The sequence below is a fragment of the Klebsiella sp. YJ genome (genome assembly GCF_002108615.1).
GTDB classification, from domain to species: Bacteria; Pseudomonadota; Gammaproteobacteria; order Enterobacterales; family Enterobacteriaceae; genus Klebsiella; species Klebsiella planticola.
The window spans coordinates 1-57,671 of sequence record NZ_MTEG01000017.1 but is presented as its reverse complement, the minus strand read 5'-3'; the positions used below and the strand labels follow the sequence as shown (position 1 = coordinate 57,671).

Below are 57,671 nucleotides of genomic sequence, written 5' to 3'. Positions count from 1 at the left end.
ACACGGCGCGCTGCAAACCGGGGCGCTCTCGACCTCCTTTACCTCATCGCAGGGGTTGCTGCTGATGATCCCCACGCTGTACAAACTCGCCGGTCAGCTGATGCCGTTTGTCCTGCACGTTGCCGCTCGTACCGTCGCTACCCACGCGCTCTCGATCTTCGGCGACCATTCCGACGTCATGGCCGTGCGCCAGACCGGTTGCGCCATGCTGTGCGCCAGCAGCGTCCAGGAAGCCCAGGACTTTGCGCTGATTTCCCATATCGCCACGCTTAAGAGCCGGGTGCCGTTTATTCATTTCTTCGACGGTTTTCGGACTTCGCATGAAATCAATAAAATCACCCCGCTTGCGGACGACACCATTCGCAGTCTGCTGCCTCAGGACGAGATTGACGCGCACCGTCTACGCGCGCTGAATCCGGAACATCCGGTGATCCGCGGTACTTCGGCGAACCCGGATACTTATTTCCAGTCCCGCGAAGCCACGAACCCCTGGTACGACGCGGTTTATGACCACGTTGAAACGGCGATGAACGATTTCGCCGTCGCGACCGGGCGTCAGTATAAACCGTTCGAGTTTTATGGCCATCCGCAGGCAGAACGGGTGATTGTGATTATGGGCTCGGCGATCGGCACCTGTGAAGAAGTCGTGGACGAGCTGCTGAGCCGTGGCGAAAAAGTCGGTGTCCTGAAAGTTCGCCTCTATCGTCCCTTCTCGGCCGCCCATCTGCTGGAGGCGCTGCCGGAAAGCGCCCGCGCTATCGCCGTTCTCGACCGCACCAAAGAACCGGGCGCCCATGCCGAGCCGCTGTACCTCGATATCATGACCGCGCTGGCGGAAGCCTTTAACCGCGGCGAGCGTGAAACCCTGCCCCGCACCATCGGCGGTCGCTACGGCCTTTCATCCAAGGAGTTCGGCCCGGAGTGCGTGCTGGCTATCTTCAATGAATTACGCGAAGCCCGGCCCAAACCGCGATTCACCGTCGGCATTTATGATGATGTAACCAATCTCTCCCTGCCTCTGGGGGAGAACACCCTGCCATCAGAAGCCAAACTGGAGGCGCTGTTCTACGGCCTCGGCAGCGATGGCAGCGTCTCGGCGACGAAAAACAATATCAAAATTATCGGCAACTCCACGCCGTGGTTCTCGCAGGGTTATTTTGTCTATGACTCGAAAAAAGCCGGCGGGTTGACCGTTTCGCATTTACGAGTCAGTGAAAAACCGATTCGCTCCTCCTATTTGATCTCACAGGCCGATTTTGTTGGCTGCCATCAGCTACAGTTTATCGACAAATATCAAATGGTTGAGCGGTTAAAACCCGGCGGAATCTTCTTGCTCAATACGCCTTATGGCGTCGATGAAGTGTGGTCGCGCCTGCCGCAGGAAGTGCAGGCGACGCTGAACCAGAAAAAAGCGCGCTTTTATATTGTCAACGCCGCGAAGATCGCCCGCGAGTGCAGCCTTGGCGCCCGTATCAACACCGTCATGCAGATGGCATTCTTCCATTTAACACAAATTCTGCCGGGCGACAGCGCGCTGGCCGAACTGCAGGGCGCCATTGCTAAAAGCTACAGCAGCAAAGGTCAGGACCTGGTTGAACGCAACTGGCAGGCGCTGGCGCTGGCGCGCGAATCGTTGGCCGAAGTGCCGCTGCGCCCGGTTGATGCCTCCAGCCCGAACCGCCCGCCGGTGGTCTCCGACGCCGCGCCGGATTTTGTTAAAACCGTCACCGCCGCCATGCTGGCCGGGCTCGGCGATGCGCTACCGGTCTCCGCTCTGCCGCCGGATGGCACCTGGCCAATGGGCACCACCCGTTGGGAAAAACGCAATATCGCCGAAGAGATCCCCATCTGGAAGGAGGAGCTGTGCACCCAGTGTAACCACTGCGTGGCCGCCTGCCCGCATTCAGCGATTCGCGCCAAAGTGGTCCCTCCGCAGGCAATGGACGCGGCACCGGCCAGCCTGCACTCCCTGGATGTGAAATCGCGCGATATGCGCGGGCAGAAATATGTACTGCAGGTGGCGCCGGAAGATTGCACCGGCTGTAACCTGTGCGTGGAAGTGTGTCCGGCAAAAGACCGGCAGAATCCTGAAATCAAGGCCATCAACATGATGTCGCGCCTTGAACATGTGGAAGAAGAGAAAGTGAACTACGACTTCTTCCTCAACCTGCCGGAAATCGACCGCAGCACTCTGGAACGTATTGATATCCGCACCTCGCAGCTGATCAGCCCGCTGTTTGAATATTCCGGCGCCTGCTCAGGCTGCGGCGAAACGCCGTATATCAAACTGCTGACCCAGCTGTACGGGGATCGGATGCTGATCGCTAACGCCACCGGCTGCTCGTCGATTTACGGCGGTAATCTGCCATCCACTCCGTATACCACCGACGCCAACGGCCGCGGCCCGGCGTGGGCAAACTCGCTGTTCGAAGACAACGCCGAATTTGGCCTCGGCTTCCGCTTAACCGTCGACCAGCACCGTCAGCGCGTAATGCGCCTGCTGTCAACGTTTGCCGACAAACTGCCAGCAGCGTTGTACGACGCGCTGCAGGCCGACGCCACGCCGGAGGTGCGGCGTGAACAGGTAGCTGAGCTACGCCAGGTTCTGGCTAATGAAGCAGGCGCGAAGGAGCTCTTAACCGATGCCGATGCGCTGGTTGAGAAATCCATCTGGCTTATCGGCGGCGATGGCTGGGCCTATGACATTGGCTTTGGCGGTCTCGACCACGTCCTGAGCCTGACTGAAAACGTCAACATTCTGGTTCTCGACACGCAGTGTTACTCCAATACCGGCGGCCAGGCGTCGAAGGCGACCCCGCTCGGCGCGGTCACCAAGTTTGGTGAGCACGGCAAGCGCAAAGCGCGTAAGGACCTCGGCGTCAGCATGATGATGTACGGGCATGTTTACGTCGCGCAAATTTCGCTGGGCGCGCAGCTGAATCAGACGGTGAAAGCGATTCAGGAAGCGGAGGCCTACCCTGGCCCGTCGCTGATTATCGCCTACAGCCCCTGCGAAGAGCACGGTTACGATCTGGCGCTCAGCCACGATCAGATGCGTCAGCTGACCGCCACCGGCTTCTGGCCGCTGTACCGCTTCGATCCTCGTCGTGCGGATGAAGGTAAACTGCCGCTGGCGCTGGACTCTCGCCCACCTTCAGACGCGCTGGCCGAAACGCTGCTTAATGAGCAACGTTTCCGTCGCCTCAATGCCCAGCAGCCCGAAGTGGCGGAGCAGCTGTGGAAAGATGCGGCGGCGGATTTGCAAAAACGCTATGACTTCCTGGCCCAGATGGCCGGCAAAGCGGAAAAACCAGCCACCGAGAGTTAATCGGCTCTGTTTTTAAGCTTCACCATAAAAAAAGCCCGAATATTCATTCGGGCTTGTCATTTTTATCGTCAAAATAATATCATGCGTGAATATAATATGTGACGATCATAATAAAACCTGACAATAATAAAGGGCATGTAACGCCCACAGAATACGCCCACCGCGTCACGAAGTATAATTTTTATTTAACATACTTCCGCTTAATACATTCATAAAGACTATAACCATCACGGAAGAATTTATTACTCCACACCGATTCGCCCGTATTGCCTTCTTTTACATCCTCAATGCGCTAAGTTAAAAATATCAGCCTAATAAACGCCGTTGGTGTGACGCCCCCACCATTAGCCCCCGGCCCATTACCCCGGCAATCATCATAATAACCGTCGACAATTCCCCACGACCGCCAACAATAAAATTCTCAGCGCGAGCGATGACGATAATCGTTGCATTAAATAGACGGGCATCGCTCTGATTTATTCGCTCACGCCGAATAGTATTCCCGGCGTCTGTGCGCAAGCCAGTTTGCAGCGCGAAGATGACAACATCAATATAAAGTCACTGCGCCTCTGGCATTACTTATCGCCTTGACCGGACCAACCCGTGCCGATACCGGGTTCACCAGCAACCGTCAATCAAATCAAAACAATATCCCTGGAGTATTAAAACCGTTACCCGATAAATGATATATTGCCGGTAAAGCCTGCCGTAAAGGACGCCAGCCATGGATCATCACCCCGTAAAGTCATCCCGAATCGCCTCCATCGCCTATGACGAGGCCTCTGGCATCCTCGAAATCCGGTTTCACGACGATAGCACGCTTCGCTATGAGAAGGTGCCCGAACGCATCTACCGCCTTTTTTTGCAGGTGGTGTCCAAGGGACGTTTTTATGATGGCGTCATCAAAGGGAAATTTACCGAACTCCGGGGTAACTCACGCTAAAATGTGACCCGTCATGGTACATCGCGCCGCCAAATGGCGTACACTTTAAGCGGTTACTTAAACAGGAGGTTTTATGGCCAGAATAATTCTTGTACCTATTGATATTTCTGATAAAGAATTAACTCAACGCGTTGTCTGTCACGTTGAGGCGGAAGCGCGCATTGACGATGCCGAAGTACACTTTCTGACCGTGATTCCATCCCTTCCCTATTACGCCTCGCTGGGGATGGCCTATACCACCGAACTACCGCCGATGGATGAGTTTAAAGCGGAATCGGAAACGCGTCTGAAAGAGATCGTCGCTCAGTTCGCCATTCCTGAAGACCGGGTGCATTTCCATGTTAAGGAAGGTTCGCCTAAGGATAACATTCTGGAGCTGGCGAAAACGCTGCCGGCCGATCTGGTGATTATCGCCTCTCACCGCCCGGATATTACGACCTATCTGCTCGGCTCCAACGCTGCGGCCGTCGTTCGTCATGCCGACTGTTCCGTACTGGTTGTGCGTTAACCCCTTCAGCCCGCCCTCTGGGCGGGCTTTTTATCTCAACATCTGCCAGGCTAAACTACCTGAAATGTGCTGACATCCCCACCGCGAATCCGTACCATACACGCCACAGACTTAGACTGAGCAACGTCCGACGTCATTAATTGCGACCACCCGCCGTGCCGTGGGCAGAGTGCGTGTGCCACACTATGAATTGAGCTATTATTAAATGCTGCAAAATCAAGAAATTAGCAAAAAAGAAAAGTACAACCTCGATAAATTGCAAAAGCGCCTGCGCCGCAACGTCGGCGAAGCCATTGCCGATTTCAACATGATCGAAGACGGCGACCGGATTATGGTTTGCCTGTCCGGCGGTAAAGATAGCTACACCATGCTGGAAATCCTGCGCAGCCTGCAGAAAAGCGCGCCGATTTCATTCTCGCTGGTCGCGGTCAACCTCGATCAGAAGCAGCCGGGTTTCCCCGCGCACATCCTGCCGGAATATCTGGAGCAGCTTGGCGTCGAGTATAAAATTGTCGAAGAAAATACCTACGGGATCGTCAAAGAGAAGATTCCTGAAGGCAAAACCACCTGTTCGCTCTGTTCACGCCTGCGTCGCGGTATCCTGTACCGTACCGCGAGTGAACTGGGCGCGACGAAGATTGCTCTCGGCCATCACCGCGACGATATTTTACAGACGCTGTTCCTGAACATGTTCTACGGCGGCAAAATGAAAGGCATGCCGCCGAAGCTGATGAGCGATGACGGTAAACACATCGTGATTCGCCCGCTGGCATACTGCCGTGAAAAAGACATTGAGCGTTTTTCGCAGGCGAAAGGTTTCCCGATCATTCCGTGCAACCTGTGCGGTTCGCAGCCTAACCTGCAGCGCCAGGTGATTGCCGATATGCTACGCGACTGGGATAAACGCTATCCTGGCCGTATCGAGACCATGTTCAGCGCCATGCAGAACGTGGTGCCGTCTCATCTGAGCGACATCAACCTGTTTGACTTTAAAGGGATTAACCACAACTCAGAAGTGGTTGATGGCGGCGATCTGGCGTTTGACCGGGAAGAGATTCCGCTGCAGCCTGCCGGCTGGCAGCCGGAAGACGATGCCGCGCAGCTGGATGAACTGCGTCTGAACGTGGTAGAAGTGAAGTAACCGACCGGCGTCTCAGAGTCACCTCTGAGACGCGTTATCATCGCTTATTTCAGCAGGCGGACGCGGCAGTTTTTGCCTTTAATCTTGCCGTTCTGCAGCTGCTTATAGGCTTTCTGCGCCACGCTCTGGCGAATGGCCACATAGACATGCGCAGGATGGACGTTAATCTTGCCGATGTCGGCGCCGTCAAAGCCCATATCTCCGGTCAACGCGCCGAGCACATCGCCAGCGCGCATTTTTGCTTTCTTCCCGCCATCGATACACAGCGTCGCCATCTCTGCGTGAAGCGGTTTGATATTGCCGTTCGTTGGCGCGCTCACCCAGTTCAGCTTCAGCTGCAGCATCTCGGCCAGGATGTTGGCGCGCTGCGCCTCTTCCGGCGCGCAGAGGCTGATAGCCAGACCGCTCTCGCCGGCGCGGGCGGTACGGCCGATGCGATGCACGTGAACTTCCGGATCCCAGGCCAGCTCGTAGTTAACCACCAGCTCCAGCGATTTAATATCGAGGCCGCGCGCGGCGACGTCGGTGGCGACCAGCACGCGAGAGCTCCCGTTGGCAAAACGCACCAGCGTCTGATCGCGATCGCGTTGTTCAAGATCGCCGTGCAGCGACAGCGCGCTCTGCCCTGCGGCATTCAGCGAATCGCAAACCGCCTGACAATCTTTTTTGGTGTTGCAAAACACCACGCAGGAGGCCGGCTGATGCTGGCTGAGCAGCGTTTGCAGCAGCGGGATTTTTCCGCGCTGGGAGGTTTCGAAAAACTGCTGCTCGATTGCCGGCAACGCGTCGACAGAATCGGTCTCAATGGTTAACGGATGGTTTTGCACCCGCCCGCTGATCGCCGCGATCGCTTCCGGCCAGGTGGCGGAGAACAGCAGCGTCTGACGTTCGGCCGGGGCAAAGCGGATCACCTCATCGATGGCCTCGCTGAAGCCCATATCCAGCATCCGATCGGCTTCATCCATCACCAGCGTCTGCAGCGCATCCAGCGACACGGTGCCCTTCTGCAGGTGATCCAGCAAACGACCCGGCGTGGCGACGATGATATGCGGCGCATGCTGCAGCGAATCGCGCTGCGCGCCGAAAGGCTGCCCGCCGCAAAGGGTCAAAATTTTAATATTTGGTAAAAAGCGCGCCAGACGACGCAGCTCGCCCGCGACCTGATCGGCCAGTTCGCGGGTCGGGCACAAGACCAAAGATTGTGTCTGGAACAGGGTAGCATCGACGTGTTGAAGCAGCCCCAGACCAAATGCCGCAGTTTTACCGCTACCGGTTTTGGCCTGCACGCGCACATCTTTACCCGCCAGAATCGCGGGCAAGGCGGCGGCCTGCACAGGGGTCATCGTGAGATAACCCAGCTCATTGAGATTGGCGAGCTGGGCAGCGGGTAAAACGTTCAGTGTTGAAAAAGCGGTCACAATTTTTTCTCGAATTAACAGGCACACAAAGGGCAGGCGCGTATCCTCGCAGATCTGCGCCTGCGATGCGACAATTTAATCGGCTCATCATCCGGCGGCGGATCGGGCAGTGGATGCGGGCGCGGCCGGGGATCGGGCACCGGTATGGGATCATTAGGTTCTGGCGAGACAGGGATGGATGTCAGGGGTTGATAGCGCATGTTGGTTCTCCCGGGAATGAGCGGGTACACCCATTAAGCGTAGAAGCTGCTAACCAGAGAGCAAAAAAAAGCCGACTTAATCAAGTCGGCGTCGTACGAATCAATTGTGCTATGCAGTAATTCAAAAAAGGAAGTAAGACAATATGGAGCGCAACGCCCATCGCTTGACGTTGCATTCACCTGCGAGAGAGATATTGCCCCGAATGGGTGGACGGTTTATTGATTTCGCTCAAACATTACCGGGTTTTCGCCCGATGGACGGCGATGAAAAGCGATTATTTACAGCCATTTACTACGATGTAACCACCATGTAACACCGCCAATGAGAACGACTAACATTATGCAGAAGATAGAAAAGCCTAAATGCCACTCATTGCCGGGGATCCCGCCCAGGTTGACGCCAAACAGACCGGTCAAAAAGGTGCTGGGCAGAAACACCATCGCCATCAGCGACATCGTATAGGTCCGGCGCGACAGCCCCTCTTGCATAATCTGGGCAATCTCATCGCTCATAATCGCCGTCCGGGAAATACAGCTGTCAATCTCATCCAGGCCCCGCCCCAACCGGTCGGCAATATCCTGCATTCTGCGGCGGTGATCGTCATTCATCCACGGCAGGCGCTCGCTGGCAAGGCGGGAGTAAACATCGCGCTGCGGCGACATATAGCGGCGCATCACAATCAGCTGTTTGCGCAGCAGCGCCAGAAAACCACGCGGCGGCACCTGCTGATCCAGCAGGTTATCTTCGAGGTCGATAATCCGGTCATGCAGCTGCTCGATAAATTCGCTGGCGTGGTCGGTCAGCGCATCGCAAATATCCACCAGCCAGCCGCCGCAGTCCACCGGCCCGGTTCCCTCGCGCAGATCGCCGAGCACATCATCCAGCGCCAGCACCCGACGCTGGCGGGTGGAGACGATTAAGCGCTCGTCCATATACAGGCGCATCGCCACCAGCTGGTCCGGGCGCTCATCGGTACTGCCGTTGATGCAGCGCAGCGTAATTAACGTCCCGTCCCCCACCCGGGTGACCCGGGGACGGGTACTTTCCCCGGCTAAAGCATCGCGGACGCTGTTGGGTAACAGCGGAGTGGATGCCAGCCATTCGGCGCTATCGGCGTGGGTATAGTTCAGATGCAACCAACAGGGGCGATCCTTATCGATAGCGTCACTGTCAGTCAGCGGCTTCACTCCGCCCTGCCCGTCGAATTGCCATGCAAAAACCGCATCCGGCACGTTCAATTCCGATCCCTTAATGGCGTCCACCAGACCTCCGTCAGTCAGTACTTATTTTTGCTAGTCTAGCCTGACACATCGGTTAATCAAGGGGTAAAGTCAGCAGGGTGCTGAATTCGCTGATGAAAAGCGGGCGAGGAGGAGAATAAAAAAAGAACCCGCCGACGGCGGGTTATGAGTGCGTTTCATAAGAGTATGTCCAGCCCGCTGAATTAACCCCCGCCAGAATGAATACCGGCGGGACGGCAGGCTAGCAGGAGCCGTTCATTTTTTCTCTTCTGCGTACTGACGCGCGTTATCGTGCAAATTTGTACACATGTTGTTATCTCCTTCATGGTTATGAGCAGGATAAGGGTAGACCGCTGTTGCCGTTTTGCAAACCCGCCGCGTAAAAAAGTGTCGCCCCGCCCCGCCTCTGCTTCCCTCCTGAACCGGGTGCAAGGAAGATTTCTTTTCCTGCAAAATGCTGTATTATGCGAGTTATTGCAGCATTTTGCAGGATTTCGTCACCATGCATAAAACCGCCAGACAAAAGTACCTGGTTGATCTTATTAGTGAAAATGGGCAAGTCAGCATCAGCGAACTGGTTGAAAAGCTGCAGGTTTCTGCAGACACCCTGCGTCGCGATCTGGCCGATCTTGAAAAGCAGGGGCTGGCGCAGAAGAACCACGGCGGCGCAATCGCGCTCGACATTTCCGCGATGAATCGCCAGGGCAGAAACGCCCTGCTGCCGCAGACTAAACAGCGTTTAGGCCGCATGGTCGCCAGCAAAATACCCGCCGGTTCGACCCTCTTTTTAGATGCCGGCAGTACCGTTCTGGCCGTCGCTACCCAGATTCAAGGCCCGATGACGGTCATCACCACTTCCTTAGATATTGCCGCGCATTTCAGCACCCGCCCGGATATCCAGCTGATCATGCTGGGAGGAACATGGGATGTGCGGCAGCGGCTGTTTGCCGGCAGCGCCACCCTGGCATTGCTGGCGCGCTATCGCGCCGATATCGCCATCCTCGGCGCCTGCGCTATCCATGCGCAACTCGGTTTAAGCGCCAGCCAGGAGGCCGATGCCGAAATCAAACGCGCCATGCTGGCGGCAAGCACCGAGCACTGGCTGGTCGCCGATCATATGAAGCTGAACCACTGCGAGCCGCATCTGGTGGCCGAATTAACAGACATACATCAGTTATTTTTAGACAAGCCCTGGGAAGAGCTCGGGGATACTAGCGCGCTGCAGGTCAACATTGCTGACGCTCAATAACGTGGAGAGGGTAATGAATAACGTCATCGCTCGTGAAGGTAAAAACATTAATATTGCGCTGATCGGCTATGGGTTCGTCGGCAAAACGTTTCACGCCCCGCTGATTCAGTCAGTGGAAGGCCTCACGCTGGCGGTCGTTGCGTCCGGCGACGAAGAGAAGGTGAAGCGCGATCTGCCGGATGTCACCGTCATCGGCTCACCCGAACAGGCCGTTCAACACCCGGATATTGACCTGGTGGTGATCGCCTCCCCCAACGCCACGCACGCCCCGTTAGCCAAACTGGCGCTGAATGCCGGGAAACATGTGGTAGTGGATAAGCCCTTTACGCTGGATATGCAGGAAGCCCGCGAGCTGATTGCGCTGGCGGAAGAGAAGCAGCTGCTGCTTTCGGTCTTCCACAACCGCCGCTGGGACAGCGATTTCCTCGGCATTAAACAGGTTATCGAACAAGGGCTGATCGGCAATGTTAAGCACTTTGAGTCGCATTTTGACCGTTTCCGCCCGGAAGTTCGCGTGCGCTGGAGAGAACAAAATGTCCCCGGCAGCGGATTATGGTTCGATTTGGGGCCGCACCTGATCGATCAGGCGCTACAGCTGTTCGGCCTGCCGCAGTCGGTGCAGGGTAATATCGCCACCCTGCGTCAGGGCGCGGAGATTAATGACTGGGCGCATGTGGTCTTAAACTACCCGCAGCATAAGGTGATTTTGCACTGTAGCATGCTGGTGGCCGGCGGCGTATCGCGCTTTACCGTCCACGGAGATAAAGGCAGCGTGGTGAAACAGAAAGCCGATCGGCAGGAAAGTCAGCTGCTGGCCGGAGTGGTTCCCGGCAGCGAAAGCTGGGGGCATGATGACGATAGCCTCGTGGTGTTTGATGCCAGCTCGCAGCCGCGCGAAATCCCTTCCCCACAGGGAGACCAGCGCCAGTACTATATTAACGTGCGCGATGCGTTAACCGGCAAGATTGAGAACCCGGTCCAGCCGTTACAAGCGCTGGCGGTGATGGCAGTATTAGAAGCGGCGGTACAGTCGGCGGAATCAGGGACGGTGCAAAGCGTTGCGCTGACCGCAGATGAGCTGGCGGCATTGCAATAATTCGCGTTCCCCCGTGACCTGCGGTTTTGCGCAGGTCATGCCCCGCCACCCGTGGCTGGTCGCGGCACGCACCGTGCCAGCCCACTTATCTGATAGCGCAGCTTGCCCACCGTTCAGCGACAGTGATGTCAGGCGGATACTCTCGCCCACAGCCAGGTATCGTTTTCGGGTAAATTCTTATCTTTATTCTCCTGCTGACGGCGCTCCCTGAAGCCAGCGGTACCTTTTCTGGTAGTTTTTCCCCCGCCTGTATCGCTAAAAAAGCGCGAACGACCAACATTATTTAATAAAATACAATAAGTTATATTCATATTATTTCTCACACCCCCCGGCGGGAACGTTCTCTTTTTCGGAATAAACCTGATTTCCTTTCCTTGACGATAACTGAACAATTTTACATAAATTCACAGTTGTTCATTTATTAACATTGCAAGGATGCCAATGAGCCGCAAAGCTACTATTTGCAAAGCGATCGCCTCAGCGTCAGGCCTGTTTTTTCTGCTCCCGGCCCACGCCGCGAGCCCTGACGATCAGTTTATTATTCAGCAGCAGCGTCAGAAGGCGCTGGAACAGCAGCTGACGCCGCCGACGCCGGATGTGCGCCTTTCTGAGCCCTCTTCCAGCTTCGGACGTATCCCTTTCCCGACGGAATCCCCCTGCTTTCCCATCCAGCGCGTGGCGTTGAGCGGCCAGCAAGCGCTCCCCCGCTGGCTGCCGCTGCAGCGCATCGCCGACCAGGCGCAGGGGCATTGCCTGGGGGGCAAAGGGATTAACCTGCTGATGAGCACCCTGCAAAACCGGCTGGTCGATCATGGCTGGATCACCACCCGCGTGCTGGCCCCCTCGCAGGATTTAAAAAGCGGCACGCTGAAGCTGACGATTGTGCCGGGTTACGTGCGCCACGTACGCCTGACGGAACAGAGCGACCGCTATATCCAGCTGTATAGCGCCTTTCCGGCGCACGAGGGCAATTTGCTCGACCTGCGCGATATCGAACAGGGGCTGGAAAACCTCCAGCGCCTGCCTGGCGTTGAGGCCAGTATGGAAATTGTCCCCGGCGACAATCCCGGCGAGAGCGATATCGTCATTACCCGCAAGCAGGAGAAGATGTGGCGCCTGGGGCTGTCGCTGGACGACTCGGGCACGGAAACCACCGGCCGCTATCAGGGCGGTGTGACGCTGTCTCTGGATAACCCCTTCTCGCTCAGCGATTTACTCTATTTCTCCGCCAGCCACGATCTCGACGACAACGGCGGCAAGAAAAGCCGCAACTACATCGCCCACTACTCGGTACCGTACGGCTACTGGATGCTGGGGATCACCGGCAGCGACTACGACTATCACCAGACGGTCGCAGGTCTGAACGGCGATTATCGCTACAGCGGCAAAAGTAAAAATCTCGACGTACAGCTCAGCCGGGTCCTGCACCGCAGCGGAACACAGAAGACGACCTTCACCTATGACGTACTGGCGCGCGAGAGCCGCAACTACATCGACGACACCGAAGTGGGCGTACAGCGTCGCCAGACGGCGGCCTGGCGCGTCGGGCTACAGCATCGTCATTATATCGGCCAGGCCACTCTCGACCTCGGCGCCAGCTACCAGCGCGGCACCCGCTGGTTTGGCGCGCAGCCGGCGCCGGAAGAGTACGTCGGCGATGCCACCGCGCTGAGCAAAATCACTCAGCTCAACGCCCAGCTCGACCTGCCTTTCACCCTCGGTAGCCAGAATTTCCGCTACAACGTGCAGTACCTGCGCCAGATCAGCAACACCCCGCTCACCCCGCAGGATCAGTTCGCCATTGGCAACCGCTGGACGGTACGCGGATTCGACGGCGAACGTACTCTCAATGCCAGCCACGGCTGGTATGTCCGCAACGATCTGGCCTGGCGCACGCCGCTGGAGAACCAGGAACTCTACCTCGGCGCGGACTACGGTGAAGTCGGCGGCTACAGCTCTGATTACCTGATCGGCCAACACCTGGCGGGCGGCGTTATCGGCGTGCGCGGCAACGCCTTCCGCACCGGGTATGACCTGTTTGCCGGAACGCCATTCTCCAAGCCGGATGGGTTCCACACCAGCGCCGTGTCTCTTGGCTTCAACCTGAACTGGAGCTGGTGATGCGCGTAGGACCCTACGAGATAAAAGCGCCGCTGATATTCGGCGGCGCGGACAACGAAGCCGAAGTACTGGGGGCCAGCGTGTGGCTATGGATGCATTCGCCGATGCACCGGGACGCCCCGCTGCACGCCCTCCCCACGCTGCTGTTGCCGATTATCAAGCGTCGTCAGTATGTGCTGATTATGGAAAACGAACGGCCGGTCTTTTTTCTTAGCTGGGCGTGGCTCAACCCGGAGTCCGAAGCCCGCTATCTCACCCGCCCGGCGATTGAAATGCCAGAAGCCGACTGGAACAGCGGCGACCGGATGTGGTTTTGCGACTGGATCGCGCCATTCGGCCATACCGCCGCCATGAACGCCCTGATGCGGCAGGACATTTTTGCCGACCACTGCGCGCGGGCGCTGTATCACCGCGGCGAACAACGCGGCAAGCGGGTGGTGATGTTCCATGGCCGCCGCGTCAGTCGCGTACAAGCCAGAGCCTGGCAGCAGGCGCATCCGCTCGCCGTCGATCTGCCGGAAGCGTTTAAAGGACTAAACCATGAATAAGAACCTCTATCGTATTGTCTTCAACAAAGCGCGCGGCATGCTGATGGTGGTGGCGGACATCGCCCGTTCCGGCCGCGCGGGCTCCGCGCGCGCTTCTGCTCCGGGACGGCTTCCGCGCCAGCTGCACGGCAAAATCAGCGCCATTAGCTTCAGCCTGTGGCTGGCGATGGGCGTGATTCACCCGGCGCAGGCCAACATCGTCGCCGACGCCGGGGCGCCGAAAAACCAGCAGCCGACGGTGATGCAGAGCGCCAACGGTACGCCGCAGGTCAATATTCAGACCCCGTCGGCCGCCGGGGTGTCACGCAATACCTACAGCCAGTTCGATGTTAACCAGCAGGGGGCGATCCTCAATAACTCGCATAAAAACGTGCAGAGCCAGCTGGGCGGCATGGTGGCGGGAAATCCCTGGCTGGCGAAAGGCGAAGCGAAGGTCATTCTTAACGAGGTCAACTCGCGCGACCCCAGCCGGCTGAACGGGATGATTGAAGTGGCAGGGAAAAAAGCCCAGGTCGTCATCGCCAACCCATCCGGCATTACCTGTAACGGCTGCGGCTTCATCAATGCCAATCGCGCCACGCTGACCACCGGCCAGGCGCAGCTCAATAACGGCAGTCTCACCGGCTATCAGGTCGAACGCGGCGAGGTGACCATCGAGGGCGCCGGGATGGACAGCTCGGCCGCTGATTACACCGATATTATCGCCCGCTCGGTGAAGGTTAACGCCGGGCTGTGGGCCAAGGATCTGAAGGTCACCACCGGGCGCAACCGGGTGGATGCCGCCCACGAACGCATCGAAAAAACCGGCGATGACCCGGCAACCCGTCCGCAGCTGGCGGTGGATGTCGCCAGCCTCGGCGGTATGTACGCGGGAAAAATCCGCATGGTCGGCACCGAGAGCGGCGTCGGGGTGCGTAACGCCGGCGCGCTTGGCGCCCAGGCCGGGAGCGTGACCCTGACCGCCGACGGCCGCATTGAAAACAGCGGCACACTGCGCGCCAGCGAAGACGCCACCGTTCGCACCGCCGGCGAGTTCAGCAACAGCGGCGCGCTGACCGCCGGCCGACATGTTGACATTCAGGCGGCAAGCCTCACCAGCAGCCACAGCAGCGTGCTGGCCGCCGGGGTACAAAATGACGGTAAGCTGGCGGAGAGCGGCGACCTGCGGCTGCATGCCGACGGCCAGCTGAGCGCCCACGGCCAGACGCTGGCGGGCGGGAGCCTGCGCGCCAGCGGCCAGGGGGTGGACGTCAGCGGCAGCCAGACCCAGGGCCAGCGGGTCGAGCTGGACAGCGGCGCGGGTAACCTCCTCAGCCAAAACGCCGAGGTCAACGCCCGGGAGTTGACTCTGCGCAGCGGTCAAACGCTTAACAACGACGGCGGCACGCTCAGCGCCGACGCGATCACCCTCTCCGCTCAGCATCTTTCAAACCACAAAGGCAAACTGGTGCAGACCGGCGGCGGCGCCCTGGTGGTCAAACTGCCGGGTGACATCGATAACCGCGAGGGGGAGATTGCCGCCAATGGCGATATTCAGCTCGCCGCACAGTCTGTTAATAACCAGGGCGGGAAAGTGCTGGCGGCGCAAAACGGCAGCCTGACGGCGCACGCCCGGACGACGCTGGATAACCGCAAAGGCACCCTCGCCGCGGCAGGCGATACCCGGATCGACGCCGGGATCCTCAACAATAACGAGGGGCTGATCTCCGCCGCCACCGGCCGCGGCGACATCCGCAGCGCGCAGGCGGTCAGCAACAATAAGGGCCGTATCGAAGCGGCCAAAACGCAGGCAATCAGCGCCGCCGGGCTGGATAACCAACAGGGGGTTATCGTCGCCGACGGGGCCACGCTGGCGCTCGCCGACGGCGCCTTCAACAACCAGTCCGGCTCGCTGTACTCGCACAGCGCGCTGGCTATTTACAGCGGCGCGCTCAACAACCAGCATGGTTATCTCGCCAGCAGCGGCACGCTCACCTTCAAAGGGGGCGATGTTGATAACCGCGCGGGCCAGTTCGCCACGGAGCAGGCGCTGGACGCCAGCTTCAGCGCCTTCCTCAACCAGGAGGGCAGCCTGAAAGCGCTGAGCGCGATGACGCTAAACGGCGGCACGCTGGACAACGCTCACGGGGTCGTCGGCGCGGGCGGTGCGCTCAATATCGGCGTCACTACCCTCGACAACCGCCAGGGTACCCTGTTCAGCAGCGCAGACGCCCTGCTCCACGCCGACCGACTGGACAACCAGGGCGGCCAACTGGCGGCGCAGCGGGCGCTGACCTTTAACGGCGGGCAGCTGATCAACGATAACAGCGGCCTGATCCAGAGCGGCGATAGCCTGACGCTAACCGCCGACGACATCAGCAACCGCAGCGGCAGCATTATCAGCAGCGCAAACGCCACCCTGCGCAGCCAGCAGTTGCAAAACGGCGGCGGAGAGATTCAGAGCGTCGGCGATCTGCTGATCGACAGCGCCCATGGCATCGTGGACAACGTTGCCGGGCTGATACGCAGCGGCGCGACGTTAACGCTCGCGGCCGCCAGGCTTATCAACCAGAATACCTCCGGCGACAATCTGGGACTGGAGGCGCAAACCATCGGGCTCACCACCGGCGCCCTCGATAACCAGGACGGAATCATTCTGGCCGATCGGTCGCTGACGGTGCGCAACAGCGGCGAACTCAACAACCGCAACGGTGGGCTGGCGGCATCCGGGACGGTGGATATCGGCGGCGATAAACTGGCGCTGTTTAACCAGGATGGCACGGTGAAAGCCGGCGAGTGGCTGCGCATCGACGCGGACAGTCTGGACGGCAGCGGCCAGCTGCTGTCGCTCGGCAACATGGCGCTGAGCAGCCGGCAGTCGCTGAATAACCGCGGCACGATGGTCGCCAACGGCCGCTTCACCCTCACCTCTACAGGGGATATCGTCAACGGCGGTAAGCTGCTGGCGGGCAGCAGCCTCGACATCACCAGCCGCAACCTGAACAACGGGGTAAACGGCGAAATTAACGCCGGGCAAAACACCCTTAACGTCAGCGACACGCTGTTCAACGCCGGGCTGATTGACGGCGGCTATACGCGGATTAACGCCGGAACCCTCACCAACAGCGGCAGCGGGCGCATCTACGGCAACGCGATTGGCGTCAATGCCCTCACCTTCAATAACCTGGCGGAAAACGGCACGGCGGCGACCCTCGCCGGGCGCGAGCGCGTCGACCTTGGCGTGCAGACGCTGAACAACCGCGATCACGGGCTGATCTACAGCGGCGGCGATCTGCTGATTGGCGGCGCGCTGGCGGATAACGGCGCGGCCAACGGCCAGGCGGGAACCATCAACAACCACAGCGCGACGATTGAGTCCGCGGGTGATATGACCCTCGCCGCCGGGCAGATCAACAACATCAACGATCGCTTCACCACCGGGGTGGTGACCGTTTCTCAGGAGCAGGTGACCGAATATCAGCACACCGGCTCCCCCAACCGCTGGAACGCCACGGACGATGGCGTGTTTGTCGACCGCAACTCCGCCGACGGTCTGCGCAATCTGAACACCCCGGACGACACCGGGAGTAACAACGATAACTTCAACCAGTTCGATTATACCCGCACGGTGGAAGAGACGCGGATCCTCGAATCCGACCCAGCGAAGATCCTCGCCGGCGGCAATATGACCCTCACCGGCGACCGCCTGTTGAACGATAAAAGTCAGGTCATCGCCGGCGGCACCCTGGCGATAGCCGGTCTGCAGGAGGTGAAAAACGACGATGTGGCGGGCGAACGGCGGACCACCGACGTTGGTAGCGCCACCCATTACTACCGCATTCGCCACAAAGGGGGCGATGAGCAGGGCCGCGACCGTACCGCCTATACGCCGCCGAGCGAAATTCAGAGCATCTCCCTGAAGCCGGGGCAGCTGATCAGCGGCGGTAGCATCGAGGGCACGCCGCTCACCATTGACCCGCTGACCCCGCAGGGCACGGCGGCGGCTATCGGCGTCGCGGGCGCCGTCGCCGGGCAGCACACCGTCTCGCCTGGCGAGCCGGTCACGCCGCCGGCGGGCCAGCAGTTTGAGGTGACGCCCGCGGAAGGGGCGATTCGCATCGTCGGCCCGAATACCACCCTGCCGGATAACAGCCTGTTTACGGTCAATCCCGCCAGCGACGTACCGTATCTGGTGGAGACCGATCCGCGCTTCACCAACCAGAAGCAGTGGCTCGGCAGCGACTACATGCAGCACGCGTTAGCCGGTGACGGCGACACGACGCTGAAACGGCTGGGCGACGGCTACTATGAGCAGCGGCTGATCCGCGAGCAGGTGGTTGCCCTGACCGGCCAGCGCTACCTTGACGGCTACACCAGCGACGAACAGCAGTTTAAGGCGTTGATGGATCAAGGGATTACCTTCGGCAAACAGTATGCCCTGAAGAGCGGCGTGGCACTGACCCCCGAGCAGATGGCGCTGCTGACCGGCGACATCGTCTGGCTGGTGAACACCACTGTGAAGATGCCGGACGGCTCACAGCAGACCGTGCTGGTGCCGCAGGTCTACGCCAAAGTCAAACCCGGCGACATCGACGGCTCCGGCGCGCTGATCGCCGGGAATAACGTCAACATTAAACTCGACGGCGACCTCTTCAACAGCGGCACCCTCAACGGCCGCCGCGTCCTGCAGCTTGACGCCGACACTATCACCAACCGGGCGGGCACCCTGAGCGGCGACGACGTGCGCCTGAACGCCCGCAACGACATCAATAACATCGGCGGCATCATCCAGGGCGGCAGCAGCCTGCAGGCGGTGGCCGGGCGGGACATCAACGCCACCACCACCCTCGCCGACGCCCAGAGCGTCAGCGGCGAGAACCGCTTCAGCCGCACCACTATCGACAGCGTCTCCGGCATCTATGTCCAGGGCGACGACGGCAGGCTGACCCTGCACTCCGGGCGCGATATCACTCTCAGCGGCGCCCAGGTGGTCGCCAGCGGCGAACGCGGCGAGGTGCAGCTGGTCGCCGGGCGCGATATCCGGCTCAACGACGTCACCACCGCCTGGCAGGATAATCTGGTGTGGGATACCGACAACGCCCTCAGCCAGAGCCAGAGCCGCAGCACCGGCAGCGAGGTGACCGGCAAAGGCAACGTCACGCTGAGCGCCGGGCACGACCTCAGCGCCCGCGGCGCCCTCCTCTCTTCCGGCGCGGCGCTGAATCTCGGCGCAGGCAATGACCTCACTCTGGAGGCGGGCGAAAACAGCCAGACGCTGGACGAACGCCACAAGGTCACCGGCAGCAGCGGCTGGCTGTCCAAAACCACCACCCGCACCGAGGACAGCGTGTCGCGGCAGACGGCCCGGGGCAGCGAGCTCAACGGCGACAGCGTCAGCCTCAGCGCCGGGCACGATCTCACCCTGCGCGGCAGCAGCGTGGCCGGCAGCGGCGACGTGGCCCTGCTGGCGGGCAACGATCTGCTGATCGGGACTCAGAATGAGTACAGCAGCGAACTGCACCTGAAGCAGGAGAAAAAATCGGGGCTGATGAGCTCCGGCGGGATCGGTTTCAGCTACGGCACCCAGAGCGTGAAAACCACCGACACCGGCGCGGACGCCACACAGGCGGGCAGCACCGTCGGCAGCGTCAACGGCGACCTGACCCTGCGCGCGGGCGAAAACCTGACGGTCACCGGCTCGGATCTGATCGCCGGCCGGGACATGGCCCTCAGCGGCAAAAACGTCGCCATCACCGCCGCCGAAAACCAGAGCCGGCAGACCCACGAGGTGGAGCAGAAAACCTCCGGCCTGACCCTCGCCCTCTCCGGCGCGGCCGGCAGCGCCCTCAACAGCGTGGTGCAGGCCACCCAGGACGCCAGGTCCGCCGGCAGCAGCCGGTTGCAGGCCCTGCAGGGCGTGAAAGCAGCGCTCTCCGGCGTGCAGGCCAGCCAGGCCGCGCGTCTGGATGCGGCGCAGGGCAACGATCCGGCCAACAACAATACCGTTGGCGTCAGTCTCTCTTACGGCAGCCAGTCGTCGAAATCGACCCAGCGCAGCGAGCAGACCACCGCCCAGGGCAGCAGCCTGACGGCGGGACGCGACCTCAGCATCACCGCCCGCGAAGGCGACCTGAACGCGGTCGGCAGCCAGCTGAAGGCCGGTAACGACGTGGCGCTGTCGGCCAGCCGCGATATCAACCTGGTCTCTGCTGAAAACACTTCGCTGCTGGAAGGCAAAAACGACAGCCACGGCGGCACGGTCGGCGTCGGGATTGGCGTGGGCTCCGGCGGCTGGGGGATCAGCGTCTCCGCCAGCGCCAACAAGGGCAAAGGCAGCGAAAGCGGCAACGGTACCACCCACAGCGAAACCACCGTCGATGCCGGTAACCGGCTCACCCTCAACAGCGGGCGCGACACCACCCTCACAGGCGCCCAGGTCAGCGGGGACACGGTTATCGCCGATATCGGTCGCAACCTGACGCTCACCTCGGAGCAGGACAGCGACCGCTACGACTCAAAACAGCAGAACGCCAGCGCCGGAGGCAGCTTCACCTTTGGCTCGATGTCCGGCTCCGCCAGCGTCAACCTCAGCAAGGACAAGATGCACAGCAACTACGACTCGGTGGTGGAGCAGACCGGCATCTTTGCCGGCAAAGGCGGGTATGACATCACCGTGGGCGAGCATACGCAGCTGAATGGCGCGGTGATTGGCTCGACGGCGACGGCGGACAAGAACCGCCTCGACACCGGCACGCTGGGCTGGGGCGATATCGACAACCGCGCCGATTTTAAAACTGAGCACCAGAGCGTCGGCTTCAGCAGCGGCGGCAGTATCGGCAGCCAGTTTGCCGGGAACATGGCCAACGGCCTGCTGACCGGCGGGAACAACGAAGGCCATGACAGCAGCACCACCCACGCGGCAATCAGTGAGGGTGACATCATCGTACGGGATAAGGACAGGCAACAGCAGGACGTGGCGAACCTCAGCCGTGACGTGGAGCACGCCAACCAGACCCTGTCGCCGATCTTCGATAAAGAGAAAGAGCAGCAGCGCCTGCAGCAGACCCAGCTGATTGGCGAGATTGGCAACCAGGTGGCGGATATTGCGCGCACCGAGGGACAGATTAGCGCCATCAACGCTGGCAAGGCGGAGCTGGCGAAGAAAGGGATCACCGAGCCGGAGAAAGGCGCCAACAAGGAGGCCTGGGAACGATATAATGCTCAGCTGGCCGCCACCGACGGCTATAAGGCGGCGCAGCAACAATGGGGCACCGGCAGCAGCGTCCAGCAGGCGATTCAGGCGGCGACCGCCGCCGTGCAGGGCCTGGCGGGCAGCGACCTGAAGGCGGCTCTGACTGGTGGTGCCGCGCCGTATGTGGCGGAGGTTATCGGCCACTACAGCAATCTGGACGATGCGGGCAAGGTCGCCGCGCATGCGGTGGTCAACGCCGCCCTTGCCGCCGCGCAGAACCAGAGCGCCCTCGCCGGTGCCGCTGGCGCAGCCACGGCGGAAATCGTCGGCATCATCGCCACGCAGATGTACGGTAAACCGGTCAGCGAGCTGGACGAAACGCAGAAGCAGACCGTCTCGACGCTGGCAACCCTGGCGGCAGGACTGGCCGGTGGGTTGGCTGGTGACAGCAGCGCCTCTGCGGTTTCCGGGGCGCAGGCCGGGAAGACGACGGTGGAGAATAACTTATTTGGCGGTAATGAAGAGTCACAGGCTGAGTGGATACGCCAGCACGGAATAGATATGGCGAGCTGTAGCACTGCACCATCCTCAGCGAGCTGTCAGAAGGCGATAAACGAACGTGATGCCGTAGGGCTGGCACTGGCTACGGGTAGCGCAGCACTGCTACCGGGTGGTGCTCAGGCAATGTGGGGACTGGGTGCAGGTGCGAATGCAGGTATCAGTTATCTGGCGGATGGTACAATAGACCCGGCAAATGCTGCTATTGCTGGCTGGGTGAATGTTATCAGTATGGGTAATGGCCTGACAGGTACAATTGGCTGGAATGCTGCAGGTGGTGCGTTTGGAAACTGGATTGATGATAAAAATCCTCTAACTGGAGCAATAACAAATGGTGTCGGTGCAGGTTTTGGTTACGGTATAGGTAAGGGAATTTCTTGGGGAACAGAGAAAGTTACCAATACTGTTGGAAAATGGGTAACTGATGGATGGGATCCGAAATATGACTCTACATGGATAAAATATGCTGAAGTTAACCGTAATGCCATTATTCGAGAAGGAATGAAGCCGAGTAATGTTCCTGGTTCTGCTGGTGATGTAGGTGCATCTGTAAGTTCTGAAATCGGCGGTAAAGCAACAGAAAAAACACTTGGAGGTGATAAAAAATGAAGTATTTCCACCGAGTGCTAATTGGTCATGTGATCATATCAGCTTGTATTTTCTTGTTCAGTATTATAGGGGTTATTATTGTTGCACTTATGACTAAAACTACATTTGTGATTTTTGCATGGTTGCTCAATGGTAGCTTCGATTTATCTTGGAGGGAGATTTTACATAGCATGAAAATTGGAGGTATAGGTGGAGGGATACTCGGTATTGGTATCGTTCTGCTTCGCCTCTTCAAAATAAAAGGATTTTAAATTTTTAAGCAACCCCACTACTACCTGGGGTTGCTTTTATTGCACAGAATAACTCGCTGAGTTTACCTATGGATCTGAATGATATTGGTTTACTTGCAGCCAGCACAATCCAGAACAGTGCTTCACCGAATGAACTTACGGCGGTGCTAGTTAAAAACTCGCAGAGTCAGATACCTTGAAGGGTAGTTAAAGAGGGTACGGCAGAAGTAGTTGGTACTGTTGGTGGTTATACAGCCAGTGATACTGAAAAAAATGCTCTTGATAAAGCGGATCATAAAGATGAAAAAATAATGGTGGTACATCGGCAATGGGTTATGGTGTATGAAAGGTTATTCAAGGGCCACTTGAGAAAGTAATTAATCCTAACTGAAAAAACTGGGAATGGACTGATGTTGGCATGGGGATCAGCAAGCCTCTACCACTAAACCCAACGTCTGGAATTGCTGGAAATATAGGCTCTTCAATTGGTTACGAAGAATCAGGAGCTATAATTCAAGATCAGATAAAAAACCAACAAGAGAAGAAAAAATGAAGTATCAATCCCTCCTTCAGCGTTTTTTAATGACGGTACTGATATGGTTTTTCGCTATATTTATCATGGCATTAGTAATATTTTTCTCCATCAAAGTATTTGCATTTTATTGGATCGGTGGTGATTTTTTATTCTCTTATGTTGATATTGTTAGAGCATTAAAAATAGCTGTGTATTGCTCTCTGCTATGTAGCTTAGTGAGCTGGATCTTATATCGAAATAATAAAAAAAATAATAGATAAGAGGATGAATCCCGCCCTTTACCGGCGGGATTTTACTTTATACGCCTGCCAGTTAACGTCTTGACACTGGCAACGCTGGCGGCGGGGCTGGCTGGTGGCAGCAGCACCTCTGGTTTCGGCGCACAGGCCGGGAAGACGACGGTGGAGAATAATTATCTGAGCGAGAAAGAGTCTCGCCAGCTTGATAAAGAAATGCAGAACTGCAAGGCCTCCGGCGGTGACTGCAATAAAGTCGTTGAGAAATACATCGATATCAGTAATAAAAACAGTAAGGAACTGGTTGAAGCCTGTACTGGCGGTGGTGTTGCTTGCGTAACATGGGAAGAACTGATCCACGCTGATACCAACGTTGCCCTTGACGCTAATAAGCATCAGATAAGGCTGAGTGAGAAACTGAAAGATCCCGATGCGGCTGCGATAATGAAATATCTCAACGGCACAGATCTTAAATTCCTGAAAGATAATATAACGACTGGTGACCGGGTAATGGATGTGATAATGACCCCAACTTCCTGGCCAGTAGCTGTAATGGGCGGGAAGGCGATTATAACTAATGCCGTAAATAACACCAAAGAGCAACTTATTGCAGTAGGTGTGGGTGCTGGATTGGGGGCTGGTATTCAATATGGTACAACAGGTGAAGTAAAACTGTCTGACGTGATTGGATCAGTCATCGTTGGGGGGATTACAGCGGGTAAAGGGTATAACCCAACGATGGCATGGAACGCAGCAGGTGGTTATTATCAAGCTGAAATTAGCGGTGACAATCCGTTTATGGCGGCATTATTGAGTAAAGCCGGCGCTTCCGCCGGTTATGCTGCGGGCAACGTAATCAAAGTACCGTTTGATAAAAAACTAAATCCAATATCAAAGCAGTACGAATGGGTTCCAACAGGTGTCTGGACAATAACGAAACCAACACCACAACATCCGCTACCATCAATAGTAGGTAATATTGGTGATTCTGCTGTATCTGGTATGGTTCAGGATAAATTGAACGATGGTGGAAACAAGTGATAAAAAATAGTACTAAATCATTACTTAACCTTTTATGTTTATGCTGTTCGATGAGCCTGGCATTGTTCATTTTGACAATGTTTGGGCGTTTATTAGGTGCCTGGTTAGTTTGGGATATGAATGATAATTTTCCATTCTCAGTAGATGATTTTCTTGTATGCTTCAAACTTACCTGGATGGGGATACCTGCCGGGTTTATTTTTTGGTATTTTTACTATCGTTAAATTTTTCATGAATCCCAGTCATTAAGGCTGGGAATTTATTTCGGTATACCACTCAGTTATCGCCTGACATTCAAATTTTGCTGAAAACTTTTATCAAATCCGTAGCCCCGCGGCCAGCGGGCATTTATCGGATGAAACCAGTCTCGTAATAGCTCACTCTCTCATGCCGGTATTGTGGCAGAATTACAAGGGAAAAGTACAGTAGCCGCCACTGCGGATGTCGCCACAGCAGCTATCGGAACGTCCGTCATCGCTAAAGCCATCGATGGCCCGGATGATTCCAGCAAACTCAGCAAAATACAAAAGCAAACAGTGTCTTCGATAAGTGCGCTGACAAGCGGTCTGGCCGGGGGAGACGCAAGATTATTCATAAAGGCACACTGTTTTTCTGCCAGCAGTAGTGGCATTGATGGTATGTATCCCCTGCCCTCCGCAAGAACGGCAGGCAGTCGAACACCACCTCCCATCCCCTGGACACCGTGGTGAGTCAGATGGTTCAGGCAGCGAAGTGAACTGCAACACTAAAGGGCAGCTATGAGCGAACAGCAGACGTTGTGCTCGTGATCAAGTGTAGATTTTGTTTGAAATCAGTGAAAATATATGAGGTACTGGAGTGGTTGATTGAGTTTAAACTAGTCAAGATTAAAATAAATAATTACAGGTGTGTGGTATGTCAGAAAATAAATATCAGTATGTTACCCCCGAATTAGATGCTGACTATGATTCTGTTTTTATTCTGGATTTTTTACCTGAGGCTGATAGAAATAAATATAAAATAACGGAGAAATTGAAACAGACGCTCGATAATGAGTCACTACCTGTTGCATTGGCCTTCCCAAATAATAGAGACGAATTAATATCTTCTTTTAATCAAATGCGGGACTGGACAAAAGAAGGAACGAAATACTTTTTGCAATTCGTTGGGCATGGATGCGAAGATGGAATTAAAGTTGGAAGTGAAATTGTAGCATGGGAAGATCTTGCCGAGCATCTTGAAGAAGTGAATGCTCTTAGTAATAATACCTTACTGTTAAATATGAGTACTTGCAAAGGTATAAATGCTGTAAAAGTAACTGCATCTGATGGGGACTATCCTTTTTTCGGCGTTATTGGTGCAACTGAAAACCTTCTTGTTACACATGCAATACAAATAAATGAGAAGCTTTATAAAAAAATGATGGAGGGAAAGTCACTTCAAAATATAATACCAGAAATAAACGCAGAATTAACTAAAGAAATCCTTTTTATATTCTCTGCAGAAGGTTTTAGAATGCTCAATAAATAATTCATAAACGACTCTTGAATTAGATGGTTTATATGATGATTACTGAGGTTGACCTTCTTTTGAAAATTGCTTAAGGGGTGGGAAATGGATGTCAAAGAACTTAGAGAGATTATCATCCAGCGTAATAGTCTTCAAAATACTGATAAAGTCTATACGTTTTATTATGATGAAACTAATAATATCAGAAAGCTATATTTAAAAGGTTCTGGCTTTAATGTTAACAAGACTGATAATTTCATTCTTGCTGGGATATTACACGAAGGGTTAAGCAGCGGTAGTGATTTTTCAAATCTATTTCAAATGCTTAATATTCAAAAAAGTGCCCATGAGTTAAAACTCAAGCATATTGCAAAGGGGGGGTTTTTGGATATGCTTAAGTCTGATAAGCTTTTAATTATTCTAAACTGGCTCATCGAAAACAAATTCTATATCCATTATTTTAATCTTAATATTACATACTGGTCCGTTATTGACATAATTGATTCTATTATTGGTGAGTTACATCATCCGTTTTATCGAATGAATCACATGGTACTTAAGAGTGATTTTTATGAGCTTGCCAATAGCAATTCTGATGTTTTCCTGAATACTCTGCATGAATTTAACTACCCAGATATTCCAGAAGAAAAAGTTCATGGATTTTGTCTATGGCTAATTGATTTTACAAGCATGCACAGTTCTATGTTGTCGGATTTTAGAGCAAATATACTCGAAAATTTGGTTAAAGAATCTCTGAGAATCGAAAAACTACCGTTCATATCTGGATTTCATGGTCGAGAACTGATCGGTAGCTTTATGGTATTTTATTTAAGAAACTTATATCTATTTAAAAATTCCATTCACATATTTGATGAAGAGAAAAACATTCAGGATGAAATTAAAGATTTCCCGTTAACTGAAAATGGTATACCAATTAAGAATCATGAATTTGTTAAATCCCACAACTCAGAAGCTGTTCAATTGTCTGATGTTATCGCAGGTTTTTTGGGTAAGTATTTTTCTTACTTAAAAGATGTAAATGATGATCAATTAGTGCTTGATAAGGCAAACTTAACTAGCATGCAAATTAAGACACTTTCTGCATTAAAACACATTATTGATGTTTCTGATGATGTTAGCAGAGGATTTTTTAATGTAGTTAGTAGTGAAGGAGAGCAACGAAGAAATAATCTGTTTTTACATGGTGTAAAATTGTAAAGGTTAAAGTCTACTTTTGGCACGGAGGGGACCAACCAACTGGTCCTCAGGTCCAATATGAGCAAAAAGCGGACGATAATAGGAGTAAGTCACAATATCATAACTAATTGATTTTAAATTTGTTACATTTAATTCACTTTGCTAGACACCACCAAAAGTACACTCATATTTTTTTGACTATATTCTGTCCTGAAAATAAATTCCTAATCAAGTGACACCACAACAGTGCGAAATTTAGATTCAAAACTAAAATTTCCGTTCTATTCTGTAGCAACGAGCCTTTAACCTATGCTCATGTTTTTTATACTAATTACTGCATTTAGCTCGTCGCTTATTAATAAGATCAATTCAAAATGAATGGAATATCTTTTCGAAGTTTATGCGAAAGCTCATGTTCTGGATAATACTCTACTGCTAGTTTCCAAACACGACTTGCCTCATCATAATTTCGCGAATTCCAGTAAAGGCCTCCAAGATTGAACAATGCCAATTCGTTTTTCTCATTTATTGATAAGCATTTTTCATAAGAATCGATTGCCTCTTGAATATATCCTTGAAATTCGTAGGCTACAGCTACTTGGAACCAGCTAAAATCATCCGGTTGGATTTTTTCAGCTTGTTCAACCAGAATAGGCAAGCTTTCATTGAAGCGACCTAGATGATTCAGAGCAACTCCGAGACAATATCCATATTCTCCCCCAGCAATTTCATAAGCTTTACGGAAATGCATCTCTGCATCTTCCCACTCGTCTTCATCCTGTGCCCAATGACCTATACGATCCCACAGGAAAGCACTATCTTCATTGTTAACATTACTTATTCGTAGTTCAAATTCTCTCTTAAAATCTTGGTACGAATACTTTGTTAAATTATCATTTGCTCTTAAGTAATTTTTCACCAAAAGAATTTCTCTAGATGCATCAGGGTGATTCTGATACATTTCTAAAAAACGCGTCCAAAAAGGCAAGCTTAGCTTGGCGGAAGCAGTCGAAGTTCGGCAGAACGTTGCAACTAGCATTAAGCACCATTTCCATAAGCCATCTTTATTATCATTTCGAGTTAATAGATTATTAATCTCTCTATATGCTGAACGATAATCACCCAAATTGAAAAGAGTATTTATTCTCCATTTTTCAGCATAGATGAGTTTATGCGGATGATTCCCTGGGAAAAGTACCCTATCTAAATATTCTAACGCCAATTCATACTCCCCCCTGCGATTATGAATTACGCCCACAGCTAAGTTAGCCTCACTTAAGTTTGGTTCTAACTCAAGTGCCTTTTTATAGCATTCATATGCTTCATGTTCATTCCCAAGCTTTGAGTAACTACTACCCATATTTTTGTAGCATTGCGCAACTAATTTCTCTGCCTCTATTATATGTTCAAGAGCAGTCTTGTACTCTTGAATAGCTTCTCTATCCATGTCAAGAGCCGCAAATCCATTACCTATTGAATAGTATAAACTTCCCTTGGTTATTTTACCCTCTTCCAACCTATCTCTGAGATACTGTATACCATTCAAAACCCTTTCTTCATTCCCATTAACTCTGTCCATAGCTTTATTTATTTCCGACATATATGGAATTATCATCGCCGGGTGGTCAGACCCCAAAATAGCTAAAAATTCATCAAAATTATCACTTATCACATCATCATGATTATTTTCATATAATGAATTAAGCAATTCATGAACTATTTTTTTATCTTCTGGTATATGTATCTTCGGTATAGCTTTATTAATTATTTCGCTAACATTTGAAACATGCTTTGTTATCACATCAATTCTAGCGTTGCGGTTATTTATGGCATTAAATCTAGCCACCTCTGCAATTTCATGCAAGCGAGAATCGGAAATACCCTCAGTAAATTTAATAGTAAGTGTCTCTTGCTCAATCCATTGCTTTTCAGACTGTTCGTAGTTTCGAACTACGCTTTCAGCAAATTTTATTTTTAGACTATTACTTGGAGCATGAAAACATACATAAAATGAATAGGGATGCATTAATAGATAATTCAAGTTTGCTCTATTAACTGATATGCTAATCGAACCATCACTATTTAAATTTTGCTCGGTACCTTTTAGTTGAACAAATAATCTAATGTTAGTTGCCTGACCATCTATAGTTATTTCGAGTTGATAATCTACGCCGTAATCATTTATATCCTGACTTTGAATAAAAAAATCATTTGAATCTCTAAGGAAATTTTCAAAAGCTGATATTGCAAGTCTTTCAATCCGATGGTTTCTATCTCTTTTGGGTAAATCATTCAAATGCTGCATTTTCTGTCCCTGTATACTGTGTGCTGAGATATCATCCCTTATTAAACTCGATCTCAGTATTTTGGCAACTGTTCGAAGCATCTTTAACTTAGGGCGGGTACACTCAAGAATCTCCGATGGCGCTGGTAGGGGGCTACAACTTTTGACAACTCACTACCATCACGAACTAGCTGGCTGACGCCGCGTTAATTGGTACATGATGATGTCAGCTTTGTCCGCTTATGGCACAGAGCAGACCATCAGATTCGTCTCTGTTCAGTTCATCAACTTTATCAGTCTTAACTCCCTTCCCGTCCGACAGCACCTCCGCCCTTCTCTTATTACATGAAAACCTAACTAACACATTAATAAATAATAAAAATACTACAGAATTAAGAGGTCATTTTTCGTTAAACTCCCTGTGGGACAGATCTGCGGATCAGGGTGAGCGGTAGCCTTGTCTGCTGTCACTCAACGATATGTCGTTTATCAGCGTTCACCAACTACAGCGAAACGGCTGGGAGACGGCTACTACGAGCAGCGACTGATCCGCAAGGTGGAGCAGACCGGCATCTTTGCCGGCAAAGGCGGGTATGACATCACCGTGAGCGAGCATACCCAGCTGGATGGCGCGGTGATTGACTCGACGGCGACGGCGGACAAGAACCGCCTCGACACCGGCACGCTGGGCTGGGGCGATATCGACAACCGCGCCGATTTTAAAACCGAACACCAGAGCGTCGGCTTCAGCAGCGGCGGCAGCATCGGCAGCCAGTTCGCCGGCAACATGGCCAACGGCCTGCTGACCGGCGGGAACAACGAAGGACATGACAGCAGCACCACGCGTGCGGCGGTCAGCGATGGCGACATCATCGTACGGGATAAGGACAGGCAACAGCAGGACGTGGCGAACCTCAGCCGCGACGTGGAGCACGCCAACCAGACCCTGTCACTAATCTTCGATAAAGAGAAGGAGCAGCAGCGCCTGCAGCAGAGGCAACCAGGTGGCGGATATTGCGCGGACACAGGGGGAAATAAACGGACTGGAAAAAGCGAAAGCGGCACTCGGCCCACTGAAGGAAAATGCGACGGAGAAAGAGCGCACCGCGTATACCGACGCGCTGCGTAACAGCGATGTCTATAAAGCGGAAATGGCAAAATACGGTACCGGCAGTGCGGTCCAGCAGGGGTTACAGGCTGCAACAGCTGCCATTCAGGGACTGTCCGGGGGCGATATAGCGAAGGCCATTGCCGGAGGCGCAGCACCATATATTGCGGAAGTCATTAAGCAGACCGCGCCGGATGAAGCCAGCCGCATCATGGCTCATGCAGCGGTGGCGGGCGTGATAGCCGCCGTTCAGGGTAATTCCGCGGCGGCAGGAGCTGCGGGAGCAGCCACCATCGCGCTGATGGGTGAAGCCATCAAGATAACCCTGTATGGTGATATACCGGTCAACCAGTTAAGCGAAGATCAGAAACAGACGCTGGGCACGCTGGCGGCAGGTCTGGCTGGTGGTCTGGCGAGTGACAGTTCAGCCGGTGCAATGGCCGGAGCACAGGCAGGACAGAACGAAATCAGTAATAATATGGCCAGCATCGGTATGCTCCAGCAGATGATGGCGCAGGAAACACTGAATGCAGCCGCTATGGCAGAAGCTGGTAAAGGGACGGCGAACGATCAGGCCGCTCTTGCGCTGACGAAGAAAGTGAAAGAAGGACTGAGCGCAAGTTGTCTGGCGAATGATGTGTGCGTTCTAATGGCTGTGGTTGCGGCACAGAGTCAACAGCATGCTGACAGCTCAGGAAGCAGAACTGAAACTCTGCCGGTGCACGATGACCTGACCGGTGGAAAACTGGTTAACCCGATTCAGGATGAGAATAAGGGAACGTCGCTTATCACGCCGGATCAGTCTGATAGTAATAGCTCAATTATTACTATATCTCCTGAAACTCAGCCAGGGAAAAAATGACGGAATATTTATCAACCCTAGGCCAGTTGAAAGCACTGGTACTAGCTACATCTCTGAATCATCCAACAAAAATACCTCTATCAGTGCTGGTAATTTCTTTAAGGGCACGACATACACAGATAAAGTCAAACAGTAAGCCTCTTCTGGAGACTTTCATTCATTCCCGGAATCAGTAGATGGTCATGCCCATCAAGGAATGATATCGATAATTACAGGAGGTGATGGTGTGGAGCGTCTGAAGTTAGAAATATCTGGTAGTTATCGCGGGAGAGAAGGTATATTTGAATATATTCGCGAACCAAATGGCACTATCAATCATCGGCTTTTTGTTCCCAAAAAATAAATGGTTAACATAATGATTAATAAAATATTAGAGTTGTATGCACGCTGTGGAAAAAGCCTTTTAGATAATGGGCTTAATGATGCAGCACTACCAATGTCTGCCGCAAATGAGATCCTGGATTTGTTCACAGAGGCTAACTGGACAGTACTGGGAGGAGATGTTTATCAATATGAAAACAATGAGATGCGTAATTTTTATGCGGACTGGCATTGTAATTTAACTACTTCCGGCGAAAGTTGCGATTATGCTAGAGAACACCTAGGAAAATTAAGAGGTGATAATATCTATGTTTCTTTTACAATAAAAAACTGAAGGAGCTGAGGTCGTTTTTTAATCGCAATCAACCTGGTCTCTGCTGAAAACACTTTGCTGCTGGAAGGCAAAAACGACAGCCACGGCGGCACGGTCGGCGTCGGGATTGGTGTGGGCTCCGGCGGCTGGGGGATCAGCGTCTCCGCCAGCGCCAACAAGGGCAAAGGCAGCGAAAGCGGCAACGGCACCACCCACAGCGAAACTACCGTCGATGCCGGTAACCGGCTCACCCTCAACAGCGGGCGCGACACCACCCTCACCGGCGCCCAGGTCAGCGGGGATAAAGTGGTGATGGACGTGGGTCGCAACCTCACCCTCACCTCCGAACAGGACAGCGACCGCTACGACTCAAAACAGCAGAACGCCAGCGCCGGGGGCAGCTTCACCTTTGGCTCGATGTCCGGCTCCGCCAGCGTCAACCTCAGCAAGGACAAGATGCACAGCAACTACGATTCGGTGGTGGAGCAGACCGGCATCTTTGCCGGCAAAGGCGGGTATGACATCACCGTGGGTGAACATACCCAGCTGAATGGCGCAGTGAGTGGCAGCACTGCCACCGCAGATAACAACCGCCTCGACACCGGCACACTGGGCTGGGGCGATATCGACAACCGGGCCGATTTTAAAACCGAACACCAGAGCGTCGGCTTCAGCAGCGGCGGCAGCATCGGCAGCCAGTTCGCCGGCAACATGGCCAACGGCCTGCTGACCGGCGGGAACAACGAAGGACATGACAGCACCACCACCCACGCGGCAATCAGTGAGGGTGACATCATCGTACGGGATAAGGACAGGCAACAGCAGGACGTGGCGAACCTCAGCCGCGACGTGGAGCACGCCAACCAGACCCTGTCGCCGATCTTCGATAAAGAGAAAGAGCAGCAGCGCCTGCAGCAGACCCAGCTGATTGGCGAAATTGGCAACCAGGTGGCGGATATTGCGCGCACCGAGGGACAGATTAGCGCCATCAACGCTGGCAAGGCCGAGCTGTCGGCCCGAGGCGTGAACGAGCCGGAGAAAGGCGCCAGCAAGGAGGAACGATATAATGCTCAGCTGGCCGCCACCGATGGCTATAGTCACCGTAGGAAATAATGGGTATATCGTGGGAGCCAATTTACGAGGTTCAGTAAAATGAAAAAAATAAAATTAATGGCTGATTATCAGTGTCATCCATTGTGGGGGGTAACTCCTGAAGAACTTGGTGATATATCGCCTGAAAAATTGCCAATATCTTCAGGATTAAAAAGTAGTCTTGAGGAGTGGGCTAAGCGATATGATGCCATTCTCAATATCGATGATCCTGCATCATCGGGTTTTAAAAATAAGGAAGAAGAAAAGTTGTTTATTGACGATGGCTATAAATTAGCCCAACGTCTTCGTGAAGAACTAGGGAATGAATACGAAATCATTTATCAGTCTTGAATGATAAAATCCCGGCCACTGAGCCGGGATTTTTCTTTAAGGGTCAATCATGGCTTCGCTTCAGGCAATCATAGCGGGGCTTCTCCCGCCGGATGACCGGCAGATCACCGGTATCGTTAAGCGCACCGGGGAACGTCTTGATCCACAAGTCCATTTTCTTCTTGCTGAAATGAGCCGCGCTTAACCCTTCGGCACAACCGAACAGCTCCCGGCTGTTCTGGGCGGTGATCACAATGCAATCTGGCATCACTCTGATTTTTATCGGCATACCCGGCGTAAATCCGGCCTGCGAAAGCCAGTCACCCTGGAGCGGAATATAGTCATGCAGCATACGGTCGTAAAATTCCGTGCGGTTAAGCGGCTGTGGCGACTCCATTGTGGATTTATTCTGCGAGTGCTTAACTGATTTTTTACGTAGCAGCTCGCAATTTTCGCTACTAGTTTCTGATTCATCAGATTCTATTTTGGCAATAGCACTTTCTGGCTTAAAATTCTGCTCAGCCATATTCAACTCCCGTTTAGTTGTCTGTGGTTAGCGGTGTGGAGGTGCTGGTAACACTTTCATACCGCGCTCTTTAATAACCTTCCTGTTTATTCCATCCTTCCGTTATAGCAGGTGAAAATTTTATCTGACTTCATTATATCGTACTGAATAAAAACACAGTATATATTGCGTAGACATTGTTGATTATTGCTAAGTGGATTCAGGAAATAATATAATTTCATGTAATGTTGCATTATTAATAAGAGCATACAATTCTTCTGCCATCAGTAGCGGCATTGATGGTATCTATCCCCTGCCCTCCGTCAAGAACGGCGGACTGTCGAACGCCTCCCCCCATCCCCTGGATACTGTGGCTAGTCAGATGTATAGGCAACGAGGTGAACGGCAACCTAAAGGGCAGCTATGAGCGAAAAGCGAACATTGCATCGAAAGCCCTGCTAACTTTGTCAGGGCATGCCTTTATTTTTAAGTCATTAAAGGCATGGACCCCGCATTCCAGATTATTGCCGTATTCCTTCTAAGTCAGGGCTTACGAGATCAAGTCGCGAAAGCCATCAAATCGGCCTCACTGTTTTTTATAATCATGCCATTACGCAGCTAGTCCGCTACAAAGAGAAGCTGTATAGATTTTACTTACTGGCTGCCAGCACCTTCTCAAGGGCTGACGTTGCACGTTGAGCGACGACCGGACAGGCCGAATTTTCAAGGGCGACGATCACCCCTCTTAATTGCGTTTCAGTCAAACCAATGTTTAAAGAAATGTTGAAATGGGACATTAGCTGCGGCTCAACGCCTTCCAGGCCTGCAAGTGCGCCAAGGGTGGCAATCTCACGATCTTCATAACTGAGGTTGTCACGTCCAAAAATGTCACCAAACAGATGTTCTTTCAGGTACGTATCAATAGCAGGAGCAAAATCGAATACAGGCCCTTTGGCTGGCACACCTATCAGGTAGGTCTGCACAGATGTGCCCAGTTCAAGGAGGGATCGGCCAGCAGGCAGCGGGCTGGCTTCGGAACCTGCAATATCATTTATACCCTGTTCTTTTCGTTCATTCACAAGGGTCATAAAGGTTCCAAGTGCGTTAAGCGCACGTGGAAAACCAAGGTAAGCATAAAGCTGTACCAGTATTTCTTTTATGTCGTTAATAGTCAGGCCAGCATGGAGGCCTGCTTCCAGTGCGGCTCTCAGTTTATGATTATCGCCCAACGCAGTGAATGCAGAAATTGGAGCGATCGCCTGCTGGCGACTCGTCAGCTCTGTAACTTTCATAGAATGATCCCTTTGAGGCGGAGCAGTTTTCCGGCCTTTAATCAGCTAAGTTAATGTGTGATGGTCGCCTGCATCGCAGCGGTTTAGCGCTCACCCACTACCATGACAAAGGCGCATTTACGCACCTTTGTCATTACACTGGAAAATCATCAGTCAGGGATCTGGAAACCATAGGTTGCCAGATCCAGTGAGTCGGGATCCGGGCCGCCACGAACGCCTGTTTCAAGCGCATCAATAGCTTTAATTTCATTAGCCGTGAGCCTGAAATCAAACACGTCGAAGTTTTCGACAATTCGGTGGGGTTTTACAGATTTAGGAATGGCGGAATATCCGTGATCCAGATGCCATCGAAGAATAACCTGTGCCGGCGTCTTCGAATATTTTCTGGCAATGTCAGTGATTACCTTATCTTCGAAAGGATTTTTCTCCGCATTGTTGTAGGTATAAGACCCACCCAGTGGTGACCAGCATTGTGTGATAATGCCATAGTGGTCGTTAGCCGCACGCCATTCCGCCTGTGAATAATATGGATGAACCTGGATCTGATTCACCGCAGGAACAACACTGGTCTCTGTAATCAATCTGTCGAGTTCAGTGGGCGTGAGGTTGGATACACCAATGGCACGCACGCGCCCCTCGGCCAGCAGCTTTTCAGCCGCCTTATAGGCCTGAATGGTCTTTTCAAATTCTGATGCCAGAGGCTGATGAAGCAGCCAGAGGTCCAGTTGCTCAATGCCTAATTTATTCAGACTGACATCAAAGGCGCGAAGAGCAGAATCGTAGCCATAGTCGGAAATCCACAATTTAGTTTCAATAAAGATATCGTCGCGGTCTACGTCCGACCGACGGATCCCGGCGCCGACTTCACGTTCATTAAAATAGGCCGCAGCGGTATCGATAAGCCGATATCCGGTTTCCAGTGCCTTCTTCACCGCCTCGGTAGTTTCTTCAGGTTTGGCCTGATAAACACCCAATCCCAGAGCGGGCATTTTCACACCATTATTCAACGTAATATAAGGATTTATACCATTCATTTGAGTCCCTTTTTAGCGTTGTGGCTTAGAGGAAGCATACGTGATGCCATGAATAAGAAAGCGAGGGGTTACCCTTATCAGTCACTGACACGGGTAATGAGACTGACAGAAGGTCCGAATGTCAGCAGCGGTTGCAGGTATGACATAACTTCTGCAACATGCGGGTTTTCCGCATGGCTGGTTACTGCATCCTGGTTTACCCAGCCGTCAATAATATAAAACGTGTCGGGTTCATCGATTTTTTGATAAAAATCGTAATAAAGGCAACCGGCTTCAAGGCGTGCAGGCTCAACAAATTTCAGGACCAGCTCTTTAACGCGCTCACGATTTTCAGGTTCACATCGCAGTTCACAGATGATGTGGCGTTCTTCCGATTTTATTTTCTGCATCGTCATTTCCTCAGTTCTTACCGGCATAAACACGGGTCATACCGCCATCGACTATCAGGTCAATGCCACGGATGTAAGTACTCGAGTCTGATACCAGAAAAATCAACGCATCCGCGATATCTGCCGCGGTGCCCACGCGCCCGGCCGGTATTTCTGCGGAAACTCGCTCAGCATATGAGGCAATATCGTTGTCACTCATTTTCTGTTCGTTGCTGTAACCCTCGGTCGGGACTACACCGGGACTTATGGTATTGACCCGGATATCTCGCCCTTTTAGATCCGTGGTCCAGCTGCGAGCCAGTGAACGCACTGCCGCTTTGGTCGCGGCATAAACAGCAAATCCAGGTAACCCCATATCTGCAGTAATCGACGCATTCAGCACTACGGAGGAACCGTCACGAAGCACGTCCAGCATGCTCTGCATAGTGAGTACAACACCTTTAACATTTATGCTCAGTTCGCTGTCGATCTGTTCTTCGGTCAGTTCTTCGAGTGGCGTGGCGTGGCCACCACCCGCATTAGCGAACAAAATATCCAGATGCCCCTGTTCGGCTTTAATGGTGGCAGCCGCACGCAGCATGTCTTCTTTACTTGAGACATCCGCACATATAGCTCTGGCGGAGTTGCCCAGTTTGGTTACTGCCTCGTCCAGCACGTTCTGTCGGCGGCCAGTGATATAGACTGTTGCGCCGTGTTCAATCAGTCGCTTCGCTGCACCGAAACCCAGGCCGGTTGTTCCGCCGGTGACCAGTGCGATACGGCCTTTAAGAGATTGGGTCGTCATGATGATGTCCTCTGAGAATGAATACGGGGGAGGATACCGGCGACATGACGTCGCCGGTTAATGAAGCAAGGCTTAGCGGTTAATGGACTTCATCATTGCAGCGTTATAACGCTCGCCCTGGACGGGAACTTTTGCCAGCACATCTGCAATTTCCTGTAGGTCTGCGGCCGTGAGTTCAACTGCAGCCCCACCTACATTTTCTTCGAGACGGTGAAGTTTTGTGGTGCCGGGGATCGGAGCAATCCATGGTTTTTGAGCCAGCAACCAGGCTAAAGCAATCTGTGCCGGGGTTGCTTGTTTACGCTCAGCAACTTTACCGATCAGGGCGACAAGGTTATGGTTGGCCTGACGGGCTTCGTCAGCAAAACGCGGCAGATTATTTCGGACATCTCCTTCAGCAAAGGTGGTTGCACCATCAATCTTTCCTGTAAGAAAGCCTTTACCCAGCGGGCTGAAAGGAATGAAGCCGATACCCAGCTCTTCCAGCGTCGGGATAATGACGTCTTCAGGTTCACGGGTGAACATAGAGTATTCACTCTGCAGTGCGGACAGCGGCTGAACAGCATGTGCGTCACGAATAGCTTTTACGCCCGCCTCACACATCCCAAAATATTTCACCTTTCCTTCCTGAATCAGGTCGCGTACAGCTCCGGCGACATCTTCCATTGGCACGTTTGGATCCACACGATGCTGGTAAAAGAGATCGATGTAATCCGTTTTCAGCCGCTTAAGGGACTGTTCAACGACAGTACGAATACGCTCAGGACGACTGTCGAGTCCCGCCGCTGCATTACCCTCTTTGAAACCGAATTTTGTAGCGATAACGATCTGGTCACGGAACGGTGCCACAGCTTCCCCGACCATTTCTTCATTGATCTGACCATACGCTTCTGCAGTGTCGAACAGCGTTACGCCGCGCTCATAAGCTGCACGGATAAGTTTGATGGCTTCAGCTTTGTCTGTAGCAGGCCCGTAGCCAAAGGTCAGTCCCATACATCCCAGACCAATTGCCGATACTTCAAGGCCACTGTTACCTAATTGTCGCTTTTGCATAATGAGTCTCCTGTTTATGGATTGAACACCTCACAAGCACGGCTTGATTAGGTGGTGTTCATCTACTCTAAGGAATGACTGGTCATTACTGAAGTGGCATAATCAGATAACCGACATGAGTGGAACTAATAATGAATCATACGGATTTCAATCATCTTGCTGTTTTCATTACGGTAGCGCGTGAAAAAAGCTTCACGCGGGCCGCGGCGCACCTGGGCGTTTCACAATCAGCAATCAGTCATAGCATTCGAGGTCTGGAGGAAAGGCTGGGGATACGTCTTCTGACCCGGACAACCCGGGGGGCAGTGCCAACAGAGGCGGGAGAACGACTGCTTGCCAATCTTGCTCCCTACTATGATGGGATTGAGACCGAGCTTACCTCTTTGGGAGAGCTGCGCGAGAAGCCAGGAGGCATGATACGCATCACCGCTCATGACCATGCGGCAACCACTATACTCTGGCCAAAGCTTTCAACGTTATTGAGGGAGTACCCGGATATCACGCTTGAAATCAACATAGACTATGGATTGATCGACATTGTGACCGGTCGTTTCGATGCGGGAGTCCGTGTCGGGGATCAGATTGCCAAAGATATGATTGCCATGCGTATCTCTCCTGATTTTCGCATGATCGTTGTTGGCTCTCCTGATTACTTTTCCAGACATCCTAAGCCAGAAACGCCACAAGATCTGACTTCACACAACTGCGCAAATTTGCGGCTTTCCACACACGGAGGCCTGTTCGCCTGGGAGTTTGAGAAAGACGGGCAGGAGTTGAAAGTTCAGGTATCCGGCCAGATGATATTCAATACTTCGCCTCAACTGTTATCGGCGGCGCTTGCAGGGTACGGGCTGGCGTATGCTCCTGAGGATGTGGTGCAAAAATATATCAGAGAGGGAAAATTAATACCTGTACTTGAGGACTGGTCACCCACATTTCCTGGTTACCATCTTTATTATCCAAGTAGAAGGCAGGCTCTTCCTGCATTCAAGTTGATTTTAAACGCTCTAAGGGTATGAGTTAAGACTCATCCTTAGTGCATGGATAAATTCTGCCAATCATATGTATCGAGCCTTAAGTACAATCCGATTAATACACCTCCTACACTGAGTTTCAGATTGCAGGCTAACATTCCGGGTTCGTAATGTCCGCTATTGGCACGGAGCGGACCATGCATTTCGCGTCGAAGGAGTATTTGACTCAGAAGCGAAAAGTTTCTGAGTCATACGAGTGGTCTGGAATTAACGCATGGTTAAGCCGCCATCAACAGAAATCGACTGTCCGGTAACAAAAGAAGAGGCATCGCTGGATAACCACAGCACCACATCAGCAATTTCCTCAGCTCTACCCTGGCGCTGCATGGGCACGCTCTTAAGCATCGCATCCAGCGCTTCCTTCTGGCCCGAGGCTACCATTTGCTCCGACATCGGCGTCCAAATTAGCCCCGGGCAAACCGCATTGACACGGATTTTTGTTGCGTAGCACCCGCAGCGCTACATTGACGATGGCCGGACAACACCTTGTGGATCGCCTCGTTCCTGAGTTTCAGCTAATCAACAATGAGCTTAATGCTCTCAACGATCTCCGGGACACGCCGACGGGGACGCTGCGCATCACAGCAATTGATTACGCCATCCGCTCCGTTTTATGGCCTAAACTCTCCCCCTTCCTGAAGCAGTATCCGGATATTACTATTGAGCTTATCAGCGAATACGCCAGCGTGGATATCGCCGCCAGAGGCTATGATGCCGGGGTACGTTTTGGCATGGAGTTGGCGCAGGATATGATCTCCGTACGTATTGGCCCCGATGTAAAAAATACCGTTGTGGGGTCCGCCGACTATTTTTCCCGGCATTCTGTTCCCAACACGCCTGATGAACTCAGTCAGCACCAGTGTATCCGGCTGCGGACATCAACCTATGGTGGTCTGTATGACTGGGAATTTACGGATGGCAAGCGTACCTTCGATGTCAGGGTCATCGGCCCGGTGATATGCAATAACGCTTATGACATCCTCGATGTGGCGAAAGAGGGGTTTGGTCTTGCCTACCTGCCGCTGGATATGGTTCAACCATATATTGATTCGGGTCAGATGGTTTCCGTACTTCAGGCGTGGTGCCCGCTCTGGCCTGGACTCCATCTCTATTATCCCAACCGACGGCAGCATTCACGGGCCATGACGTTGATGGTCGAAGCCCTGCGTTATCAGGAAAAACAGACGTGAAATTCTATGGCTGATGAAATTTACCGGGACATTGTGGCGTTTATTACCGTCGCTCGCGCGCGCAGTTTTACCCGTGCGGCGGCGGAACTGGGTGTTTCACAATCAGCGCTTAGCCACGCGATCCGCCAACTTGAAGAGCGACTAGGATTACGCCTGCTGACCAGAACCACCCGCAGTGTTTCTCCCACTGAGGCGGGCCAACGGTTACTTGAACGCGTATCGCCCCGGTTTGCGGCTATTGCGGATGAGCTGGCCTCATTGAGTGAACTGGGCAGTAAGATCGCCGGGACCGTCAGAATAACGGCTTCAGATTTTGCCTTTAACGCTTTCGTGTGGCCCCGCCTTTCGGGTGAGTTGCTGAAATATCCGGAAGTCAAACTGGAGATCGTTAACGATCCTGCGCTGACCGATATTATTGCCGAGCGTTTTGACGCCGGTATCAGACCGGGAGATCGGATAGGCAAAAATATGGCATCTGTGCCTGTTTCTCCCGAACTGCAAACCGTGATTGTCGCCTCTCCTGCATATCTCAGGCATAACCCGACTCCCCTGACGCCTGATGATTTAAGCCAGCATTCATGTATTAACACCCGTTTTTCGTTTAAAGAGGGGATTAACGCCTGGGAACTGAGGAAGAATGGTATTCATCTGACGTGCCGTGTTGAAGGCCCGCTGATCTTTAATTCTGTTTATGCGGCTCTTAATGCCGCACTTGCCGGATATGGGCTGGCCTATATCCCTGAAATGCTTGCCACCCCCTGGCTTGAGAGTGGCCGTCTACAGACGGTCCTGGATACGTGGTGTCCTGTACAGCCTGGTTTCCATATCTTCTATTCCAGCGAACGCCAGCTTCTGCCAGCGCTGTCCCTGATTATTGAGACGCTACGCTACGAGCCACGAGAATCAGAGTGATAGTAGCATTAGTCGGGATTTGTTACCCTCAGCCAGGAAGAACCATTTAATATGTTTGGCCATTAAAACTGATGGAAAAACCCAAAAACGGCAAGTACATTTTGGAGAGTAAAAATTAAAAATAACCCTAACTTAAACAACTTCGATATCCGAACTTCCCTTCCTTAAACCCTTTTATTAACTCTTATAACTATATAAATATCTTCTGACGCAACTTCCGCTCCTGGCACGGAGCCGACTGTCAGATTCGGCTTCGTTCAGTTCATTAATTTTATCAGGCTATCTGAAGCCCTTCACCATAGACGACATACCGGCCTCCCCTTCTCTCTTATTACACGTTCTATTAACTAACACACTAATAAATAATAAACATACTACAGAATTAAGAGGCCATTTTTAGTTAAACTCCATGTGGGGCAGATCTGCGGAGCATGGCCAACGGCCTGCTGACCGGCGGGAACAACGAAGGCCACGACACCACCACCACCCACTCGGCGGTCTCTGACGGCACGTTGATTGTCCGCGACCCGGGCCAGCAGACCCAGCTGATTGGCGAGATTGGTAATCAGGTGGCGGATATTACGCGCACCGAGGGACAGATTAGCGCCATCAACGCAGGTAAGGCCGAGCTGGCGAAGAAAGGGATCACCGAGCCGGAGAAAGGCGCCAGCCAGGAGGCCTGGGAACGATATAATGCGCAGCTGGCCGCCACCGATGGCTATAAGGCCGCGCTGGCAGGCGGCGCCGCGCCGTATGTGGCGGAGGTTATCGGCCACTACAGCAATCTGGACGATGCGGGTAAGGTCGCTGCGCATGCGGTGGTCAACGCCGCCCTTGCCGCCGCACAGAACCAGAACGCCCTCGCCGGTGCCGCTGGCGCTGCCACGGCGGAAATCGTCGGCATCATCGCCACGCAGATGTACGGTAAAACGGTCAGCGAGCTGGATGAAACGCAGAAACAGACCGTCTCGACGCTGGCAACCCTGGCGGCTGGACTGGCCGGTGGGTTTGTAAGCATCCCTGTAAATCGAACCATGCACTTTTAGATATCTAACCTAACGTGTCGTAATGTCCGAGATGTCCCCTCTTATGGCACAAAGCCGTCTACGGTAACGGCCAGTGGCCGTAATGAGCAAAAAGTGGAAATTAACGTTTATCTGCCATTTCAAGTATGACTACCGAAGCCGTGGCGATTCAGGATTCATAAATACGACACACTTCACAAATTCGTAAGAAAGTAACTATTTTATAGTAAAGGTGACAATTTTTATATTTTAAGGTGCGAATGAACAGTAAAAAATAACATGTATCCGAACTGAACATCTTCCCCCACACGCATTAGCTCGTACGAAGATATGCAAACGCATCAGGAGTTAAAATGGCGCATGAAATCTCATACATATGTGAGCTTAGTGAGGGGATTCATGCCAGACCTGCTGGGCTTATAGCTCGTGTATGCGATGGTTATCATGCTGAAATCATGTGGCAAAATATGCGAACTGGGCTTGTCGGCAGTGCCAAAAGCGCGCTCTCGCTGATAGCAACTGATACTCTGCAAGGCGATTGTTGCAGGATTAGGTTGGACGGTCCGGATCAACGTAAAGCCTCTATTGCACTTTCAACCCTACTTAAACAGCTTCCGGACTTCACCATGGAACAAGAACCTGCGTCAGGGGATCTTCCATGCTGTTTAGCCCACTTACAGCCCGACTATCTGCAGGGTACCCGTATCAATGCTGGAATTGCCATTGCGCCTGCTTTACATATGCAAGGTATCAGCCTCACCGAATTACTGAGTCACGCTCCTTCAGAAACTACGAATCAAAAAGATGAGCTGCAGCGGCTTAACGCGGGAATGTCAGGACTGTGCCAGAAAAAAGAGTCTGCATTGCAGGCTACACAGGGTATTGAGCATGACCTGATTGAAGCGCACCTTGCTTTTATGACAGATAGAGAATTCATCAACGCTATACAGAGTTATATTCATCAAGGCATGAATGCATGGTCCGCGGTTGTTAATACTTCCCTTGACGTAAGCAATTTATTCTCAAGTTCATCCAGCCACTATATCCAGGAGCGCGCACTGGATATTCTGGATATTACTCTGCAAATATTACAGTCTCTTTACGATGAATATTTATACCTTCATAACAAAACTGAATTAGACCAGCCTACAATTGTGTTCGCAAGTACACTGACGCCAAGCCAACTATTGGCTCTCAACCGAGAAAATATTGCTGGTCTGGTGCTATCCTCGACGGGGAGTACATCCCATACAGCAATTCTCGCCCGAGCACTCGACATACCCACTCTCGCAGATATAGATCTGTCTGCCGTAAATCTACAGCCCTCACAAATTTTTATTCTTGATGGTGAACACGGGATCCTTATTAACGGTGGTAATGAGAAACTTCTGCGCTATTACCGTGATGAAATTGATATACAGCAGAAGGTTCGCCAACGAACGCCGGAAGTTCTTGAGTTGTCCAAAAATAAACCATTGATCGTGCCAGAGATGATCCAATGGAAATTAGATGTCACTGATAAAAATGAAGTCATAAAAAAGATGGTCGACAACCTGTGGCTACATCGGCGTACTGACGCCAGGGATAAGCTCTATCAGGATATCTGGGCACGCGAAAACCCTTTTCCTACCGTTGTCGGTTCGGGCTTTGCTATCCCACATGCCCGAACCTCTGCTGTGCACGTCTCGACGATCAGCGTAGCCAGACTTGTTAATCCCGTTACCTGGGGAGGTGTACAAGTGGATACCGTATTTATGCTTTCTATCAGCGAATCTGGCGCAGAAAATGACCATATGCGTTATTTCTCCACGCTAGCGCGCATACTTATGAATGATGAATTCGTCAGTAAAGCCAAAGCAACCACCACACCCGATGAACTCTACAACCTGATATTCAGTGCCTTAAGTTTGTGAATATCAACATATTACAACGAGGCCGGTATGTTAAAATTTTTAAAAAATACCAAACGGCATTTTATGACTGGTGTCTCTTATATGGTGCCATTTGTGGTGGCCGGCGGAGTATTGTTAGCGCTGGCGGTAATGTTCAATGGGCAGGCCGCTATTCCGGATAGTGGTTTTTTGAAAGCCATGTCGCAGATTGGAATGGCTGGTCTGACGCTGTTTATTCCTATACTTGCCGGATTTATCGCCTGGTCGATGGTAGATAAACCAGGTATTGCTCCTGGAGCTATTGGCGGTTTGATGGCGTACCAGATGGGAGCGGGTTTTCTTGGCGGTATGTTAGCCGGAATTATTGCCGGGCTGACCGTTTGGCTGTTGTTGGAAATAATTGCGCGTATGAAAATCCCGAATTTCATGCGCATGGTACTACCGATTTTCATTATTCCTCTCGTTGGGACGTTCGTCACCGGGATGGCCGTCTATTACATCATTGGCGATCCCATCGCTGAGATGATGAGGTGGTTAAGTGTGTGGCTGGCAGGTATGCAAGGCACCTCCTTTATTATTCTCGGCAGTATCCTTGGCTGCATGATTGCGGTTGATATGGGCGGCCCAATGAATAAAACCGCCTTCTTCTTTGCCGTGGCGCTTATCTCAACCAACCCACAATTGATGGCTGCGGTGGCGGCTGCTGTGTGTACGCCGCCATTAGGCATGGCACTAGCGACGTTTTTATTCAAAGGGATCTTTAACGATGTAGAACGTGAAGCTGGAAAACCGGCCGTTATTATGGGGCTTATGGGGATTACTGAGGGGGCAATTCCTTTCGCGGCGGCGGATCCGATACGTGTTATCCCTGCAATTATGCTCGGTAGCTCAGTATCCGCCATCCTTTCATTATGGTTTGGTGTCACAAATGCAGCTCCCTGGGGTGGACTTATTGTGCTTCCAGTGATTAGCCAGCATCTTGGCTACATCGCTTCGGTCATTGCCGGAGCGCTGACAACCGCTATATCAGTTAATGTACTGAAAAATGTAATTAAAAACCATGAATAGCGATAAGGATATAAAACCATGTCGGCATTTATTCAGTCAATTATAAGCGAGTTTAGCACCCAATGTTCAACCAGGGAGAGCGTGCTGGTCGCTAATGGTAATGCGCAACCACCCGCAATGGCTTATCACCTCCATGTACCGCGTATTGAGCTAACGGTGAAGGGAGTGCTTAGCATGTTACTTCCAAAGGGCACAGATAGAGTTGTCAAATGTGAGCGTGCTGTAGGAACCATTACCTACATTCCTGCTAATGGATGGAACTCGCCACAATGGGAAAGCCCGGTAATTTGTATGTCGATTGTTTTCTGGAAGCAGGACGTTGGTTTTAGTATCAGTAACTGGGATGGTACGCATTTTAAGGAAGTTGAGAAGTTCAATTTGCAAAACTCAAGCAGTACCGTGCGTGATCGCCTCCTTGAACTTGCAGAATCAATGGCGTGGGCACAGGATAAAACCAGTGAGACCTTTTCCCATATTATTTACGCACTACTCAACGACCTGCTCCATCAGGTAATTGAAGGCATGAATGCTGACAAAATGCCCTATTCACTGCTCGACGAAATCAAAAGCCATATCGATAGTCACTATCATATGGATATCAGCCGTGAGAGTGTTGCCGATGCGTTTAATATATCTCCAGGCTATTTATCCCGCTTGTTTTCTCGTGAGTCAGATATGAAATTTAACGAGTATCTCAAGCTTGCCCGAATTTCACGTTCTAAAACGCTACTCATCAATACCACCATGAAGATTAACGAGGTGTCAGAGAAGTGTGGATTCACTGATACTAATTATTTTTGCAAAGTATTCCGGGATATCAATGACTGCACGCCACTTGAGTACCGGCGTAAGAACAAGGGAGCAAGCTTATCATGACACGTACAGCGAAAGATGAAGTACAACCCTTTTCCAGTGACCGTAATCTGCATATCGTCGCAGTCACGGCCTGCGCAACCGGCGTGGCGCATACTTACATGGCTGCCGAGCAACTTGAAAAACTGGCGAAAACATATCGCTTTTCCATCAAGATCGAGACTCAGGGTGTACTGGGGCTAAAAAATGAGCTTAACGAGAAGGACATCTTTGACGCCGAACTTACAATTATTGCCTCCGATATTACCATCAATAATCCAACACGCTTTAGCGGCTGCCGTGTCCTCAACGTGTGCATAAACTCACTTCTGTTGAAGCCTTCAGAAGTGATCAGCGCAATCCGTAAGTCACTTAATTTGCCTCGGGGAAATGTTATTGATCTCTAGAGAATAGCATGAAGATTTCTTCAATTCTTTCGCCGCCTCGTTGCTCAAGAAACTCCAGCACCCGGCGTGGTGATACATTCAGAATTTGTGCCTCAGGAAATTCACTTTCAGTGAGAAGATGCTGACAGGCGCTGAAATCGCCTAATGAGAACGCGCTATGTGAATCCGTACCCAGTGAGATCACGCCACCGCCGTCGCGTACGGCGGTAATTATTTTCCGACAGTTTCCTTCACTGCCTTTCCTCGAAAGCACAAATGAAGCATTGTTCACTTCCAGAGCAACATTGTATTCATGAGCAGCTGAAACAACGGCAGAAATATCAATGGGATATTCAGGATTTCCGGGGTGACTAATTATATGCACCTTTCCGCTGGCAATGGTAGCAATCAGTGCGTCGGTATTGGTGACAATATCGGCGGGGGCAAAAACCTGTTTGTGGAATCCAGCAATGATAAGGTCCAGTGCGCCACGCATTTTATCGCTGCAGTCCGTTTCACCATTACCTTTAATGTTAGCTTCGATGCCGCGTAAAATACCCACCCCATCAACCACTCTTGGCAGGATTCGCATATTATTAAAGTGGAAAGCGTGCGGAGCATCAGCCATTTCTGGCCCATGATCGGTTATAGCGATTAGGCGAATATTTTTTCGCACGGCGGCGGAAATATAATCATGGACAGTACTGTAGGCATGGGTACTCGCTACGGTATGCAGATGAAGGTCAACGTTATACATTATTTTCCCCTCTATGAATGAGGCCCCTGCATCAAGGGGCCACCTTTGTTAGGCCAGTAGTAATTTGGCCTGGCGCAGAATGGTATCCACCGTAATACCGAACGTTTCGTACAACTGCCCGGCAGGGGCTGATTCACCGTAGCTTTTCATCCCTACAATAGCGCCATTCAGACCGGTGTATTTGTACCAGTAGTCAGTAATACCGGCTTCTATAGCCACCCTTGCAGTCACGGTCCTGGGCAACACTGCTTCCCGGTAAGCAGCATCCTGTTTGTCAAAAACGTCAGTGCTGGGCATTGATACTACACGGACTTTTACACCTTCAGCCGTCAGCTGACTCCAGGCTGCCACAGCAAGCTCAACTTCCGACCCCGTGGCTATCAGAATAATTTGTGGCTCACCTTCGCAGGATTTTAAGATATAAGCTCCGCGTGCAATATCCTGAACCTGCTGCCAGGTCCTCTCCGGTTGAGACAAATTCTGACGGGATAAAATCAGTGCCGTTGGGCCATTCTGGCGTTCAACACCTTGTTTCCACGCCACCGCAGATTCAACCTGATCACACGGACGCCATACACTTAAATTTGGCGTAAGGCGTAATGATGCAATCTGCTCTACAGGCTGATGAGTTGGACCATCTTCCCCCAGACCAATCGAATCATGGGTGTAGACCATCACATGACGCTGCTTCATCAACGCCGCCATGCGCACCGCGTTTCGGGCATATTCTACAAACATCAGAAAGGTTGAAGTGTAAGGAAGGAAACCGCCGTGCAAAGCGATACCATTGGCGATTGCGGTCATACCGAATTCGCGTACTCCGTAATGGATATAGTTGCCCGCAGAATCTTCGTTGATTGCCTTTGAGCCTGACCATAGCGTCAGGTTGCTTGGGGCTAAATCAGCGGAACCGCCAAGGAACTCAGGCAGCAATGGACCAAAGGCTTCGATGGCATTTTGAGAGGCTTTTCGGCTGGCGATTTTTGCTGGCTTGGCCTGCAGACGTTCAATAAATACCTGGGCCTTGCTGTTAAAATCAGAAGGTAGTTCTCCGCTTAAGCGACGGCTAAACTCAGCGGCATTTTCCGGGAATTCCTGCGCGTAAGCTGCAAATTTAGCTTGCCATGCAGACTCTTTAGCCTGACCCACTTCTTTGGCATCCCACTGTGCATAAATTTCTGAAGGGATCTCAAAGGGGGCGTGCTGCCAGCCTAACGCCTCGCGTGTTGCATTAACTTCTGCCTCACCAAGCGGTGCACCATGAACATCATGCGTACCGGCTTTATTTGGCGACCCAAATCCAATGACCGTTTTGCACATTAGCAAGGAGGGTTTATCTGTTACTGCTTGTGCGGCTTCAACTGCATGCTTAATTGACCCGGCATCATGACCATCCACGCCGCGCACAACATGCCATCCATAGGCTTCAAAACGTTTAGCCGTATCATCGGTAAACCATCCCTCCACGTGACCGTCAATGGAGATGCCGTTATCGTCGTAGAAAGCCACCAGTTTACCCAGTTGCAATGTACCCGCCAGAGAACAAACCTCATGAGAGATGCCTTCCATCATGCAACCATCACCCATAAAGACATAAGTGAAATGATCAACAATAGAATGCCCGGGGCGGTTAAACTGGGCTGCCAGCGTTTTCTCGGCAATCGCCATACCCACGGCATTCGCAATGCCCTGTCCCAGTGGGCCAGTAGTAGTCTCAACGCCCGCGGTGTAACCCACCTCCGGGTGGCCCGGTGTTTTTGAGTGCAGCTGACGAAAATTTTTCAGCTCGGAGAGCGGCAGATCGTAACCCGTCAGATGTAAGAGGCTGTAGATCAGCATTGAGCCGTGGCCGTTCGATAATACGAAACGGTCACGGTTGGCCCAGTTGGGATTACCAGGATTATGGTTAAGAAAATCTCGCCACAGTACTTCTGCAATATCGGCCATACCCATAGGTGCCCCTGGGTGTCCAGATTTCGCGCGCTGAACGGCATCAATACTCAGAAAGCGAATCGCATTCGCCAGGGTCTGTCTTAAGGTCATAGCATACTCCATGTTAAATCTTGAGGAAAAAATCGGCTCCGCGCTTGTGGCTAACAGCGAGGTTCTTGTAATCGGGGATAGTGGAGAAAATATCAAAATCGTGAACGGTGGATCGTGGTGTTAAAACTTCTATTACCACACTTCCTGCCGCGCTGGCTGAAAGCAGACCAGCATTGGAATCTTCGAAGGCAATGCAGTGCGTAGCAGGGATATTTAATCTCTGCGCACCCAGTAAAAACGGTTCTGGGTCGGGTTTTCCCAGATGAATGTCCTCACTGGTAACCAGTATTTCAGGGAAAGGAATGCCCGCATGTTTTATGCGTGCGGAGGCAACTTTTAACGAACCGGAGGTAACAATGCCCCATGGAACGTTAATTTCGTTGAGCCGTTTTATAAACTCTACGGCTCCAGCGACAGGGGTTATTCCTTTTACATGACGCGCTTCATAATCCTCAAGCTCAAGAAATTCCGCTTCAATAATCTCATCGCTGGCCTCAGACATAAAATGACGAAGCGTACTCAGCGCTGGTTTACCATGCAGGAAATGTCGTACCGCCTGGGCACTAAAGCCTTTTCGATTCGCCCATGCACTCCATGATGCTTCAACAAAATCCAGTGAATTAACCAGCGTGCCGTCAAGGTCAAATAACAGTCCACGAAAATGCATCTTACTTACCTTCTGAATACGGTAGACATACCTAATTTGTATCCATTACCCGGTAAGTAATAAATATAAAGAAAGTGGTTTATATAGTAATTATGTCACTCGCCACCCGTATCTTGCGACTTCGATAAAATTATATGATAGTGGTCACAAAAAATTCATGAGGCCATTAATTTCTAGAGAACGTAACTTTTTTTCTATTTAAATAGCAGTACCAACAGTCAAATATATAACCATAAAATGCCGGATCACCTGCTGAGCCAAATGAATCAGCACTCGTTTAAAGTTTGGGAGTGGTTATGTCGGAACTAATTATCTATAAATGTGAGCTCAAGGATGGTATCCATGCCAGACCAGCCGGGCATATCGAGCGTCTTTGTAATACTTTCCAGGCTGATGTGTGTTGGAAAAACATTCGCACCGGATTGCAGGGCAGCGCCAAAAGCGCGCTCTCTCTCGTCGCAACGGATACGTTACTTAATGACGATTGCGAAATTTTAGTTAGTGGTTCAGATGCGAACGAGGCAGTCAACAAGCTTTCTATCTTATTGAAAAATCTGCCTGTCTATGAAGTAACGTCAGAAGATGAAACCCTTGATATCTCAGGTTATCTGCCACGTTCTTTACGAGAAACTCAGGTAAGTTTTGTACAAGGCTCACGGATCAGCGGTGGCGTGGCAATAGCACGCCCGGTAATTGTAAAGAGCCTGAGTTTCGATGAAATAATGGCACTTGCACCAACGAAAACTAATGATATTGCGCTTGAAAAAAAATTACTGGCTGAGGGGCTGGAGTCACTAAAACAGATTAAACTGAGTGCGCTGGAAAACAGAGTAGGTGTTGAGCATGACATTATTCAGGCTCATTTATCCATTATTACTGACTCAACATTCCAGGATGCCATAAACCACTTCATCGAGAATGGTGAAAATAACTGGCGAGCAACCGTTCTGGCTGCTATGGACTTCTGTGAAATACTCAATAGTTCATCCAGCAAATATATTAAAGAGAGAGTGCTGGATGTATTGGATATTACGAGTCAATTACTGACAACACTTTATGGTGATGATGCATTACCTGTAAACAGTCTTGAATTACAGTCACCTTCGATCATTTTTGCAGACAGCCTGACGCCAAGTAAATTCCTTGGTATTGACAAACAATACCTTGCCGGGATGGTTCTTTCCGCAACAGGCAAAACATCACATACCGCAATTCTTGCCCGCTCACTGGGGATCCCGACACTGACCGATATCGACTTCACAACGCTGAATCTGGATCCTCTGCAGGATATCGTTATTGATGGTGACCCGGCAATACTGGTTATTGTTCCGGATGAGCAGGTGCTGCGCTACTACCGTAATGAAATCGCCGTACAAAAAAATATGCAGCAACAGATGCTGGCAAACGTACATCAGCCTGCAGCAACTGCTGATGGGCATCGTCTTGAAATTGCTGCCAACATCGCCAGCTATGAAGAAGCTGATGCTGCATTTAGCAATGGGGCTGAAGGTATCGGCCTGTTTCGCACTGAGATGTCCTTTATGGATCGTGATACGCCGCCCACTTACGCAGAGCTGGCGGATCTCTACACTCGCGTTATCGAACGCGCCATCGATAAGCCGGTGATTTTCCGTACCTTTGATATTGGTGGTGATAAACCCGTTGATTACCTGGGCATTGATGAAGAAGAAAATCCGTTTCTGGGATTCCGCGCTGTGCGTACTTATCCACACTACCGCGCCCTTTTTGCGATGCAGTTGAAAGCTATTCTTACCGCTTCCGCCATTGGTAATGCCAAAATCATGATCCCGATGATTGCCAGTGTAGAAGAAATTGTCTGGTGTCGCGAAGTCCTGGAGTCCGTCAAACAAACGATGCGCGATGAAGCACTCCCCTTCAACGATGCCATTTCACTTGGCGTCATGCTGGAAGTGCCATCGGTCATTTTTGCTATTCCTGAAATGGCCGACTATGCCGATTTCTTTAGCGTCGGTAGTAACGACCTAACCCAGTACTTTTTTGCCGCTGACCGGGGTAATACGCAGGTAGCAGATGTTTACGACAACTATTCACCGTCATTTTTGCGCGCTCTACAGTTCGCCGTTGACGAGGTTCATCGTGCCGGAAAATGGATTGGTATCTGCGGTGAACTGGGTGCCAGCAGAGACTTCCTGCCACTATTAACGGGCATGGGTTTTGATGAGCTTAGTATGAGCGGTACCACCATCCCGGGAGTTAAGCACGCGCTTCGTGAGCTGAACTTCGCTCAGTGTCAGCAACTGGCCCAGCATTCTCTCAAGCTAATCCGTTCATCTGCCGTCAAAAATGCACTTCAGATGCCGGACGTCAAAGCGGTCAGTCAAAAGTTTATCCTGGCGCCAGAGTTCGTGCTGTTTAATCTCGAAGCCCACGATAAAAACGAAGCTATTAAGAAGATGACCGATAACCTCTGGTTACATCATCGTACCGATAGACGGGATAGTCTTTGCGACGATATCTGGGCTCGCGAAGATTCTTTCTCAACTGCAGTGGGATATGGCTTTGCCATCCCACATACCAAATCTGATCACATTAATCATTCGACCATCAGCATGGCCACGCTTAAAGAACCGATTACCTGGGGCGACCAGCAGGTTGAAACCATATTTATGCTGACGGTTAGTAAATCAGCCGATTCTAATGAACATATGAAATATTTTTCTACGCTCGCCCGAAAACTGATGAAAGAGGATTTTCGCAATGAAATAAAGAATGCTGATAGCGTCGATGTACTCTACAACCTGATGGCCAAAACATTAGACGTATAACGTTACGGTCAAAAATAAATTTGTATCAAAACAACCAAATAAAAACTCAGGAGTTACTCATGAAAATCGTCGGAGTTGCTGCATGCATTACCGGTGTCGCTCATACCTACATGGCTCAGGAAGCAATTGAGCAGGAGTGTAAAAAAAGAGGCTATGACGTTAAGGTCGAAACCCAAGGCGGAATGGGCATTGAGAACGAGTTAAGCGAAGACGAAATCGCTGAGGCTGATGTCGTGATTCTGGCCATAGCCATCGGTATTGAAGGCGTTGAACGCTTTGAAGAAAAAGAAGATGCCGGGCTGGTAATTTCGCTCAACCCTGCGGAAGTTGTGCGAGACCCGGCTGCGATTATCGATAAAGCGGAAAAGCTGGCGGGTTAATTTAAGCGACCTTTCCCGGATTTATTTCGGCATTCGGAAAGGGGAATAAAACGTAATTTAATTTCTGCGAGCCCGTTATTTACATTATCAGACATTTTGTCTGGGGTTTTGCGACACCCTAAATCTGGCGCAGGCCCAATAAAAATAGCGGGAACCGGGAGGATAAAAATGTCGGAAAAAATGAAAGCCATTAAGGATGAGCTGATTAAAGCGTTCAGCACCGGTGTGTCTTATATGATGCCGGTGGTGGTGGTCGGCGGGATTTGCCTGGCACTGTCATTGGTTGGTGGTGAACCGGTCGCGGGTAAAGGTATGGTTGTCACCAACCCGTTCTTACTCAATCTGGGGGCTATCGGGAGCGCTGGTCTGGCGATGATGATCCCCGTGTTGGCTGCCTATATCTCCTACTCCATCGCCGGTAAACCGGGCCTGACGCCGGGCCTGATCACCGGCTTTATGGCCAGCACACCGCTCGGTTCGGAGCACGTGGTGACAGGATTCCTCGGGGCGATGTTGCTTGGTATTCTCAGTGGCTACGTTGCGAAATGGATTAAAACCTGGAAGGTTGGCAAAGCGCTGATGCCGGTCATGCCAATCATGATTATCCCCATCGTCTCAACCTGCATCGTCGGTATGCTTTACCTGTACGTCCTGATTGGCCCAATTGGCGCTGCCATGAAATGGCTGGTCTCCATGCTCTCCAATATGCAGGGCAGCAGCGGCATCGTGCTGGGACTGATTCTCGGCGCAATGGCGGCCTTCGATATGGGCGGACCGGTAAACAAAACCGCCACTGCCTTCACCCTGGCGCTGATGGCAGAAGGGATTTATGGCCCGAACGGTGCCTACCGTATTGCATGCGCGATTCCGCCGCTTGGCATCGCACTCTCTACCTTCATTTCTCAGCGTAAATGGGCTGAGGATGAAAGACGCATGGGTACCTCCGCCGCCTTTATGGGCCTTATCGGTATAACTGAAGGCGCGATTCCCTTCGCAGTGAAAAACCTCAAGACCGTTCTACCTTCGATCATTATTGGCAGCGCCGTCGGTGCTGGCCTGGCGATGGTTCACGGCGTGGAGTCGATGGTACCGCACGGTGGATTAATTGCCATCGCTGGCGTCAATAAGGCCCCGCTGTGGTACGTCCTCGACATGGCCATCGGTGTCATTGTTACCGCCATCTGTCTACATATTTTGCGTCCAAATATTAGCGAACCGGTGAAGAAAGCCGACGCTAAAAAAACTGTCACTTCAGATATGAATAAAGCCTAAGGAGTTGTCATGAAAAATACCATGAAGCAGTACGTTGATTATATCGTTAAGGGTGGTAAGTCCACGATGCTGGGTATTGGCCCAATGTCTCCAGCGCTTATTCAGGCATGTTTTGAATTAGGCAAAGAAAAAGATCTGCCACTGATGTTTATTGCCAGCCGTAATCAGGTCGATGCCGATGAGTTCGGTGCCGGTTACGTCAATAATTGGGATCAGTTCCGCTTCGCCGCAGACCTGAAAGCGATGGCAGATAAAGTGGGCTTCGACGGTGATTACTTCCTCTGCCGTGACCACGGTGGTCCATGGCAGCGTGATAAAGAACGCAAAGACCATATTCCAGAAGCTCAGGCAATGGAACTTGCGCGCCGTTCTTACCAGATTGATATGGATGCTGGCTTTGATCTATTGCACATCGACCCAACCAAAGACCCATACGTAGTAGGTAAAGTTATTGATATCGAGCTGGTTCTGAGTCGCACTGTCGAGCTAATCCGTTTCTGCGAAGATTACCGTAAGAAGAACAACCTGAAAGAGTTTTTCTACGAGGTCGGGACTGAAGAGACCAACGGCGGGCTGACAGATATCAGCGCTTATGAAGGTTTTATCATCGAACTCAACACGCGTCTGAATAGCGAAGGTCTGCCGCAACCGCTGTTTATCGTTGGCCAGACCGGAACCCTGACACGCTTAACCAAAAACGTAGGCCATTTCAATGACACGCAATCGGCTGAGCTTTCAGCTATTAGTAGCCGTTACGGCGTTGGACTAAAAGAACATAACGGTGATTACCTGCCGGATGAGATTCTGCTCAAACACCCGGGGCTTGGGATCACTGCCATGAACGTCGCTCCAGCGTATGGCACCATTGAAACTCGTGCCTACCTGAAACTGGCAGAAGTGGAGAAAGATCTCGCCGCCAAAGGTTTTATCAAGTCGGCTTCGGATTTGAAAACCATCCTTACCCGTGAGTGTGTGCTGAGCCACAAGTGGGAAAAATGGATGACCGATGAACACAAAAATAAGTCCGAAGAGCAAATCTTCGGTGAGCCAGAATTGCTTAAAGAGATCCTTGAACTTAGCGGTCACTACAACTATGAAAAACCAGCAGTAGTGAAAGAGATGCAGACTATGTTCGCTAACCTGAAATCATTTGGTGTCGAGCCTGAGCGTTATGTCGTTAACAAAATTAAAGACATGATTCAGAATGAAGCTGAGTGCTTCAATATGCCGGGTTTAACCACTCGCGTTGCGCAAGCCAAGTAATATTATATCAATAGCAAGGAGAGGGCCCTCCTTGCTATTACTCGAACCAAATAAAAACGGGTACAGGTTATGAATCAGCTGGAACAATTAAAGCAGCACACTATTATTGTGGCTGACAGTGGTGATATTGACAGTATTATTGCCTATCAGCCGGAGGATGCCACTACTAACCCATCGCTTATTTATAAAGCGGCTCAGCTTTCGCAATATCAGGCCCTCATAAAAGAGGCCGTCACCACCTTAAAATCCCGTCTTGCCGGAAAAAAATTATTGCCTTCAACCGTAGCCGACTATCTTGCCGTCAGCATTGGTGCGTTAATTCTTAAAAGTGTGCCTGGCCGCATCTCAACGGAGGTCAATGCGCGATTATCGTTTAATACTGAAGCCAGTATTATCAAAGCACGGGAACTTATCGCGCTGTACGAAGAAAAAGGCATTAGTAAAGACCGCGTTCTCATTAAGCTCGCAGCCACCTGGCAAGGTATTCGTGCAGCTGAGGTGCTGGAAAAGGAGGGCATTAACTGTAATCTGACATTGCTTTTCTCATTCGCACAGGCACGTGCCTGTGCTGATGCGGGAGTTTTCTTAATTTCTCCTTTCGTGGGACGTATTTACGACTGGTATAAGAAGAATAACCCAGGAACCTTCTACACTGTTGATAACGATCCTGGGGTGGAGTCAGTCCGTAATATCTATCAATTCTATAAGATGAATGGCTACAAAACTGTTGTGATGGGGGCTAGCTTTCGCACACCGGAACAAGTGCTGGCGCTTAACGGTTGCGATCGTCTGACAGTTTCGCCGCAATTGTTAGCTAAACTGCAGGACCATGATGCAGCAATTCCCGCGCCGCTCAGCTATGAAAACATAGTGAAATTAAAAAGTGATCCCATCAGTGAAGCAGAGTTTTACTGGGAGCATAATCAGGATGCTATGGCAGTCGAGAAACTGGCCGAAGGTATTCGTCTGTTCGCCATTGACCAGAATCATCTTGAAACAATGCTTTTAGAATATCTTTGATTGTCACAGGGATTTATTATTTTCAATAAAAATGTCATTTTAATCCCGGAATATATGCCGGGATTAAATTCATAAAGTCTTGACCTCGTACTCTTGAAATGTGCCAAACTACCTTTTTTCTAAATACTTTTAAGCTATTCGGTCTCAAAAAATAACCTCGTTTATGCTAATGAAGATTTGTTCCCCTTATACTTACTCCTTTCTTTTGGGACGTCCGCTCCTGGCACGGAACTGACTGTCAGATTAGGCCTCAACCAGTTCATATGCCGTATAGGATCACTAGCAAGCAACTTCTCCTCCGACAACATATCTACCCTATCCAGTCACGCAAACCACTATCTAACATACTAATAAATAATAAAATACTGCAGAATCAAATGACCATTGTCGTAATGTCCGAGATGTCCCCTCTTATGGCACAAAACTGTCTACGGTAACGGCCAGTGGCTGCTATGCGCGAGAAGCGGAAGTTAGTACTTATTACACAAATCAGGGTCATGTATCCAATAGGCGATATTCCAGAACCGTATGGGTAACAAGATTTATACTTAATTCCAGATATTCCGGGATTAGGAGCTTACCATGGGGAACAACCTGTATTTCTCACTGCTTCGTTCTATTGTTCATCTTGATCCGATACAACTTAAGTGTGCTCAGGAACACCGTCGTCACCAACTCCGGCATGATCAGTGGTGGATGGATAAACCAAAGTGACGATACATCTGTGTTTTCCGGATGCGAAAGCACGCAAGATGGCGTTGGAGAAAATGGGTGATGCTGCCAACTTACTGATTTAGTGTATGATGGTTTTTTTGAGGTGCTCCAGTGGCTTCTGTTTCTATCAGCTGTCCCTCCTGTTCAGCTACTGACGGGGTGG

The 57,671-nt window shown here is 51.5% G+C and carries 44 protein-coding genes and 3 pseudogenes (1 of these 47 running past the window's edge); 32 read left to right on the top strand and 15 right to left on the bottom strand.

The features are described from left to right. The 4 genes from nifJ to ttcA all read left to right on the top strand — a co-directional run. On the top strand, nucleotides 1–3,328 hold the 3' portion of the coding sequence (gene nifJ / locus BV390_RS18300) for a pyruvate:ferredoxin (flavodoxin) oxidoreductase (protein ID WP_032700058.1). Its footprint begins 200 nt before the window's first position; the window shows 3,328 of its 3,528 coding nt (coding positions 201–3,528); the start codon falls outside the window, past its left edge; the stop codon is at nucleotides 3,326–3,328. A gap of 724 nt (nucleotides 3,329–4,052) precedes the next feature. Continuing rightward, the gene (locus BV390_RS18295) at nucleotides 4,053–4,271 is read left to right on the top strand and encodes a KTSC domain-containing protein (RefSeq protein WP_032687991.1); all 219 of its coding nucleotides are present in this window, start codon (nucleotides 4,053–4,055) and stop codon (nucleotides 4,269–4,271) included. A 73-nt stretch (nucleotides 4,272–4,344) separates the two neighbouring features. Next, entirely contained in the window at nucleotides 4,345–4,779 is a 435-nt protein-coding gene (gene uspF / locus BV390_RS18290) for a universal stress protein UspF (protein WP_032687993.1), read from the top strand. A gap of 205 nt (nucleotides 4,780–4,984) precedes the next feature. Beyond that, complete coding sequence (gene ttcA / locus BV390_RS18285) at nucleotides 4,985–5,920, top strand: tRNA 2-thiocytidine(32) synthetase TtcA (RefSeq protein ID WP_004861225.1); 936 nt, start codon at nucleotides 4,985–4,987, stop codon at nucleotides 5,918–5,920. Nucleotides 5,921–5,964: 44 nt separating this feature from the next. Here ttcA and dbpA read toward each other — a convergent pair whose 3' ends face one another. The 3 genes from dbpA to zntB form a co-directional block, all read right to left on the bottom strand. Next, nucleotides 5,965–7,338 carry an ATP-dependent RNA helicase DbpA gene (gene dbpA / locus BV390_RS18280; protein WP_004861223.1) on the bottom strand — a complete coding sequence of 458 codons (1,374 nt, stop codon included), beginning with the start codon at nucleotides 7,336–7,338 and terminating at the stop codon, nucleotides 5,965–5,967. Nucleotides 7,339–7,352: 14 nt separating this feature from the next. Next, nucleotides 7,353–7,538 (bottom strand): proline-rich small protein YnaL, encoded by a 186-nt coding sequence (gene ynaL / locus BV390_RS31860; protein WP_071824622.1) that lies wholly within the window; start codon nucleotides 7,536–7,538, stop codon nucleotides 7,353–7,355. A gap of 279 nt (nucleotides 7,539–7,817) precedes the next feature. Beyond that, the gene (gene zntB, locus BV390_RS18270; RefSeq protein WP_032688003.1) at nucleotides 7,818–8,801 is read right to left on the bottom strand and encodes a zinc transporter ZntB; all 984 of its coding nucleotides are present in this window, start codon (nucleotides 8,799–8,801) and stop codon (nucleotides 7,818–7,820) included. 481 nt (nucleotides 8,802–9,282) lie between these two features. Between zntB and BV390_RS18265 the strand changes: the two genes are divergently transcribed. Next, on the top strand, nucleotides 9,283–10,029 hold the full coding sequence (locus BV390_RS18265; protein WP_032688019.1) for a DeoR/GlpR family DNA-binding transcription regulator: 747 nt from the start codon (nucleotides 9,283–9,285) through the stop codon (nucleotides 10,027–10,029). Between the two features lie 13 nt (nucleotides 10,030–10,042). Continuing rightward, nucleotides 10,043–11,125 (top strand): oxidoreductase, encoded by a 1,083-nt coding sequence (locus tag BV390_RS18260; RefSeq protein WP_085397193.1) that lies wholly within the window; start codon nucleotides 10,043–10,045, stop codon nucleotides 11,123–11,125. A gap of 128 nt (nucleotides 11,126–11,253) precedes the next feature. On the opposite strand, the gene BV390_RS31300 is transcribed toward BV390_RS18260, so the two are convergent. Continuing rightward, nucleotides 11,254–11,436: a hypothetical protein gene (locus BV390_RS31300; protein WP_127624785.1), complete on the bottom strand. Its 183-nt coding sequence runs from the start codon at nucleotides 11,434–11,436 to the stop codon at nucleotides 11,254–11,256. A 130-nt stretch (nucleotides 11,437–11,566) separates the two neighbouring features. Here BV390_RS31300 and BV390_RS18255 point away from each other — a divergent pair, with 130 nt between their 5' ends. The 8 genes from BV390_RS18255 to BV390_RS18215 all read left to right on the top strand — a co-directional run bounded on the left by BV390_RS18255 (nucleotide 11,567) and on the right by BV390_RS18215 (nucleotide 26,880). Further along, nucleotides 11,567–13,246, top strand: a complete 1,680-nt coding sequence (locus tag BV390_RS18255; RefSeq protein ID WP_085397192.1) for a ShlB/FhaC/HecB family hemolysin secretion/activation protein — start codon at nucleotides 11,567–11,569, stop codon at nucleotides 13,244–13,246. Then, entirely contained in the window at nucleotides 13,246–13,794 is a 549-nt protein-coding gene (locus BV390_RS18250; RefSeq protein WP_085397191.1) for a toxin-activating lysine-acyltransferase, read from the top strand. Before BV390_RS18255 ends, BV390_RS18250 begins: the two co-directional genes overlap by 1 nt. After that, nucleotides 13,787–22,132: a hemagglutinin repeat-containing protein gene (locus tag BV390_RS18245; protein ID WP_085397190.1), complete on the top strand. Its 8,346-nt coding sequence runs from the start codon at nucleotides 13,787–13,789 to the stop codon at nucleotides 22,130–22,132. The genes BV390_RS18250 and BV390_RS18245 overlap by 8 nt, the downstream gene beginning before the upstream one ends. Then, on the top strand, nucleotides 22,129–22,383 hold the full coding sequence (locus tag BV390_RS18240) for a hypothetical protein (RefSeq protein WP_032695957.1): 255 nt from the start codon (nucleotides 22,129–22,131) through the stop codon (nucleotides 22,381–22,383). The genes BV390_RS18245 and BV390_RS18240 overlap by 4 nt, the downstream gene beginning before the upstream one ends. Nucleotides 22,384–23,217: 834 nt before the next feature. Beyond that, nucleotides 23,218–24,174, top strand: a complete 957-nt coding sequence (locus BV390_RS31530; RefSeq protein WP_080724327.1) for a VENN motif pre-toxin domain-containing protein — start codon at nucleotides 23,218–23,220, stop codon at nucleotides 24,172–24,174. A gap of 398 nt (nucleotides 24,175–24,572) precedes the next feature. Further along, complete coding sequence (locus BV390_RS32115; protein ID WP_158491158.1) at nucleotides 24,573–24,884, top strand: VENN motif pre-toxin domain-containing protein; 312 nt, start codon at nucleotides 24,573–24,575, stop codon at nucleotides 24,882–24,884. A gap of 184 nt (nucleotides 24,885–25,068) precedes the next feature. Next, complete coding sequence (locus tag BV390_RS18220) at nucleotides 25,069–25,683, top strand: hypothetical protein (protein ID WP_085397189.1); 615 nt, start codon at nucleotides 25,069–25,071, stop codon at nucleotides 25,681–25,683. Nucleotides 25,684–25,767: 84 nt separating this feature from the next. Beyond that, on the top strand, nucleotides 25,768–26,880 hold the full coding sequence (locus BV390_RS18215; protein WP_085397188.1) for a DUF3800 domain-containing protein: 1,113 nt from the start codon (nucleotides 25,768–25,770) through the stop codon (nucleotides 26,878–26,880). A 343-nt stretch (nucleotides 26,881–27,223) separates the two neighbouring features. Here BV390_RS18215 and BV390_RS18210 read toward each other — a convergent pair whose 3' ends face one another. Beyond that, nucleotides 27,224–29,164 (bottom strand): tetratricopeptide repeat protein, encoded by a 1,941-nt coding sequence (locus BV390_RS18210; protein ID WP_085397187.1) that lies wholly within the window; start codon nucleotides 29,162–29,164, stop codon nucleotides 27,224–27,226. Between the two features lie 538 nt (nucleotides 29,165–29,702). Between BV390_RS18210 and BV390_RS32110 the strand changes: the two are divergent. From BV390_RS32110 to BV390_RS18185, 4 genes and pseudogenes are all read left to right on the top strand, one after another. Then, nucleotides 29,703–30,738, top strand: a pseudogene (locus BV390_RS32110) (VENN motif pre-toxin domain-containing protein); the annotation flags it as partial. A gap of 730 nt (nucleotides 30,739–31,468) precedes the next feature. Continuing rightward, nucleotides 31,469–31,768, top strand: coding sequence for an Imm40 family immunity protein (gene imm40 / locus BV390_RS18195; RefSeq protein ID WP_072009521.1), 300 nt, complete (start codon nucleotides 31,469–31,471; stop codon nucleotides 31,766–31,768). Between the two features lie 27 nt (nucleotides 31,769–31,795). Continuing rightward, a pseudogene (locus tag BV390_RS18190) lies at nucleotides 31,796–32,827 on the top strand (hemagglutinin repeat-containing protein); the annotation flags it as partial. A gap of 72 nt (nucleotides 32,828–32,899) precedes the next feature. Further along, on the top strand, nucleotides 32,900–33,190 hold the full coding sequence (locus BV390_RS18185; protein WP_085397184.1) for a hypothetical protein: 291 nt from the start codon (nucleotides 32,900–32,902) through the stop codon (nucleotides 33,188–33,190). A 43-nt stretch (nucleotides 33,191–33,233) separates the two neighbouring features. On the opposite strand, the gene BV390_RS18180 is transcribed toward BV390_RS18185, so the two are convergent. From BV390_RS18180 to BV390_RS18155, 6 genes are all read right to left on the bottom strand, one after another. Then, entirely contained in the window at nucleotides 33,234–33,695 is a 462-nt protein-coding gene (locus BV390_RS18180; protein ID WP_085397183.1) for a SymE family type I addiction module toxin, read from the bottom strand. A gap of 629 nt (nucleotides 33,696–34,324) precedes the next feature. Continuing rightward, nucleotides 34,325–34,966 carry a carboxymuconolactone decarboxylase family protein gene (locus BV390_RS18175; protein ID WP_053085176.1) on the bottom strand — a complete coding sequence of 214 codons (642 nt, stop codon included), beginning with the start codon at nucleotides 34,964–34,966 and terminating at the stop codon, nucleotides 34,325–34,327. Between the two features lie 149 nt (nucleotides 34,967–35,115). After that, nucleotides 35,116–36,000 (bottom strand): aldo/keto reductase, encoded by an 885-nt coding sequence (locus BV390_RS18170; RefSeq protein ID WP_034458336.1) that lies wholly within the window; start codon nucleotides 35,998–36,000, stop codon nucleotides 35,116–35,118. Between the two features lie 77 nt (nucleotides 36,001–36,077). Continuing rightward, on the bottom strand, nucleotides 36,078–36,389 hold the full coding sequence (locus BV390_RS18165) for a putative quinol monooxygenase (RefSeq protein ID WP_034458338.1): 312 nt from the start codon (nucleotides 36,387–36,389) through the stop codon (nucleotides 36,078–36,080). A 10-nt stretch (nucleotides 36,390–36,399) separates the two neighbouring features. Continuing rightward, nucleotides 36,400–37,173, bottom strand: a complete 774-nt coding sequence (locus BV390_RS18160) for an SDR family oxidoreductase (RefSeq protein WP_085397182.1) — start codon at nucleotides 37,171–37,173, stop codon at nucleotides 36,400–36,402. Nucleotides 37,174–37,245: 72 nt separating this feature from the next. Beyond that, entirely contained in the window at nucleotides 37,246–38,226 is a 981-nt protein-coding gene (locus tag BV390_RS18155; RefSeq protein ID WP_064793398.1) for an aldo/keto reductase, read from the bottom strand. 131 nt (nucleotides 38,227–38,357) lie between these two features. Between BV390_RS18155 and BV390_RS18150 the strand changes: the two genes are divergently transcribed. Beyond that, nucleotides 38,358–39,245 (top strand): LysR family transcriptional regulator, encoded by an 888-nt coding sequence (locus tag BV390_RS18150; RefSeq protein WP_034458343.1) that lies wholly within the window; start codon nucleotides 38,358–38,360, stop codon nucleotides 39,243–39,245. A gap of 222 nt (nucleotides 39,246–39,467) precedes the next feature. On the opposite strand, the gene BV390_RS18145 is transcribed toward BV390_RS18150, so the two are convergent. Further along, nucleotides 39,468–39,653, bottom strand: a complete 186-nt coding sequence (locus tag BV390_RS18145; protein ID WP_255380277.1) for an SDR family oxidoreductase — start codon at nucleotides 39,651–39,653, stop codon at nucleotides 39,468–39,470. A 47-nt stretch (nucleotides 39,654–39,700) separates the two neighbouring features. Here BV390_RS18145 and BV390_RS18140 point away from each other — a divergent pair, with 47 nt between their 5' ends. The 7 genes and pseudogenes from BV390_RS18140 (at nucleotide 39,701) to BV390_RS18110 (ending at nucleotide 46,606) form a co-directional block, all read left to right on the top strand. Beyond that, the gene (locus tag BV390_RS18140; RefSeq protein WP_227517240.1) at nucleotides 39,701–40,450 is read left to right on the top strand and encodes a LysR substrate-binding domain-containing protein; all 750 of its coding nucleotides are present in this window, start codon (nucleotides 39,701–39,703) and stop codon (nucleotides 40,448–40,450) included. 6 nt (nucleotides 40,451–40,456) lie between these two features. Next, complete coding sequence (locus tag BV390_RS18135) at nucleotides 40,457–41,362, top strand: LysR family transcriptional regulator (protein ID WP_085397179.1); 906 nt, start codon at nucleotides 40,457–40,459, stop codon at nucleotides 41,360–41,362. Between the two features lie 413 nt (nucleotides 41,363–41,775). Beyond that, nucleotides 41,776–42,375, top strand: a pseudogene (locus BV390_RS18130) (VENN motif pre-toxin domain-containing protein); the annotation flags it as partial. 365 nt (nucleotides 42,376–42,740) lie between these two features. Further along, nucleotides 42,741–44,300 carry a PTS sugar transporter subunit IIA gene (locus BV390_RS18125; RefSeq protein ID WP_085397177.1) on the top strand — a complete coding sequence of 520 codons (1,560 nt, stop codon included), beginning with the start codon at nucleotides 42,741–42,743 and terminating at the stop codon, nucleotides 44,298–44,300. 27 nt (nucleotides 44,301–44,327) lie between these two features. Further along, nucleotides 44,328–45,347: a PTS fructose transporter subunit IIC gene (locus BV390_RS18120; RefSeq protein WP_046852630.1), complete on the top strand. Its 1,020-nt coding sequence runs from the start codon at nucleotides 44,328–44,330 to the stop codon at nucleotides 45,345–45,347. Nucleotides 45,348–45,365: 18 nt separating this feature from the next. Then, nucleotides 45,366–46,223, top strand: a complete 858-nt coding sequence (locus BV390_RS18115) for a helix-turn-helix domain-containing protein (protein ID WP_085397176.1) — start codon at nucleotides 45,366–45,368, stop codon at nucleotides 46,221–46,223. Further along, nucleotides 46,220–46,606, top strand: coding sequence for a fructose PTS transporter subunit IIB (locus BV390_RS18110; protein WP_046852632.1), 387 nt, complete (start codon nucleotides 46,220–46,222; stop codon nucleotides 46,604–46,606). Before BV390_RS18115 ends, BV390_RS18110 begins: the two co-directional genes overlap by 4 nt. Here the strand turns inward: BV390_RS18110 and BV390_RS18105 are convergent. The 3 genes from BV390_RS18105 to BV390_RS18095 are packed head-to-tail and all read right to left on the bottom strand — an operon-like array spanning nucleotide 46,593 to nucleotide 50,052. Beyond that, the gene (locus BV390_RS18105) at nucleotides 46,593–47,342 is read right to left on the bottom strand and encodes a phosphatase (RefSeq protein WP_085397175.1); all 750 of its coding nucleotides are present in this window, start codon (nucleotides 47,340–47,342) and stop codon (nucleotides 46,593–46,595) included. The genes BV390_RS18110 and BV390_RS18105 overlap by 14 nt on opposite strands. A 48-nt stretch (nucleotides 47,343–47,390) precedes the next feature. Then, the gene (gene tkt, locus BV390_RS18100; RefSeq protein ID WP_085397174.1) at nucleotides 47,391–49,385 is read right to left on the bottom strand and encodes a transketolase; all 1,995 of its coding nucleotides are present in this window, start codon (nucleotides 49,383–49,385) and stop codon (nucleotides 47,391–47,393) included. Between the two features lie 13 nt (nucleotides 49,386–49,398). Further along, nucleotides 49,399–50,052, bottom strand: a complete 654-nt coding sequence (locus BV390_RS18095) for an HAD-IA family hydrolase (RefSeq protein ID WP_064793396.1) — start codon at nucleotides 50,050–50,052, stop codon at nucleotides 49,399–49,401. Nucleotides 50,053–50,348: 296 nt separating this feature from the next. On the opposite strand from BV390_RS18095, the gene ptsP reads away from it, so the two are divergent. From ptsP to BV390_RS31945, 6 genes are all read left to right on the top strand, one after another. Next, the gene (gene ptsP, locus BV390_RS18090) at nucleotides 50,349–52,859 is read left to right on the top strand and encodes a phosphoenolpyruvate--protein phosphotransferase (protein ID WP_085397173.1); all 2,511 of its coding nucleotides are present in this window, start codon (nucleotides 50,349–50,351) and stop codon (nucleotides 52,857–52,859) included. Nucleotides 52,860–52,918: 59 nt separating this feature from the next. Beyond that, nucleotides 52,919–53,239, top strand: a complete 321-nt coding sequence (locus BV390_RS18085; RefSeq protein WP_046852637.1) for a PTS fructose transporter subunit IIB — start codon at nucleotides 52,919–52,921, stop codon at nucleotides 53,237–53,239. A 168-nt stretch (nucleotides 53,240–53,407) separates the two neighbouring features. Beyond that, complete coding sequence (locus BV390_RS18080) at nucleotides 53,408–54,511, top strand: PTS fructose transporter subunit IIC (protein WP_046852638.1); 1,104 nt, start codon at nucleotides 53,408–53,410, stop codon at nucleotides 54,509–54,511. Between the two features lie 9 nt (nucleotides 54,512–54,520). Beyond that, nucleotides 54,521–55,774, top strand: coding sequence for a class II D-tagatose-bisphosphate aldolase non-catalytic subunit (locus tag BV390_RS18075; protein ID WP_046852639.1), 1,254 nt, complete (start codon nucleotides 54,521–54,523; stop codon nucleotides 55,772–55,774). Nucleotides 55,775–55,843: 69 nt separating this feature from the next. Then, a complete protein-coding gene (gene tal / locus BV390_RS18070) occupies nucleotides 55,844–56,794 on the top strand; it encodes a transaldolase (protein WP_046852640.1) in 951 nt (316 codons plus the stop codon). 825 nt (nucleotides 56,795–57,619) lie between these two features. Then, on the top strand, nucleotides 57,620–57,671 hold a 52-nt coding region (locus tag BV390_RS31945), incomplete at its 3' end, for an IS1 family transposase (protein WP_165888145.1).

Bases quoted from the DNA above. Each gene is read 5' to 3' on its own strand.
- ttcA (WP_004861225.1), top strand. From the start codon at position 4,985: ATGCTGCAAAATCAAGAAATTAGCAAAAAAGAAAAGTACAACCTCGAT.
- imm40 (WP_072009521.1), top strand. From the start codon at position 31,469: ATGATTAATAAAATATTAGAGTTGTATGCACGCTGTGGAAAAAGCCTT.
- BV390_RS18250 (WP_085397191.1), top strand. From the start codon at position 13,246: ATGCGCGTAGGACCCTACGAGATAAAAGCGCCGCTGATATTCGGCGGC.
- BV390_RS18155 (WP_064793398.1), bottom strand. From the start codon at position 38,226: ATGCAAAAGCGACAATTAGGTAACAGTGGCCTTGAAGTATCGGCAATT.
- BV390_RS18185 (WP_085397184.1), top strand. From the start codon at position 32,900: ATGAAAAAAATAAAATTAATGGCTGATTATCAGTGTCATCCATTGTGG.
- BV390_RS18075 (WP_046852639.1), top strand. From the start codon at position 54,521: ATGAAAAATACCATGAAGCAGTACGTTGATTATATCGTTAAGGGTGGT.
- BV390_RS18135 (WP_085397179.1), top strand. From the start codon at position 40,457: ATGGCTGATGAAATTTACCGGGACATTGTGGCGTTTATTACCGTCGCT.
- BV390_RS18080 (WP_046852638.1), top strand. From the start codon at position 53,408: ATGTCGGAAAAAATGAAAGCCATTAAGGATGAGCTGATTAAAGCGTTC.
- uspF (WP_032687993.1), top strand. From the start codon at position 4,345: ATGGCCAGAATAATTCTTGTACCTATTGATATTTCTGATAAAGAATTA.
- BV390_RS18105 (WP_085397175.1), bottom strand. From the start codon at position 47,342: ATGTATAACGTTGACCTTCATCTGCATACCGTAGCGAGTACCCATGCC.
- BV390_RS18295 (WP_032687991.1), top strand. From the start codon at position 4,053: ATGGATCATCACCCCGTAAAGTCATCCCGAATCGCCTCCATCGCCTAT.
- BV390_RS18095 (WP_064793396.1), bottom strand. From the start codon at position 50,052: ATGCATTTTCGTGGACTGTTATTTGACCTTGACGGCACGCTGGTTAAT.
- BV390_RS18160 (WP_085397182.1), bottom strand. From the start codon at position 37,173: ATGACGACCCAATCTCTTAAAGGCCGTATCGCACTGGTCACCGGCGGA.
- BV390_RS18175 (WP_053085176.1), bottom strand. From the start codon at position 34,966: ATGAAAGTTACAGAGCTGACGAGTCGCCAGCAGGCGATCGCTCCAATT.
- BV390_RS31300 (WP_127624785.1), bottom strand. From the start codon at position 11,436: ATGAATATAACTTATTGTATTTTATTAAATAATGTTGGTCGTTCGCGC.
- BV390_RS18210 (WP_085397187.1), bottom strand. From the start codon at position 29,164: ATGCAGCATTTGAATGATTTACCCAAAAGAGATAGAAACCATCGGATT.
- BV390_RS18180 (WP_085397183.1), bottom strand. From the start codon at position 33,695: ATGGCTGAGCAGAATTTTAAGCCAGAAAGTGCTATTGCCAAAATAGAA.
- BV390_RS18170 (WP_034458336.1), bottom strand. From the start codon at position 36,000: ATGAATGGTATAAATCCTTATATTACGTTGAATAATGGTGTGAAAATG.
- BV390_RS18115 (WP_085397176.1), top strand. From the start codon at position 45,366: ATGTCGGCATTTATTCAGTCAATTATAAGCGAGTTTAGCACCCAATGT.
- BV390_RS18150 (WP_034458343.1), top strand. From the start codon at position 38,358: ATGAATCATACGGATTTCAATCATCTTGCTGTTTTCATTACGGTAGCG.
- BV390_RS18215 (WP_085397188.1), top strand. From the start codon at position 25,768: ATGGATGTCAAAGAACTTAGAGAGATTATCATCCAGCGTAATAGTCTT.
- BV390_RS18240 (WP_032695957.1), top strand. From the start codon at position 22,129: ATGAAGTATTTCCACCGAGTGCTAATTGGTCATGTGATCATATCAGCT.
- BV390_RS18265 (WP_032688019.1), top strand. From the start codon at position 9,283: ATGCATAAAACCGCCAGACAAAAGTACCTGGTTGATCTTATTAGTGAA.
- BV390_RS18085 (WP_046852637.1), top strand. From the start codon at position 52,919: ATGAAAATCGTCGGAGTTGCTGCATGCATTACCGGTGTCGCTCATACC.
- ynaL (WP_071824622.1), bottom strand. From the start codon at position 7,538: ATGCGCTATCAACCCCTGACATCCATCCCTGTCTCGCCAGAACCTAAT.
- BV390_RS18125 (WP_085397177.1), top strand. From the start codon at position 42,741: ATGGCGCATGAAATCTCATACATATGTGAGCTTAGTGAGGGGATTCAT.
- BV390_RS18245 (WP_085397190.1), top strand. From the start codon at position 13,787: ATGAATAAGAACCTCTATCGTATTGTCTTCAACAAAGCGCGCGGCATG.
- BV390_RS18255 (WP_085397192.1), top strand. From the start codon at position 11,567: ATGAGCCGCAAAGCTACTATTTGCAAAGCGATCGCCTCAGCGTCAGGC.
- tkt (WP_085397174.1), bottom strand. From the start codon at position 49,385: ATGACCTTAAGACAGACCCTGGCGAATGCGATTCGCTTTCTGAGTATT.
- BV390_RS18110 (WP_046852632.1), top strand. From the start codon at position 46,220: ATGACACGTACAGCGAAAGATGAAGTACAACCCTTTTCCAGTGACCGT.
- BV390_RS18120 (WP_046852630.1), top strand. From the start codon at position 44,328: ATGTTAAAATTTTTAAAAAATACCAAACGGCATTTTATGACTGGTGTC.
- tal (WP_046852640.1), top strand. From the start codon at position 55,844: ATGAATCAGCTGGAACAATTAAAGCAGCACACTATTATTGTGGCTGAC.
- ptsP (WP_085397173.1), top strand. From the start codon at position 50,349: ATGTCGGAACTAATTATCTATAAATGTGAGCTCAAGGATGGTATCCAT.
- BV390_RS18260 (WP_085397193.1), top strand. From the start codon at position 10,043: ATGAATAACGTCATCGCTCGTGAAGGTAAAAACATTAATATTGCGCTG.
- BV390_RS18145 (WP_255380277.1), bottom strand. From the start codon at position 39,653: ATGTCGGAGCAAATGGTAGCCTCGGGCCAGAAGGAAGCGCTGGATGCG.
- BV390_RS18220 (WP_085397189.1), top strand. From the start codon at position 25,069: ATGTCAGAAAATAAATATCAGTATGTTACCCCCGAATTAGATGCTGAC.
- BV390_RS18165 (WP_034458338.1), bottom strand. From the start codon at position 36,389: ATGCAGAAAATAAAATCGGAAGAACGCCACATCATCTGTGAACTGCGA.